This is a genomic window from Mesorhizobium sp. WSM4813 (assembly GCF_055811555.1).
The window spans coordinates 56,460-108,471 of sequence record NZ_JBVVQU010000001.1; the positions used below are offsets into that span (position 1 = coordinate 56,460).

Consider the following 52,012-nt stretch of genomic DNA (forward strand, 5'->3'; position numbering starts at 1 on the left):
CAATCGATCGAGGGGTCACTAGCCCGATGGAACCGCAAAGAGGCCGAGGCTATCCACGGGATGCCGTTCAATGACCTGCTCTTCCTGGCTCAGACAATCCACCGCCAGAACTTCGATCGCAACCGGGTGCAGCTGTCGCGGCTGCTCAGCATCAAGACCGGCGGATGCCCGGAGGATTGCGGCTATTGCAGCCAGTCTACGCATTACGAAACCGGCCTGAGGGCGTCCAAGCTGATGGAGGTGGAGCGTGTCATTGCCGAAGCGATCAAGGCGCGGGACGCCGGCGCCACCCGCTATTGCATGGGCGCCGCATGGCGCAGTCCGAAGGAACGCGACATGGGCTCCGTGGTCGCCATGATCGAGGGCGTGAAGGCGCTCGGCATGGAGACGTGCATGACGCTCGGAATGCTGGACCTCAGTCAGGCGCAGCGCCTGAAGGCGGCCGGTCTCGACTACTACAACCACAACATCGACACGTCCGAGCGCTATTACGGCGAGGTTGTTTCAACCAGGACCTTTGCCGACCGGCTGGAAACACTTGGGCACGTGCGCGAGGTTGGCATGAAGGTCTGCTGCGGCGGCATTGTCGGGATGGGAGAGGAAAAGGCCGATCGCATCGACATGCTGGTCACACTGGCGAACCTGCCCGAGCCGCCGGAAAGCGTGCCGATCAACATGCTCATCCCCATCGAAGGCACGCCGCTTGCCGAGGCCGAGCCCATCGATCCGATCGATTTCGTCCGCACCATTGCGCTCGCCCGCATCATGATGCCGAAGTCCTATGTAAGGCTCTCCGCCGGCAGGACGGCGATGAGCGACGAAACGCAGGCGCTGTGCTTGTTTGCCGGCGCCAATTCGATCTTTGTCGGCGACATGCTGCTGACGGCGGACAATCCCGGCGAGGACAAGGATAATCGTCTATTCAGGCGTCTCGGCATTGAGCCGATGCCACGCGAGGCAAGATGAACGAGCCGCCGCTTGCCCGCTATGAAGCAACCTTGCAGGGTCTGGCACGCAAGGGCCGGCTGCGGACACTGGCGCCGCGCGCCGGGCTCGACTTCTCGTCCAACGATTATCTCGGGCTTGCTGCCTCGAAGAGACTTGGCGATGCAGTCGCGGCGGCAATCGAGGGGGGCACCCCGGTCGGCGCTACCGGATCGCGGCTCCTGCGCGGCAACGCGCCGGAGCATGAGGCATTGGAGGCAGATGCGGCGGCGTTCTTCGGGGCCGAGCGGGCGCTGTTCTTCGGCAGCGGCTACATCGCCAACTTCGCCCTGCTGAGCGCCCTGCCGCGAAAGGGTGACCTGCTGATCCTCGACGAACTCGCGCATGCCAGCATGCATGAAGGGGCGCGGGCTGGACGCGCCGAGTTCAGGCCGGCCACGCACAACGACATAGATGCTTTTGAGGACGCGATCAGGCGCTGGCGCGCCGAAGGTGGCATGGGGCATATCTGGATCGCAGTCGAAGGCCTGTACAGCATGGATGGCGACTGCGCTCCGATGGAGAGCCTGGTCGCGCTTGCCGATCGGTACGAGGCATTCATAGTGGTCGACGAGGCGCATGCCACCGGCGTCTGGGGACCGGACGGCCGGGGGCTGGCCGCCGCTTTCGAGGGCCGCGACAACATTGTCGCGCTCCACACATGCGGCAAGGCGCTCGGCGCATCCGGCGCACTCGTCACTGGGCCGGGAGTGCTGTGCGACTATATTGTCAACCGCTGCCGGCCCTTTATCTACGCCACCGCGCCATCGCCGCTAATGGCGGTGGCGGCGCGCGAAGCGCTCGCAATCCTGGTCGACGAGCCGATGCGCCGCGTTCAGCTGCACGAGTACGTTGCCTTCGCGGGCCGCCAACTGGCCGAGCGCTGTGGCGTGGCGCGCAGCGGCTCGCAGATCCAGCCACTTGTCATTGGCGACGTCAGCCGCACCATGTTGATGGCGGCGGCATTGCAGGCCCGCGGCTTCGACATACGCGGCATTCGCCCGCCGACCGTGCCGGAGGGCACGTCTCGGCTGCGCATTTCGCTGACGCTGAATGTCGGCAAGCCTGACATTTCGGCCATGGTCGAGACGCTCGTCGAGGTGTTGGCCACGGCATGACCACGCGTATCGTCGTCACCGGAACAGACACCGGAATAGGCAAGACCGTGTTCTCGGCTGGGCTGGCCGGGCTGCTCGACGGCTTTTACTGGAAGCCGGTGCAATCTGGTCTCGATGAGGAGACCGACAGTGAGGCGGTTGAACGGCTCGCCGGCCTGCCGTCAGGGCGCGTGCTGCCGGAAGCTCACCGCTTGAAGCGCCCGCTGTCGCCGCATCGTTCAGCCGAAATCGACGGCGTCTCGATTGAGGCTGCCGATCTTGCATTTCCGGTCCTGCCGACACCGCTCGTCATCGAAGGCGCTGGCGGACTGATGGTGCCGATCAACCGACAGACAAGATTTATTGACATCTTCGCTGAATGGCGGCTGCCGGTCATTCTGTGCGCCCGCACCGAGCTCGGCACGATCAACCACACTCTGCTGTCGATCGAAGCCCTGCGGGCTCGCTCCATCCCGCTGATCGGCATCGCCTTCATCGGCGAAGAGGTAGCCGATACGCAAAGGACAATCACCGAATTCGGCGCGGTGCGTCAGCTCGGCAGGCTGCCACACCTCGTTCCGTTGACGCGCGAAACTCTGCGGAAGGCGATGTTTGCCGGCTTCGACCTCGCCAAGATTGCCGGAGGCGAATGATGTCGCGGTCGCCGGTCTGGCATCCATTCACCCAGCACGCGATCGAGCCGGCCATGCCGTCCGTTGTCCGCACGGAAGGGGTTTGGCTAGAGACGAATGACGGAAGGCATATCCTCGATGCAATCTCCTCCTGGTGGGTGGTCACCCACGGGCACCGCCATCCACGGATCATGGAAGCAATCCGGAATGCGACTGAGATGCTCGACCAGGTGATCTTCGCCGGTCTCACCCATCAGCCGGCAGAGCAATTAGCCTCGGCGCTGATCGAAATAGTGCCGGCAGGCCTCGACTGGGTCTTCTATTCCGACAGTGGATCCACGTCCGTCGAAGTCGCGCTGAAGATGGCGCTCGGCTATTACCGCAATATCGGCGCGCCGCGTTCGCGCATCGTCGTCATGGAACACAGCTATCATGGCGACACGATCGGCACGATGAGCGTCGGAGCCCGCGGCGTGTTCAACGCCGCCTACGAACCCCTGCTGTTCGAGGTCGACACCATTCCGTTTCCGGCCGCAGGGCGCGAGCAGGAAACGCTGGATAGATACGAGGCTTTCTCTCGCGACCGCCGCGCCGCCGCGCTGATCCTCGAGCCGCTGGTGCTCGGCGCCGGCGGCATGCTGATGTATCCGGCCTGGGTTCTGGCCGAATTGAAAAAGATCACTGAGGCCTCCGGCACGCTGCTGATCGCCGACGAGGTGATGACCGGCTGGGGGCGCACCGGAACCATGTTCGCCTGCGACCAGGCATCGATTTCTCCTGATATCCTGTGCACCTCGAAGGGCTTGACTGGCGGCGCAATCCCGCTGGCGGCCACGCTTGCCACCGACACCATCTTCCGGGCCCACTATTGCGAGGACCGGAAGAAGACCTTTTTCCACTCGAGTTCCTATACCGCCAATCCGATCGCTTGCGCGGCAGCATTTGCCAATATCGAGATCTGGCGGGACGAGCCGGTGGCCGAGCGGATTGCGGCCTTGAGTGCCGGGCTGGCCGTCGGGCTTCGACGCTTTCGCAACAATACCAAGTTCACAGATTGCCGGGCGACCGGCACGATCGCAGCTCTCGATCTGCGCGCCGGCTCAGCCGGCTATCTGGCCGAGATCGGGCCAAAACTGCGCGCCTTTTTTCTCGAACGCGGCCTGTTGGTGCGCCCGCTCGGCAATGTCCTTTATCTTCTGCCGCCCTACTGCATCACCGGCAACGAGCTGGACAGGCTCTATGATGCCATCGAGGAGGCCGGCGAACGCTTCGGTTCCCGGCCATGAAGAGATCGTCGACCATTCTCGGCTTGGGTCATGATGCGCCGTCGCGCAAGGTCGAGAATCCGGAAATCGAAATCCGTCTCGGGCTTGAGCCCGGCTGGATCGAGCAGCGGACCGGGATACGCTCGCGCTTCTGGGCAACGGACCAAGACACGCTGTCGGGTCTTGCCGCGCACGCCGGCGACATGGCGCTGGCGAATGCCGGCATCGACCGTGGCGACATCGGTCTTTTGCTGCTTGCCACCTCGACACCCGATCACCTTTTGCCGCCCAGCGCGCCGCTGGTCGCGCATCGGCTGGGGCTCAGCTGCGCCGGCGCGGTCGATCTGACCGGCGCCTGCGCCGGCTTCATCTATGCGCTGATGTTCGCCGACAGCTTCACCCGTCTGCACGGGAAGGCGAGCCTTGTCATCGCCGCCAACATCCTCAGCCGCCGCATCAATCCGGCGGAGCGCGCCAGTGCCGTGCTGTTTGCCGACGCCGCCGGCGCCATGGTGATTGCCCCGTGCGATGACCCGGATCGGGGCATTCTCGGCGCCGCGTTGGCTTCGGACGGCTCGCGCTACGGGCTGATCCAGATTCCCGCCGGAGGAAGCAACACACCGTTCCACGGCGGCATGGACCTCGGGCAGACCCGCATGACGATCGCCAACGGCCGTGAAGTGTTCAGCAAGGCCGTGGACATGATGACGGCCTGCTCGCAGGACGCGCTCACTTCTGCCCGAATGCTGCCGCAAGACATTGATCGTTTCGTGCCGCATCAGGCCAATGCTCGGATTTTCGATGTGGTCGGGAGGAACCTCGGAATAGCGGATCAGGCAATCGTCAAGACGATCGCCGAGTACGGCAACTCTTCCGCCGCGACCATCCCGCTCTCGCTGTCGCTCGCCCATCGGACGCAGCCGTTTCGGGCGGGCGAAAAGATTCTCCTTGCCGCGGCGGGTGCCGGCCTCACCGGAGGCGCCCTCATCCTCGGAATTTAGCGGTACGACGGCCATGCACAGGATTTGTCACGAATGACACTAGCAAAACGGGCCCAATGCGAAAAAATAGTCGCCGGCAAGCTGCATGGGCACTGGTTTGATGACGCGAGATCGAAAACCCTGCAGACGATTTCTCGAGCAGGACGATCGGCAACGCTACTTTGCTGGGCGAGGAGTGGTTGGCGCCAGTCCAGGAGAGCGGAGGTATCCAACTCCTCATTGCGATGAAGTCATCCTCGATATGTCGGCCCTTATTGGTCAACATCGTAACAGCAGTAGTGGCAGCCGTGAATTGAATAACCGGCCCCCCGAAGGCATCAACCGTCATGCAGTCCGAAAAAAATGCTCATCTGCCTGTCTCAACAACGCTGGCTCCATTTCGGAACCCGGTGTTTCGCTCGATCTGGACGGCCACACAAATATCCAGCCTCGGGTGGCTCGTGCAAACGGTCGCCATCAGTTGGCTGATGGCCACGATTTCCGCTTCGGATCTGATGGTTGCACTCGTGCAGGCCGCATCCACGTTGCCGGTATTCTTCCTCTCAATCCTGGCCGGAGCCATTGCCGACAACTTCAGCCGCCGATGGGTAATGTTTGCGGGGCACTGCCTGATAGCATTGGCATCAACGACGCTGATGATTTCTGTGGGTCTGGGATTTGCCGGTCCCTGGCTAATTCTCGGATTAGGTTTCCTGGCCGGCTGCGGCTTTGCCTTGAATGATCCGGCCTGGCACGCTTCTGTCGGCGATATTCTTCATAAGCGCGACATCCCGGCTGCGGTGACGCTTATGTCCGTCGGATACAACATTGTGCGCAGCGTTGGTCCGGCTTTGGGGGGCGTGGTCTTGGCATTTCTTGGACCGCTGGCCGCTTTCGCGTTGGCAGCGCTGAGTGATCTGGCGCCGCTGACCGCAATATGGCGCACTAGATGGAATGTTCGCACGTCACCTCTCCCTCGTGAGCGCATGACGATGGCAATTCATGACGGAGTGCGCTTCACCGTAATGTCCCTGGAGATCAGGGCAGCGATTGCCCGTGCAACCTTTTTCGGGTTGGCAAGCATCTCCATCCTTGCGCTGCTCCCTTTAGTCGTCCGGGATCAGCTGAAAAGCGGCCCAATCGTCTACGGCATCCTGCTGGCGGGCTTCGGCATGGGTGCTTTCGTCGCGGGCATGAGCAATAGCTTTCTAAGGCGGATCACGTCTCAAAACAGGCTGGTATCGTTCGCCTCCGTTGCTTGTGCAGCATGTTGCCTTTCCCTTGCACTCACATCATCGGTCGCTGTAGCGGCCATTTCGCTGGCACTTGCTGGCGCGGGTTGGCTTATCACCTGGACGGGCATCGACGTGTCGGTGCAGCTGGCAAGCCCAAGGTGGGTCGTCGGCCGCACACTATCGATCTACTACGCCTTTAGCGCAGGCGGGATGGCGGCAGGCAGCTGGATATGGGGTACTGTCGCACAGAACTACTCCTTAGCCTGGGCTTTGCAGGGCGCCGCAGGCGCTCTGTTGCTGGTTGCAGCTGCGGGAGTACTGTTACCAGTCCGTCCATGGGAAGAAACGGATCAGGAAAGTTCGGATTTTCACGCGCCGGAGCTGGCACTCGAGTTGAAGCCCAGGAGTGGCCCCATAGTCGTCAAGGTCGAGTATCTTATATCCGAGGAGAATATCGAGACCTTTCTGGGCTACATGCGCGCAAGGCGCCATGTTCAGAGCCGTGCCGGTGCGCGAAACTGGACACTGCAGCGAAATCTTCAAAAGCCTTGGATTTGGACAGAGACATTCCGCACGCCAACCTGGATGGATTTTCTGCGGCTGAATCATCGGCTCACGGCAGCGGATAAGGAAATCGGCCAGCGTCTCCTGGCACTGCATGATGGAGAGCGTCCTCCGCACACAGTGCTGTCGATCGAACGAACGACTGAGGCAGCTCGTACCCGTGCCTCAACAATCTTTTCTCGTCCTCCCAGGTGACGTGATCACGAAAGCGATCGCATTCTGCCGCGCCAGTCGATTTCAAGCAGCGCGCAGGCCGCATCGCCAGTACGCGGAGCCTATGCGTCCGGCGCTCTCTCGCGAATACCCATGCCGCCGCGGGGCTCGAGGCCGGGGGCAGGAACAGTCCGTTCTGGGCCATCTTCGATGCGGCGCGCGACGGCAAGAAGGAGGGTATGGGTTTCGAGCGCTGGTAGTCGCCCTGCGCACAAGCCGATCAGCATCACGTTCGACGTGCGCTTCAGCAGCGCTGTGCGGCTCAGAGACTGGCAGAAGAGTATCTGACTCGTTAGCGGCTGGCGCTGGGCCAGCCGGAACCAGGCCTGTTCGAAGACGGCGCTGGCGCTCGACCTTTCGGCGCCGGACATGGAGTGAGGGTAGGCGAAACGGAGAACCAGTCGCCTTGACGCCCTTGCAGGACGCCATCTTAACCGCAAACGGCAAGCTTTCAGGGATCATTTCTGCGCCGTTGGGCGGCTTGCCGTTCCCGATGTTCGAACGCGTCGGTGAAGCTATCGAGTTCTTGGGGGGTCATCCCAAGCGCCCGCCCCTCCTCCCGCCATGACGCGACCGCCTTTTCGACTTCTGCGAGTATCGTCTTCGCTCGATCACTCCTGATCCGGAAATAAGCGATTACCGACATCAGTGCGTCGACAGTCGGTTCGGGCCCAGTTTCCTCGGATATCCAGGTTTTCAGCTCTCGCACGCGCTCAGGGAACGGGTTGATGTCGAATGCAGGCGCCAGGCGCCATTGCCCGTGATGCACATGGAGAAAGCCGTGATTGTGGAGGTGGTCCTCGACATTGGTGATAAGGATCGAGAACGCGATGCGCCGCCAAAGCTCTTCGATGTTGGCCGCTGGCTGGCTGCCGTGCTGACGAAGCACATCCACAAGTTCAGTATAGCTATGCTCGCCAACGTCCCCTGACTCTGCGCCGATCATCGTGGCGGCCGAGATATACATGAGTCGATTGCCGTTCGGAGTCCTATCGAAACGCCGTATGAGCGCGACAGGGGCGCCGTCGCTGTCGAGCAGACGTGTCTCAGCAGCATCCACGCCGGCTTTTCTGGCCAAATTCATAGCGAGCACTTCGCCTTTTGTGACAGATCGATCATCGGCAACGCTCGGAAACTTACCGATAGCGAGGCGTCCGTCATCGTCGACGACAGAGCATTTCGGACGAAGGCCCCCAAGGGACGTGCCACGTCCACGCAAATAGGCGAGATCCGTTGCCGTCTCGGTGTTCGTCTCGACGGCGTGCGTGGCTGCGAGAAGTTGACCGATTTCAATGAGCGGCGGCGTGGTGCGTCGACCCTCCTCGGTCGTTCTTTGGTAACGCCCTTCTTCGTCCTTCAACCGGAGCGCACCAATGCGGCTCATGTCGTCCACTGCCAAGAGGTAATCCTTCGCGTTCAGAGGCCGCGTTTCGGCGACATTTCCCGCCCGGCGCGCCTCTTGGCGACGCTTGGCCTGGTCGCGCTGGATTACACGCCGGCCCCATCCGTCCGGCTCCGTGTCCGCGATCGCGTTGTGGAACACGGATCCATCGCCGGTCTTTCGATGGAATTGAGGGCCAGTAACGAGTGGCAGACTGGGTTCGATCGAGAAGCCTTCCGCTGCTCTCAGCCAACCTGCATCATATTCAAAGGCAGCGCTCTCGCGCGCACCCTGCTGATCATAGCGCAACGTACCCAGTAGCATCGCTTCTTCGCCAATGTGAACAGCAATAGAACGTCTCATATTGCACCCGGTGGCTTCCGCACCCTTACCCTCTTGGGCAAACGTTCAGCGTCGAGGAGCAGGCCTTGCTCATCGCGATGCGCGTCGATGATCTGCGCCAAAGCCTCATCAAAGCCCAAAACGAAAAAGGTCATGGCGTAGGCCCCCATAGCGACGGTCGGGTCTCCTTTTTCGATCTTCAGATAGGTGCTCTTTGCGACACCCAGTCGTTCCGCCATCATCATCACGGTCAGGCTGCGCTTCTTACGGGCGACCGCAATGTCGGCGCCGAGCTTGCCAAGCGCCCTCTTGACGCTGGGAGGCAATGTATCTGTCACTGTTGAGCGCATCTTTGTCTCATAGAAACGACCTTAACTCTCTCTAGGGCGCTTATATAAGACCTAAGCCGTGATCTGTCGAGAGTTGGCCTGTTTGACCGAACAAGGCGGTGGCCCTGCAACCAACCACACTACTCTCGTGAGCATGCATCCATCCGATCCGCAATGGGCGCTAGGTGAGTCGCACGGGGGTGTGAACGATTGCGCCGCTGCAAAACGAAACGGGCCATCCTTGGCACGATCCAGTTGTGCGCTGCAGCGAGGCTCCCGCCTGACGTGTACCGAGCGGCGCCGCCGCATGCTGTCTCGACCCGAGCTTCACAGCAAACAGGTGCTGTCGGTATCGAACGAAAGTGTCATATATCGAACATACGAACCGTGTCCCAAAACGTCTGCTCGGTGCTCAGCTGACCCCCAAAAAGCAAAAAGAAAAGAGCGCGACGAAGTTGCGCCGGCCAATTTAAGTGTCAGCGCGGAGCTACCTCTTCAGGATGGCACGTCGCTTGCTGCTCCGCATCGAACGCCGACGGCCAACTCACAAATAACGGAGATGAATATTGGTTCAGAAATGCTGAATCCCCGATGTACTGAAAGAATGAGGAACGCTTGTGGGAAGCGCGGCAGGGCAACAGGCGATTTTGCCTTTTCTTGGATCCGGACGGAAGTCGAATCTCACCTCCTTCGGGCAGTTGATAGCCAACCACAGTTGTTTCTTCTATAAGTCGAACTGCTATAAAGAAATGTACAAGTATAACTTGACTTACTCACACCGGGACTACACAAGTCAACTTAGTATCGGGCATTCCTCAGGTACGAAAGAGGAGCGAGATGCACATGTTTTTGGTCCTGGGACAGGCCGCCGGTTCGCCCTTTGACGCGTCCGCCTTTTATTCTTTGAACTGGAGATCCAGAATGAACGTAAGCAGGCTTCTTCTCGGCTCAGTTGCGGCCCTGATCTCCGTTTCCGTCGCTCGCGCGACGGACGAAGTCTCCGCGCCGGGTCCGACCGAATATGTCAATATCTGCGACGTCTACGGTTCGGGCTACTTCCATATCCCCGACACCGAGACCTGCGTGCGCATCGGCGGCTACATCCGTTACGACGTCGGCCTCAGCGATGTCCGATCGTATGACGGGATAAGAACCTCCGATGTGAGAACTGGCGAGGCTCAGGGCACCTGGCGAAACAACACGCGTTTCACGTTCAAAACTTGGACGCGCCAGGAGACCGAACTAGGCGCACTGAAGACCTATACTGAGACTCGCGTGAACTTCGGCAACCACAACGCTTATCCGGGTCCGGAAAGCCCTCACAACTATAGCTTCAACAGCGGCGTCAAGTTGTCTTCCGCCTGGATCCAGCTTGGTGGCCTCCGAGTTGGCAAGGACGAGTCGGCCTTCGACACGTTTACAGGCTACGCCGGAAACGTACTCAATAACGTACTCGTTCCGTACGGCGACTTCGATACCAACGTGGCTCAGTATTACTTCGATGCCGATAATGGCTTTTCGGCTCTGGTTTCACTTGAACAAGGGTCGGGTGTAGTCGGTACTATCGACAGCTATGTTCCGCACGTCGTCTTCGGCGTGAAACAGACGCAGGGCTGGGGCGCGATCACCGGCGTAATGGCTCCTGACAGCGACTACGAAGCTTTGGCCGGCAAGCTCCGACTCGATGTCAATGTCACAGATGACCTGTCGCTATTCGGAATGTTCGGCTATGGCTCCATTGGCAATCTCAACGATGACCCAACCAACGCGCTCGCCGCTCACGGTCGCGGCTTCTACCAAATTTGGAGCGGCAACTGGGCTTTCTGGACGGGCGCCACTTACACGTTAAACGAGAAAACTTCGTTCAACCTTCAGGTCTCGGGTGATCAGCTCAGGAACTCCGGACTGGCTGCAAACGTCGCCTATATGGTCATTCCAGGTTTCACAGTCACAGCCGAAGTCGATTATGCCCATTACGCCAAGTTCGCTGCCGTCGACCGTTCCGGAACGAACCCGGCTCACGTCGGCAAAAGGAACAGCCTCGGCGGCGTGCTGCGATTCCAAAGCTCGTTCTAACGAAGCGAATCTGAATGTCGGAGGCCCGACTGGAGGCCTCGGTGTCTGGCTTTACGATGTTCAAGATGTGGTCCCGGACGATCATGCCCGGACATTGGTTGCCGGACTTCATAGCCTGATCAGCGAGGCTTCCATAGAGCGCTTAGCAATGCCACTGAATAACTCGTCCAAGACATGTCTCTCGGCCCCATCTGCATCCCTGTTGTGCTACCCTCATTGCGATGAGCGCTCGAGATCGAGAGCTTCGGAGGCACGGCAAGAACGGCTGAGAAATGCCTGGACGCTTCGTCCAAGCACTCGTCAAGTTTCCTCAGTGGTTCAGAATCATCTTCGGCGACCGTCATTGCAAAATTAGTTCGGTTCAGTAAGATTCTTGTTCTGTTTTGGGTCATCTTGAAGAACTACTCCGTGTCTGAGTCGCAGCGGACCGCCCAGAGGCGCGCAAGCCTTTGGTCCTGATCGAACGCGTGACAGCATAAGCTCGATCTTTAGTCCACGGTGGTGCAACCTTGCCTAGTTCTCCGGCGCGTGATTTGTCGCCGAGATATGGCGGATCGAGCCGGCGTCCTCAGCAGCACCGCAAATTGCGCGTGATTGCATCCATGTCGTGGATGTTCTTTATCGAAGCAATCGATTTCTCTGGCTGTCCGATGATGAATATGAAGCGTCACTTGGCGTGGTGGGCGCCATCGGAGTAGTTGCATGGAAGTTTGTCCAGTGTGGCCCGGGTGCCGAGGCGTTCGGTGAGGTCGACCATGTGATCAGCAATCGAACGGCAATCGGCGGTCGTGGAGACAATGAGCACGGATTCGGCCAATAGCTGGGACTATCTACCTGATAATAGCTGCTACAAACCGCATGTGGTCGGCGAGCACGGCCGCGCGCGGGAATGTCCTATGTCGGTCGACCTGAAGCCGCGATGGTGGCGTACCGAACTGTTCGGCCGCAAATTGCGACGATGTCGCCCACATCACAGCTGCGACTGCAGTTTCTCATGCCAGCGCTAAATTGAAGTGTTCAGTAGGAGCCAAAGCAATATGCACCGTCGTAATCTGATCAAAGGATTTGTTGCACTCGGCGCGTGTCCTATTTGCGCTGAAGCCGCGCGGGCGGCCAGCACCGAATGGGGATATGCCGGCCTGGTCGGACCCGAACAATGGGGGCATTTGGACAAGACAAATTTGGTCTGCTCGGCGGGCATGCAGCAATCGCCGGTCGATATCCGGGGCGCGGTCAAAGCGGATATTCCGCATATCGCCATAGGCTGGCACAAGGGCGGCGGCAGGATGGTGAACAACGGCCACACCATTCAGATCAACCTGCCGCAAGGCAGCACGCTCACTCTGGGGGATCGTGTCTATGAGCTGCTACAGTTCCATTTCCATGCGCCAAGCGAGCACCACGTTGCAGGCAAGAGTTTCCCGATTGAAGCGCATTTTGTCCATAAGGACCGCAACAGCGATACTCTGGGTGTGCTGGGCGTGTTTCTGACGCCAGGCGCGACAAATGCCAGTTTTGCCAGGCTTGCTGCAGCATTTCCGGCAACGTCAGGCGAAGAGGCAGCGGTCGACGACGTCGACCCGAACGGGCTTCTGCCGGCTTCGCTTGGCTACTGGACATATGAAGGATCTTTGACGACACCACCATGCACCGAAAACGTCGACTGGATGGTGGCGACGGAACCGGTTGAGGTCGACCCAGCAGACATCGAGCGATTTACCTCGCTATATCCCCGGAACGCGCGCCCTATCCGTTCACCCAATCGGCGCTTCATCCTGGGCTTCAGCTGAGGGTCCCTGAAGCCGCGAGGGGTCGAAGCATCGCGTGCGCGTTGTATTCATCTGCTTCCAAGATCGCAACGATGTGCTCCGCATCGCGGGGTCCTTTGGGCGCTCATTCTCGTTCTGGAAGCGGGCCAAAACCAAGTTTGGCAACGGTGTTGAACCGTCCTCATAAGGGGAGAGGTAGGCGTGGCTTTCCTATTCCAGCAGCATCCGGCCCCATACCGAACCCGTGGCGAGCTGGACTTCAGGTTGGATCTTCGCAAGGCGTGCACCGCGGATCAAACGCCGTTTCCTTGGGAAACACGGCTCAGTTCCGACAAAGCAATTGTAATCGCCCTAGCCGCCTCGATTGCGCTCTTGGTCGGGACGCAGGGGCAGCCCCCGCAGATCAACGACGCGATCCTAAGCCAACTGCGAACGATTCAGATCAACGATGCATTGCTCCGGCGCGACGTCGCCCGCGCCCGGACGGATATGGTATTGGACTCCCGATCGGTTGCTTCTACCGGACAGGCATTGCAAAGGAATCGTGAAAACTTGCAACGCCCTCCCGAGACTTCGCCCGATGAGAGCTCCGGGCAATCCAGATTGCGCGCGCAGCTCATAAACTCGATCGAAAACAAAGAGGCTGCCGTCTCAGCCTTGGTCAAGCAAGATCAGCTTGTGCAAAACTGTCTCGCAGATCTTGCTCGCTCGCTTGGTCGCCTTGGGGGGGCATCGTCGCGCAGAGTTGCACTGTCTAAGCTGATCGCGTTTTCGGCCGAACCGGGGCTCACCCTTGCATCACAGATGGATCAGCCTCCCGACCGATTTGCTCCGAGCCAGGCCCGGGCTGCCGCGGATGCTTTGGGCATTTTCCGCAGTCTCCTGTCTTGTTTATGGAGGTTGGACCAAGCTGCCAATCAGATCGCATCCCTCGACACGTCCTCCAGGGCCGCCGAACTGGAGCGAGAGCATCTGAAAGGCTACAGCTTGGCCAGCGCGCAAGCGCAGCGTACGCGATTTTTCTTTGGCTTGCTGTCCATATGCCTCTGCTTGTTTGCGATCATTCGGTCCTCCAGGCAGCATCTGCGGATGAACCGGCTGAAAAGGCGGTTGCAGCTTGAAGAGGCAATGCGTGAGATCGAATCTCTCTTCAACGATAGCAAAGCAAAGAACGCCTCGGCGTGCTTTTCCACCGAAGCAGCGCTTAGAGTCGTGCAACGCGTTTTCGATGCGCATCAATGCGCGCTTGCTCTGGTGGATCCGAGTCTCAGCAGGCAGACTGAGTGCTTTGTGGCGAACACGTGCATACCCGTCTGGAACGTCGCGCTTATTGATGAAGTCGTTTCACTTGTCCGTGCCGGCCGACCAGTGTTTCGCGTCGTTCCGGCGGCGGAAATGGTTCGGACCGCCCTAGGCACTTCCGGTGTTTGTCAAATTGTTGCTTGCAGGGCCTCCGATCAGCAGGCTGTGGTTTGCATCCTTGTTTTTGAACGAGATCGCTCACTCCCCTCAGCAGACGACCTGCGGGTTCTTGCCAGTGCCATTGTGCGTTTGAGCAACCATCTTGAAATGCAACGAGTAAATGCCGAACGCGACCTTCTGGTGAGTCGATGGGAGCATGTGGAAAGGCTGAGGACCGTCGGCACGATCGCAAGCGGCGCCACACATGAATTCAACAATATTTTAGGCGCAATAATCGGATATTCAGAGATTGCCCAAGGGCTGGTGCGTCGACCCTCTAGGATTCGGAACCACATCGACCAAATCATCTTAGCTGGACACCGAGCCAAGCTGATCGTTGACCAGATCTTGTCACTCAGCCGAAACCGGAAGCGCGTGGCAGTGCCTATCAGCGTCTCCGAGATTGTTATGGATCTTGCGCCATTGCTGAGGGTTACAGTTCGTGCGGGTGTTCAGTTGAATTTCAAGATCAATGAGTGGCAAACGGTGGTCGAGGGCAGCCCAACCGAGATACAGCAAATCCTTATGAATTTGTGCAAGAACGCGTCGGAGGCTGTCTTGAACCAGGGCCGTGTCGAGATTAGCGTTTCCCGCGCCCAAGTGTGCCAAACAAAGCCACTGGCTCGGGGCACCTTGAGACCTGGACACTACGTTCTCCTCTCCATCAGCGACGATGGCCCGGGAATTGCAAGTTCGATACTTCCGCATGTCTTTGAGCCCTTTTTTACCACCCGCTCTCGCCTCGGCGGGACCGGGCTGGGTCTTTCTGCGGTTGACAGGCACGTGAGCGCGCTCGCAGGATGCCTTGACGTCACCTCGGCTGTTGGCCGAGGTACCCGCTTTGATATCTACTTACCGGCCTCCGAGGAGGAGCCAGTCAGCGCTGACATCGCTGTCGGCCCATACGACGGATCACTTGGCAACGGAGAAATCATTGCAGTCGTGGAGCCCGACCCAGCAGAGTTGGAGATCTACAAGAAGAATATCGCCGCGCTGGGTTATAAGCCGGTCGGCTTCGCGACCTTCGAAAGCCTTTGCGGCTGGATCGAGAGCGGGAAAGCAGCCGACCTGCTGATCTTGGGTAAAATGCCTTTCCTCGAGCGAGAACAGGCAGAATCCGCATGCCCCACCCTCATGACGGTGCCTGTCATAGTCGTCGGTGAAATCGACCTCATGCCGGTCACATCTGCTAATCAGGCCTTCGTCCTTTGGCTAGCGAAGCCGGTCTCGTCCAGGACAATGGAGCATGCAATTCGTACAATGATGATGGCATGATGCCGCTGACTCGCTCAGGCTACCCAAGCAATCTGAGAAAGCCCGTCAAAGAGGCATCGAAGCAGAACAAAATGACGCGTCACATCACAATCGACCTATCGAGCCCGAGACGTTGTTCTAGCCTTAGTGCTTGTTAAGAAGGTCGGCTACTGTCTCTCCCCGTCGCCGGGCATCGGCGGCGAGCCATACCTCTCCCACCTCATATACTTCGCCTTGGGTACGGAACGGTACAATGACGTCAATGGCAGCCGACAGCATGTCAAGAAGCGTGCGGTCTTCCACAGCGGCTCCTTGCGGGCTGCTCTTGACGAGTGAAAAGAGCTTTTTAAAGCCTTGGACCGGATCTGCCCCGTGAATCGTTGATATTGATCCCGCATGGCCGGAGACGACTTCGCTGAGGTAGGCCCATGCAGCATCGTCGCGCATCTCACCCAGCAATATTCGATCAGGGCGCATGCGCAAGCTGGCTTGCAACAGTTGCTCTGCCGTCACCGCACCTATGCCTGCCTGGTCTTTTGGATAGAGTAACCGGACATGGTTCTCATGCGGGATTGCAAGTTCGAGCGTGTCCTCGATACTTATCAGTCTCTCTTGCGGGGGTATAGCGTTGATCAAAGTCTTGCTCATTGTCGTTTTGCCGCTTCCAGTAGGTCCGCAAAGCAGCATCGTGAGCCGCCCGCAAACGCACGCTCGCAAAAATTGCTCCAAGTCACCATGGTCGTAGTGCTGAAGAATCGTTTCGTCCTGCCGCTCTTGGCGCTCCTTTCGTGACCGCCATTGATTCCAACGCGAGTATTCGTAGCGAGAAGAAACTTCCTTAAGCTCGGTCACACGACTTGAGGGACGCCGTATGGTCAGGCTTATTGTTCCTGAGGGAACAGCGGGCGGCAAACAGATCTGCAGCCGCTCTCCGTTCGGCAGCTCAGTCGCACAGAGGGGGCTTTGCGGTCCGACATCTTGCTTGCGCAGCGCTCCAGCGAGGATCGCGATGTCCTCCAGATCGTCATAAGATAGCGGTAGCGGATGTTTCGTGAAAACGCCGGCCTGTCGGACAAAGGCTTCCCCAGGCCGGTTGATAGCGACCTCTTCGGTCCTTGGCTCCTCAAGCCATTTCAGAACGGGGTCGAGAAGCAAACGCAATTGAGGATCAGCCTCCGATCGCATTTTTGTCTCTCCGGCGTTCGCGATGTTGGGGGGCTGGCGCCACGGCGGTCGCTCTAAGTTCGTATACATCTGAGAAATCGAGGTCCCGAGCCACAAAGATGGATACAGCATCTCCCTGGTTTTTCTTCAGAGTTGGCGGAAGATTGATCGTCGCTCTCAGTGTCGTCTCGACGGCTTGTCCACCATTGCTCTGGAAGCTGTTGATGCCGCTTCCTTCGCCAGAGCTAGCCGCATATTGACCGGCCGCCTGAAACGCGCCTTGAAGGACGCTCATGAGCATTGCTCCGCCAAAGCGCTGCCAGACGTGATTATCCACCGTGCCAGGCATACCGGAGCGGCCGAGTTCGTCAGCGCCCGGCGATGCTATCGACACGAGGGCATGGTCAGGCGTTTCGATGCGCGTCCACAGCACGAAGACACGCGCATCCCCCTGTTGGAGACCGCGCTGGATCTCGCCAATCACGGTCGTCCCGCGATCCAGGAGCACGACATTGTTGGTAGCGCCGCGGACGTCTTTAGGTAACACGCACTTCACATAACCCGGTAAATTTGTGTCGACTGCCGTTTGCAAAATGCAGGGAATGATCGTTCCTTGAGTAATCACTAGATCAGGGTGCGGCAAAAGTGTAGCCCGGCTTGGCTCCTGTATATCTGGCTTCAATCGCCCTGACAGATCGCCACCGATTGAAATCTCATCCTCGGTCGCGGGAGCATCCTTATGGTGGTCTTCGCTCCGCTGACCGTCGTCGGGCATTTGACTGCTGCTACTGTAGGCGAAAATTGGTGTTTCCTCCGGCGGCGGATCAGCTGGCGCCGGTGGCGGCGTGGATGGCGCAGAATCTGCCGCCTGCGCCGCCTGTACGGGTGCTGGAGGTTCGGGAGCAATCTCGATTGGCACAGGGCGGTATGGCTCAGCGTTGGGGAAAATTGGCGGTTTTGGCTGAGGTGGTTCATCTTGTGTGCTGGGACGACCTCCGAGCCAGATGAGCGATAGAGATGAGATGAGAACAAGACCGGCGACGGCCAACTTCTGCGATCCCGATAGATGCCGGCGGGGCGGCTCCGAGACGATCGATCTGGATGCATCGACATCGTGTACCGACTGTGGGCCGGTTTCATTCATCGGCCCGAGCCTTTCAAAACGCGCCACACATCGGGTCTCACTGTACCGGTCTTTGGCGCTCGTCCCACAGGATCATAAGCCCTGTTAAAAATGGACAAGACCGTATTGCCATCTCTCAGACGCCATTCCCGCGCGACTGCGGATACTTCAACATAGTCCCCTTTGACTGTGTAGTTGGCAGCGGCTTCCTTGCCGTCGGGATTGATAACGTAGAGGGAGGGTATGCGGGAATTGCTTGCGAATCCAAATACGGTCGTAAAGCCATTATCGAAGACTTCCAGCGGCGCCAGCGATCGGTCGCCCTTTGCGACGTAGTGGAAATTGCTTTCGTCCGGACTGGCAGTTGCGGCGGGCCGATTCAACAAATCCTGAACTCTGTCTTCTTGCAGCACTTTCGCCCGGGCCTGACCAAGAATCGAGCGCCTTTCTGCTTCCTTTCTCTGAGCAGCAGCCTCATCAGCAGGGTAGGTGAACTGCACACTGTAGTATAGGTCAGGTTGCTGCTCATCGAGTTTTGGCATCGCTCTCGTTGAAATACTGAATACGTATCTCCGTGTACCGGACTCACTCTCGGCCAGCACGATGACCGGCTGCGGCGGGAGCATCCGGCTAGCCTTAAAAAAGAGATAGTTGGCGCGCGGGAGCGCAGCCAGGTCTTTGCTATTGGAAACGGCCACGGCTGCGACGGTCTCGTTGGTCGCGAATGTGACAACCAGCGTTGCCCCCACTGCGGTCGATAGGCGCACCACTTCGTCGGGACGGTAAGCCAGGTAGCGCATCCGCGCATCATGCTTGCCGGCAAGTGGTGTGTCTTCCGCGGACGCCTCGATCGTTAAGAAAAGTGAACAGGCCAGCGCGAGAAACGCTCGTTTTGTCATGGCTGTACGGGCCCCGGGATTGATACACTATCTTCCGAGGCTTGATAGGAGGTAACGAGTAGTCCTCCCGGATTGGTCAGCCTCGATTGCCCAGGCAGACCCGTCAAGCGCTCGTAGCGGATGGTTGCTGTCCAAGTGGTCACCATCGGCATCTGCCCATCAACGATAAGAGTGCGTTTGTAGCGGATCTGTTGAACGTCCGGACTGATGTCATTTGAGGAAATGTGCTCAACCTCGAGCTTGCCGCGCTTGCCGACCGTGACTTGCGGCGAGGTGGGATTCGGATAGTTGAAGTAATCTTGATATTCCTGTCGCACAGCCGGTGCGCTGAAACTGGATACGAGATCATAGCCGTATTGGGCTGTATCTGCTGTGTAGCCCTCGCGCAGGCGTACATATTCCCACAGCGAAGCATTTACGACGGCCCGGTCTTGGGTTGCCGGCAGTTGAGAGACTGACACTTCGCTGTCAACTGTCCCATCCGGCCGTACCCAAAGGAACACAGGCACGAGCTTGGTGAACGGGACCATGGCAGCGATGGTAAATGCCTGCGCAACGTTTCCTAGGACCGCCGCCGCCGCAAAGGCTATAAGGGTCTTTGACAGGCGCCGCGCAGACTTCGCTCGTGACGTTTGAAACGCTTCCACCTCCTTGTAGTGGGCGGCTAGCGTTTCTCTCTCCACCAGAAGGGCATGTTCAGGAAACTTCACTTGGGCTCTTCCGCGCAATCGACCTGAAGATCCTCAGGGGTGATTTCCCATTGTCCCACGTTCAGTTGGAATGGCGTACCCGCACAGGTCGCAAGCCCATCGGTTGTCTTGCAGGCGGCCAAAGCTAGGATTGATAAAATTAGGCAATATTTCATTTTGGCACCGCGCTAGTGATTGATTAACGACCCGCCGTTTTGGCAGGGGGGCGAGTGAGGCTGACAGGCAGTTGGTTCGTACCTGCCCAAGAGCCGCCGGCGATGCTGCTGGCGATCGCCGGAAGCGCGACGATCAGAGCGTCGCCAGCTAGGAAAAGCATGTCGAGTTCGTAAAGCCCGATGATCTTGGCTGCTGTCGTACCGGAGTTTTTGATCACCGCAAGCATGACTACCAGCGAGGCTGCTTCGGCAGCGATAACTATCGTTGCAACGATGTTGAGGAGGAGAAGCAGCAGCCCATACGAGAGCAGTTGGCCGATCCATTTGGTAGCTATGTCTCGAGTGTGATCAAAAAGGTAGCCTACAAGAACCAGGGGGCCGATCGCCAAAAGCACCTTCGTCAGAATTCCGACGGCATCATAGATCTCGAAAGCTGTCCACAGCGCGCCATAGAAAATCCATTCCGCTCCCTGGAAAGCAAGTATGTCCTGGCCATTCATAGGCCCAATTTCGGAAGCAATCACCTGAAGGCTATACTGAGTTAAAGCAAACATCATGTCGAGCTTCTGGGGGATACCGATGAAGGGCAAGTCGCTGCCACTGATCTGGTGAGCAAGCCTTGGAATCGTCTTGTCGAAGACCGCTTCAATGTACTGCTGGTAGTTGGCCTGGCTTAAGATAAGGGCAACGACAATCGATACCATGATTACGCGCGAGATACCCCCGCGCGCATCGACTTGACCACGCATGACCAGACAGCCTTGGATTATTATCCAAAGCGTGACACACGCAACCAGAGGCGCGCTGACCGCCTCTTGGATTTTTTCAAGCACGTTGTGCAGCCCTAACGTAAAGGCCTGATGAAAGATCGTGTGTATAGCCGTGAATGGCGCGTGAATTTTGAAAGGCATGGCGTGAGCCTGATTTGTCCCTGATCAGCGCAGCTGAGCCGGATGAACTCAGCGTCGTTTACTGGCGGATGCCAAAAAAGATGCTAGCGGTCTTCTGGCGTTCTCGACGCTGCGTGGCGGCCTCCTCCCCGGCGTGAAGGCTCGCTTGTGCAGTTGCCATCGTCAGCAGACTTGTGGCCTGGACATTTTGGATAATCGCATCATGGATCTGCTTGAGGACCAGACCGTTGGTGACGGTGGCCTGCACAATATTTCCCGAGCGGGAAAGCTGACCAAGCGTGTCGGCGTTATTGTTAAGGCGCTTGTCCATTACGCCCAGAGTGTCGGCTGCAAGAGCTGCGACATTGGCGGCACCAGCGATTTGCCCCTGTAACAGTTTCCCTTCTGCATCGGTGCCGGTGACTATCCGAGTTGGGTCCTGCGCAATGTTACGCGCGATAATCGAAGCTGGCCCCCGAGCATCAAACATCTGCCCCTCCAGCTTATTGCTCGATGGGTAGTGATTTCCTTGGTTCAGTGCGCCCAACAGTCCCATGACACCGAATGACGACGTTAGCATATCCACCATTTCGACCGTGGCAGCGAGCGTCTCGGCTGACTTTATAAGGATCGCCGCAGTGGAAATCGCGGTCGCGGTCGCTTGTGCTTCTGTTAGAGGGTCGCTGACGACAAATTGCGACCTGGCCTGTCCGTGAAGCAGAAGGGAAGCAGCAAGCGTCGTTGCTGCAAGCTTAGCAAATCTCATGAATATTCCTCCGTCAGTCTTGAACTTCGTGGTAACGAGCCATGAACTTATCGAGCCACCCACTTGGGGCATCTCCGTACTGGTCACGAAGCTGGTCGGCAAAGCGCACGGTGTTGGCCCGCCCCGAGAGCACGGCTACGTACTCGCGCATCTGGCCAAGGTCGAATTCGCAAACAACACTCCCGCTGTCGCGCTTGAGCAAAAACTTGCGGCTGCCAATTGCCATTCCCTGGCGGATTGCCTCGAACTCCTGAGTAGTGCACTTCAAGCCATCGACATACGCGGCACGGTCGGCCGTCGGTGATGGGTAGAAAATCTTCGTCATGCATTGTGCAACGAGACTAGCTCCGAGGGGCGATTCCAGCACGTGTTCAGGCTGCTGCGTTGCGAGTATCAACATCCCGTTGTTCTTGCGAACGGTGAGCAAGAACTTGTCGATAACAGCCGAGAACTGTGGGTTGAGCAGATAGAAGCGAAATTCGTCGCAGCTCATGACGAACCGACGGCCATCGACAACAGCGCCCACGCGGTGCAGAAGATATGCGGCGGCCGGCGCACAGACCTCCTCAAATTCCAGGAGCTGCGTCATGTCGAAGCCGGTAATGGAGGCATCAAGCCTTACTTCGTCGACATCGCCGTCAAAGGCCCATCCAAGCGCATTCCCTCTACACCACCGCTGCAGCCGCGCTCCTGCGCCCTCGGAGGGGCCGTGCAGCAGGAATTCGCGCAGGCCCGCAATTGAGCGCATGACGGGCTCGAACGAAAGTTGACGAACAATGCCACGTTCCAGTCGACGGCTTTCCTCCGGCGAGATCGGACCACGGCCGTCACTCTCGATTAGGGCCATCAACCATTCGCGCAGAAAGTCCAGCGAGGCGGAGGTGTTGTCCAGTCCACGCAGAGGAGCCAAGCCGCTCGGAGCGCCTCTGCGCAACGCTAGATATGTCCCTCCCGTGGCTCGCACCAGCAGTTCACCACCCCGGTCCTTATCGAAAAAGACGATGGCACCATCGCGATCGACCACGCTTTGTTCAAGCATCGCGAGGATAAAGGTCATCAGCGTCGTCTTGCCTTTGCCGACGGGCCCGAATATCGCCGTCATGCCGACGTCATTCTCATGGGGGATGTAGTCGAAAGAAGTTCCACCGTTTGTGCGAAAGCGCGCAACAGCTTTGCCCCAATGGCCGGAACTGCAACCGCTTGGGAAGTTCTCAAAAGAGACAAGCCCGGCAAAATTGTACGAGGTGATCGCCCCGGGGCGCGTGCGCCACCTGTTGTTCCCCGGAAGTTGGGACCAGTACGCGGCCTCCATGCCGATACCCTCTTGGACGATTACGGCGCCCGCGTCGGCCAGCCTTGCGCGCGCATTTGCTGCGCGATCTGCAAGGCTATTGAGGCTGTCGGCATAGACGCACAGGCTCAGATGATGCGAACCCATGACGAACTCGTTGCTTGCCAGTGCGTCCTCTGCTTCGGCAAGTTCATTGATCTGGGTGAGAGCCTTGTCGCCGGCACTCGTCATCTGGCTGGACTTAAGGCTAAGCTTCGCATGAGCTTGTGGCCGAGTGAGGAAGGAAAAGCTCTGGCTGAGGACAAGCGGGAAGTTGGCGGACAGCAGGGGATTTAGCATGCCTGGCCGCGTCGTCGCCGGATATTCACGGAACGAAAACAATGATCCCACGGAGCTATCCCCGGGGCTTCGAATCTCAAGCGCCCGTTTCCCGCAGATGACCTGGTCAGTGTAGATCGAGGCGCCAAGTGAGCCGGTAACCATCGGAACCGGAAGAAACCGGCAAGTCATTATCAGCCGAAGCGCCTCCCCAATTTCCGTGAAGAGCACGTTGCCTTTCTCACGAATACCCAACCGGCGCAGACCGTAACCGCCGAGTGAGCCAGCAATGATCTGCCAGAGGTCTTCCAGGCTTCGCATTTGTGTGGCCAGATCGTTGTCATTCCATCTGGGGGATTTGGCAATGCGCCAGCCGATCTTGCCGATTGCGGTGCGGGGGAACACGATGACAGTCAGGAAGTGGTCGTTGCGAAAGAGCTTTCCCGACAGCACACGGCTCTCATAGGCCTCGCTCAGACTGCCAGCGAATGCACTTTGAAACTGGCGCGATGCCGGCTCCGGCACATCGTTGTTCCGCACAAGATGCGCGTATAGCGTGACATTGTCATCGGCGATGTTGCGCAAGAGAGTGTTGAACGCGCGGCAGCGCGAGTTGCGCATCTCAGCGTCTTCCAAATCAAACGGCAGCCCGTTCACATGTGCCATGGCCATGATCGATCCGTCCTCCATAAGGACAACCTGATCGCTTAGATGACCGACATACGGAAGGTAGATCTCGCCAGATCTCTCGGTCCTGCCACTGGCGCCAAACATTACACCATTCCTCTTCCGCGTTTCGGCACTCTGATCGGATTGGCGCTGACGCTCGCGCCGCCCCAGACCGGCCCGTCCACGCTTCTGCCGGCAGTCTGCAAATAGAGAAGCGCGACGCTTGCGGCGTTATAGTCACGCTCAACAACCAGCCGTGCTCCGAACCAGAGTGGCACGAGCACGATTTCGTAGAGTGGATTCTGAAGGATAATGATGACGAGCCCAGCCAACATCATGAGCAATCCGGCCAGCGTCAGCGGCACCCCCAGGAATAGTGCGGGGCGTGTCGCCGCCACATAGAGGGTGCTCACTTCCAACCGGTCGCTCATCAGCCACCGCCTATGAGCGCCTTGCCCAGGAAGCTGGCGCCGAACATGATGACGATCCCTCCAACGACACCCGCAACCAGGCCAAGTGAAGCACGACCGAACATCCAAGAGATACCGATGGCCACGAGTCCGAGCACGGCCAGTGATTGTCCGAAGGGGCCAAGTATGAAGGTGCAGATATTCTGGACCATCTTGGCGGGATCCGTCCCTCCGGTCACCTGAGCCGCGGCTGGCCCGATGGAGAAGACCGTCCACGCCGCGCCTACAGCAGCGGCCGGTACATATTCAGCCGCCATGCGCAGCATGGAAAAAGGCGAAGGAACACGCGTCTTAAACGTACGAAGTATTTTGAGTGGCTTCATCATTGCATCTCCATGATTCAATCGAATACGAGTTTGTTCGGGTTCGAAGGTTCCCGCTCTTCCGCAGCCTGGCTGCCTGTCGGACCGGAGGGATCGGCCCCGGAGCGGTTTCGCTGATAGGAGCCCCAAACGTCCCACGAATCTTGTGCGGGTTGCTTTTCATTGGTCTGTTGGCTCTGTTCGAGCAGAGGGGGCACGGTTTTCGGACCGGCTGCCTCAAGGTCTGGCACATCTTGAGCGGTCGGCTCCAGCGTTCGCTCAAGGAGACTTGAGATGTCCTTTGCGGCCGACTCGACCTTGCGTACATAACCGTTGGTGAAGCCACGCGTGACGTCGCCCGTGTTATAGGCCGAGATGGCACGGCGAAGCGCAAGTTGCTGCGCCGGAGCAGTCGTGCCGCCGGCATACCGGCTTTCAAGCAAGTGGGCGGCAGCCGAAAGCGAGGCGCAGGGCTCGAAAGCCTTTTCCGGCGTGAGATTGAGCATGGGAAAGTTGTTGCTGTTTATCTGCATCAATCCAACGTCGACAGAATGTTGTGCTTCGAGGCGGTGCTTGATGCCTCGCGTGGCTTCCAGGTGATCTATCCAGCGAAGCTGCTCACCTGTGGTGTTGTCATGAGCCACCAGCGGTTCAAAGCCACTTTCAATCTTGGCAATCGCGGCGAGGGTGGACGGCGCAACCCATGGAGCGCATTTGCGCGACAGGCTGTGGAACTCACGGGGAGAAAGTGGCGCGGGCTCGGCTGGGAGTGACATGGATGTCAACAGGACGATGGCCAGGGGCCAAGCTGCAATAAACATTCCCTATCACCTACCTTTCCAAGCCGCCGGGCGAGTTCTGCCCCTGTCCGGCACGCGCTTATCGGGGAGGTCTGTTACTCTGTGATGTTCAATTTCAGCTTTTCGGTTTCAACTGAAACAAAGACCGTGTTCGTGTTAGCGTAGGTGAGCAGCTTGCGCATGCGTGGGCTGGCGCGGGCCCGATCAGCCAGCGACATCCGGAGCATCTTGGTACGATGACTCCTGTGCGGGATTGCTCGTCCCGGCCGTCCGTTGCTCCTGGACCGTGGCCCGCGACTTCGGCGTCATGGATGGTGATGGGATCTTCTGTCATCGCTAAGCCAAGGACAAAATGGGAAGCTTGGCGGGTTTCTTCAGGCTAGGGATCACCGTGGGGAATCGACGAAGGCGCTAAAGCAGCCCAACTTTGCCGATATGCTGCCGTGCTTTAAGAGACAGCCATGCGCGGCCCTGCACACTCAGATCATTGTTTGAGACCGCGAGCTCGTCCGCGAAGCTGGCTCGAAGGCGCAAATCCGCGGGGGCGAGGGTCAACTGGGAAGACGTGGCGGCGCAGCCCATCCTGGTGCGAGCCTGGTTCAGCTGTTCGGCCGCGCCGCTACCGGGTGGATCATGCACTGTCCCATCGGCAGAAAACCGCATGTCATTGACGGAGTCCGACGGCGCAATGGACAAGCATAGTGACACGCTCAAGATGGAGGAGTTGCAGTAACCGAGAAATGTTAGCCCGGACGTTCGGCGACCTGCCGGTCGCCCGAACAGCATTTTGAGGCCGCCGGCCACCTTGGACGAAGCCGGCTTGGCAGGAGACCTACTATTTGGCACAAGGCCGCTGCAGCGAATCACGGTCTTCTTCCGCCGACCGCCTCTCCGATCAATTAAACGCCGCGCTGCTCAACCATGTCCGAGCTGGATCCACGAGCCGGAGGATGTCGAGATGATCCAGCCGCACGCAACGGCGAGTGGTATTAAGGGGCAGCTGTTCTGCGTCGGTGCCCCAGGGTTGCTCGGCAACAGGTTTAGACAAGGGGATACAAGATTGAAGGTGTGCCGTTGAAACATGTTCTTGTCATTGACGATGATGCCGCAATGCGGCGCCTCATCGCCGAGTATCTCACGATGCATGCCCTGAAGGTAACCGCAGTCCACGATAGCAAGCAGTTTGACCATGTTCTTTCACATGAGCCAGTCGATCTCGTGGTTGTTGACCTTAACCTAGGCCGGGAGGATGGACTTGCGATTGTCCGCAATCTGGCGACAAAATCGGATGTTCCTATTATAGTGATCAGCGGCGACCGGCTTGATGAGGCGGAAAAAGTGGTTGCACTGGAGCTCGGCGCAACCGATTTCATTCCCAAGCCTTTCGGGATGCGCGAATTCTTGGCCCGCATTCGAGTAGCGCTACGCGAGCGCATGTCTAGTCCGCGAACCAGAGATCAGCGCTCATTTCGCTTTGGGGCCTGGAAGCTCAGCGTGAAGCAGCGGCGACTGATCTGTGCGGAGCGTGGCGAGGTCAAGCTTACCGCATGTGAGTTCAATCTCTTGATCGCATTTCTGGAGAACCCCCGCAACGTACTATCCAGAGAACGGCTTTTGCTCGCGAGCCGTGTGCGTGGAGAAGAGGTGTACGATCGAAGTATCGATGTCCTAATCATGCGCTTGCGCCGAAAGCTGGAGGTTGATGCGGCCAATCCTCGCCTAGTCAAGACATGCCGTGGTGCAGGGTACTTCTTCAACGCTGACGTAGACGTTAGCTACGGAGGTACCTTGGCCGCGTGACAGGAGCATATTCAGGAGAATCAAGCGTAAGACCGTATGTCCGCCTCTGCCGATGAGGTGGCTCGCCCTACACTGCGCGTCCGAGGGTTGCTCGGCGGGCCGAGCCGATCCTCACCACAGGAGGACGAGCCGTGGCGGATTATAGAGAAGCATTTGTCGGAATCGATGTTGCGAAGCTGAAGAACGCTATTGCGATTGCGGAGGCAGGCCGGGAAGGAGAGGTTCGGTTCTTCGGTGAGGTCGACGCGTCGGCGACTAGCATGCGGCGGGTCATAGGCCGGATCGCCAGCCGCTTTGATTACGTGCATTTCTGCTATGAGGCTGGGCCGACCGGGTACGGCCTTTATCGCCTGATCCGGTCGCTCGGGCACGAGTGCACCGTGGTTGCACCATCATTGATACCGAGGAAGCCCGGCGATCGGGTGAAGACGAACCGTCGAGACGCCATTTCCCTTGCCCGGCTATTGCGCGCCGGCGAGCTGACCGCGGTGTGGGTTCCCGATGAAGGGCACGAGTCCATACGGGATCTTGTTCGCGCGCGGGCGGCCGCGGTCGAGACGCTGCGGGTCCATCGCCAGCAGGTGAGCGCATTCATGCTCAAGCACGGCCGTAGCTATCCGCGAAAGAAGAGCTGGACGATGCGCTATCTACGCTGGCTTCAGGAACAAAGGTTCGATCATCCCGCGCATCAGATCGCACTCCAGGAGATGGTCGAGGCGGTGCGCGTCTCGAAAGAGCGGGTCGAGCGGCTGGAGCGTGTGATCGAAGAGTTCGTCCCGGCCTGGTCGCTGGCACCGATCGTGTGGGCGCTTCAGACATTGCGTGGGGTAGACCTAATTGTCGCCGTGACGTTCGTCACCGAAGTCGGGGACGCCAGCCGGTTCGAAAGCCCACGCCAGCTCGGATATCTCGGTCTGGTCCCCGGCGAGCGCTCAACCGGGGAGACAGTCCGGCGCGGCGGCATCACAAATGCAGGCAACGGTCGGGTTCGCCACATGTTGGTCGAGAGCGCCTGGACCTATCGACATCCGCCCAAGGTCGGGAGGAATGCCGCCAATTCCCCGCCATGTATGGTGTGTGCGGTAGCTGCGGGAATGGCGCCTTCGGCACGCAGCACTGCAAGCAAATGCGTGATGGCCGCCCTGAGTTCGTGCGGCAAGCGACGGGCCGGATAAGGGCAGTCACAGACGGGAAGATGCTCGCTGATAAACCGAACTCGCGCGGCTTCGCCTGTGGACTCTAACGCGAGCCGTTCGGTCGAGATCCAGTGGGCGAAATGGGCAATGCAGCACAGATAAACACGTGCGGTGCTGGGCGCATAGCGGGCACGGCCCAGGTGCTCAAGATAGCGCTCCGAGAATGGCCCAACGGGCTGTTCTCAAGCCACTGACGGGGCGCCGGCTGCAGTTTGATTTGGTTCATGACGATCTCCTCTACGGTTGGCGCGCAGAGGAGATCAGGATTATGTAAACCTACGGTCGCCCGGCCTGCTGGGGGATGCCCGGCATCCGCTCGCATCCCGAACGTCGCGCACACAAACTGCGCATAATCCGGGCCTGAGCATAATTGCGGTTGAGCGCGATCGGACGGATTGAGCGCTCGACGGTGTTGCTGTCGATCTCGATGCGGCCAAGGAAGCGCGAGAGGCCTTCCCAGCGTGAGAGCGTAGCGGATTGCCTCGGCGAGCTTGATCTTCTGACTGATCAGCCCGAGCTTTTCGCGCAGTCAAGGTTCAAGATCGGCGACAATAGCGCGGCTATTTTCCTGACGCATCGCACGGCGTTCATTGGCCGATCGGCCGCGGATATCGTCCTCGATCTTGAGGTCGGCGATTGTCTCAGCGCCTGGCCGGCGATCGGCGAGTTCCAGGCCTACAATCGCCTGCCAACAGTGCCAGCCTGATCAATTACGGCGAGAGCTACCGGTCCGGAGATCGCATCAGCCTCTCCGTCGCCAAAGAGCTGTTCTGCTTCATCCCGGCCATCGAGCTCAACGCCCCGCGTCGGAGCGCTCTCTGCTTCTGGAGGAAGCCATGAGGTCCGCTCGGGCTTGATCGGAGGCTTGCCTGATGGGCGTCGTGGTTGCTTCGCTCGCCTGCCGCCCCGTGGCGAGGGCTTGCGGATTATCGGTCCTCTGCCTCTTCGCCGGTATCAACAGCGCTGTGTAATGTTCATTGTTTATGATGACGCCTCCGCTGTTCACGACAAGTGTACTCGTCAGTTCGTCCTGGGCCTCGCGCTTCTTGCCCAAGTGCCGTTCAAACGGCGCTGGCGCGACTTGTCGGGCTTGCTGCTCTTGCAAGACGGCGTGTTGCACCTGCGACCCGGCTGCTGCAAAAGCGTCGGCGGGGATTGCGGCAAGCTCGTGCGGCAAGCGCTCCTCCCTCAGTCGGTTTTGCAGCGCCTGCCGATCGGCAACGAGGTAGTTGAGGTCCAGCGGCAGCTGCGGGACTGGCCGCTCATCGTTCGCCAATCGAAGAACCAGCTCGCGCGTGCCGTCCACCACAAAGACGCCGCAATCAACATCGTTGTTCTGCTGCGCCATGGCGGGTGTCACCATGGTGGTCGCGTCCAGTCTTGTTGCGAGCTCTAGTGCAGGCGCGTTGTTGTATCCCTGTCGATTTTGCTGGATGGAGTCGTAGTGATAGGCGACCGCTCTTTCCGGGTCACGGCGATCAACGAGCAGCAGCGACCAATGGGTGCCGCTCTCACCAAGAGTGCCATCATTCACTGGCAGGAACAGGAAGTCGGGTGGGCCGGCGTTTCGATTATAAATCGACTGCAACGTGCCTCGCGCGTCTTGCTGCTCCATGTGGCGCAGCAGATGGGAGACCGTCGGATCCACCAGCCGCATCTGGGCGGCGAGCGCTGGATCGGCCTGCTGCAGGTCCTGCTCCAGCAACCGGTAATCCCTGTGGATATGGGCGTCGCTCAGCAGGTCGGCGCCGAGCACCGCCCCCTCGGGGAGGTTGGACGAGCCTGACGGAAAAGCTTCGATCCGAGCATCGGAGGAGGTGGTCAGATGGACCAACGGAACACCGCGATAGGTGTCTGACAGCCTGGCGGTCGCTGGCGAGGCGGATCCTGGAGCCCTTGCCGGTACTGCTGCCGCTGCAGCTTCACTCATCGGACCGCGATGGACGAGCCAAAAGTCGTTGCGCCCTTCTGGCCTCTCGGCGGCGTAGCCGTGACCTTCAATCTCGTAGTTCCATCCCGGCTTTTCCGCATCCGGCAAGAGGCCATAATGGTCCAAGGAAGAGAGCATCGCGTCGCGTTGAATCCCATGGGAGAAGCCTTTGGGGACGGCGAATGAGACGTTTATAGAGTTCTCGATCGCAGCGGGGGGTGCCTCAGACCTTGCGGAGGGCGCGGCCTCCGCATGCAGCCTCCCGATGTGTTCGGACCATGTCCCTTGAACGGTTACCCCTTCCAATGGCAATTCACCCAACTGCTGCATGGGGGGCTGCATCGGCACGCGGCCGCCTGAATTGCCGATTTCGCTCAGCGGCTGCTGAATGGCGGCGGCCTGCGGCGTATTCAGGGCCCTCTGCCTCTCCGCTGGCCTCAATAGCACTGTGGAATGTTCGTTGTTGATGATGACCCACCCGGGCACCTGGTTGCCCTGGTCAAGCGCATCCGGCGAGGGCCGGATCTGCTGTTGGCTGGCTGCTAACGCTGGCGGGGCGGCGGCCTCAACTCCGGCGTGCCCAGAGCCGGCCGCTGCGAAAGCGTCCGCCACGATGCTGTTGAGGTCACCCGGTCGAGCGGGCATCCCTGGGTCGCTGAAAAAAGACGAGGCGGCTTGATCATCCTGCCGTCGCTGAAGCACTTCGCTCAACCCCTGTTCCAGTCGCAGAAGCTCCTCTCGACTGGTTGGCGACTCATCAGCTTGATCGAACAGCCTCCGGGCCGTCTCGAGACCCCCGGCTGACGCGGACTCCGCATCGCGAACCCGTTGCAACGCGAAGATGAGATTGCGTTTGTCTGGAAGTAACGTCTCGGCGAATTTGATCCGCGAATCGTGATCCAGCCCAGAGATCGTCAGGCCCCGACTCTCAAGCGCCTCAGAAAATCTGCGAAGACTACGACCATAGACAACACGGCTGCTTAAGGCCAAGCTGCTGTCACTGGTCACTTGTTCTAAGACACGCGCGTCTGCCTTTGACGGCACTGCCGGCCGGGCAGTCGCTGAATAGTCCGGATCATGATACGCACGGAGGAAGTTCAACGCCGTCTTTAGATCACCGTTTTTCGGAAAGAAAGCATCGACGTGATCGACCAGGGATTGGTGATTTTTTAGATCAGTCGCTTGACCACGAGCGCCGAGATCATTCGCCAATCGGCGAAGCGCATTCGCGTATATTCGAAGCGTCGCCGCGCTATGGTGTTGCTGAGCCGCAGCGTGGGCGATCGCCGTATCAATAACGTCCCGGTGTTCGCCGGACATATGGGGATAGCGGGCATCACGGGCGCCACTCGCGACAGGAGCCGGATCGGCTCGGCGCGGCTGGGCCACGTGCTGCTCAAAACTCACTTGCCGGGCCTGGCCCGCATTCGGCAAGGGGTCGTGGCGGTCCGCGAAAGGGAGCATCGCGTCTGGGACGCGATGAGTCCAATGGGAGAAGCCTTTGGGGACCGCAAATGAGACGTTTATGGAGTTCTCGATCGCAGCGAGGTGCTTCTCAGACCATGCGGACGGCGCGGCCTCCTCATGCAGCCTTCCGATGTGTTCGGACCCTGTCCCTTGAACGGGTACCCCTTCCAATGGCAATTCACCCAACTGCTGCATGGGGGGCTGCATCGGCACGCGCCCGACTGAATTGCCGATTTCGCTCAGCGGCTGCTGAATGGCGGCGGCTTGCGGATTATCAGTCCTCTGCCTCTTCGCCGGTCTCAACAGCGCTGTGGAATGTTCGGTGTTGATGATGACGCCCCCGGTGTTGCTCCTGTCAGGTGTACGCGTCAGCTCGTCCTGGGCCTCGCGCGTCTTGCCCAAGTGCCGTTCAAACGGCGCTGGCGCGACTTGTCGGGCTTGCTGCTCTTGCAAGACGGCGTGTTGCACCTGCGACCCGGCTGCTGCAAACGCGTCCGCGGGGATTGCGGCAAGCTCGTGCGGCAAGCGGCCCTGCCTCAGTCGGGTTTGCAGCGCCTGCCGATCGGCGACGAGGTCTTCGAGGTGCAGCGGCCGCTGCCGTTCCGGCCACTCTTGGTTCGCCAATCTCTGAACCAGCGCGCGCGTGCCGTCCACGACAAAGACTCCGCAATCGACACCGTTGTTCTGCCGGGCCATGGCGGGTGTCACCAGGGTGGTCGCGTCCAGTCTTGCTGCGAGCTCTCGTGCAGGCGCGTCATTGTATCCTCGTCCATCGCGCTGATGGATAGAGTCGTAGTGATAGGCGACCGCTCTTTCCGGGTCACGGCGATCAACGAGCAGCAGCGACCAATGCTCGTTGCGTCCATCAGTCGCCACCGTAGCCAAAGGATTGCCACTGTTCACCGGCAGGAACACGAAGTCGGCTGCGACGTCGTTTTGATGATAGATGGACAGCAATGTAAGTTGCGGGTCCCGGTCGTGACGGCGCAGTTGCTGGGAGACCAAGGGATCCACCAGCCGCGTTCGGGCGGCGAGCGCTGGGTGGGCCTGCAGGCTCTGCTCCAGCAACTGGTAATCCCTGCTGATATGGGCGTCATCCAGCAGGTCGGGGCCGAGCACCGCCCCCCGGGGGAGATTGGACGAACCTGACGGAAGCGCTGCGATCTGTGCATCGGAGGAGGTGGTCAGATCGATTAACGGAACACCGCGATAGCTGTCTGACAGCATGGCGGTCGCAGGCAAGGCGTGTCCTGGAGCCCTTGCCGGTAATGCTGCCGCTGCAGCTGCACTCATCGGGCCGCGATCGACGAGCCAAAGGTCGTTGCGCCCTTCTGGCCTCTCGGCGGTGTAGCCCTGACCTTTAATCTCGTAGTTCCATTCCGGCTTTTCCGCATCCGGCAAGAGGCCATAATGGTACAAGGAAGAGAGCATTGCGTCTGGAGCGGGTTGAGTCCTATAGCCTTCAGGGAGGGTGAATGAGACGTTTGTGGAGTTCTCGATCGCAGCGGGGGCTGCCTCAGACCTTGCAAAGGACCCGGCCTCCGCATGCAGCCTTCCGATGTGTTCGGACCATGTCCCTTGAAACGGCAGCCCTTGCAAAGGCAATTCACCAAACTGCTGCATGGGGGGCTGCATCGGCACGCGGCCGCCTTCGCTCAGCGGCTGCTGAATGGCGATGCTTTGCGGATTATCAGTCCACTGCCTCTCCGCTGGCCGCAACGGCGCCGTCGAATGTTCATTGTTGATGAACCGCTCGGGTGGCAGGAGGTTGCCCTGGTCAAGCGCATCCGGCCAGGGCCGGTGTTGGCTGGCAGCTAACGCTGGCGAGGCGGCGGCCTCAACTCCGGCGTGTCCAGAGCCGGCCGCTGCGAAAGCGCCCGCCACGATCCTGTCTGACGCGGGCTCCGCATCGCCGACCCGTTGCAGCGCGGAGCGGAGATTGCGATTGCGTGGAAACAACCTCTCGGCGAATTCGATCCGCGAATCATGATCCAGCCCAGAGATCGTCTGGCCCTCATTCTCAAGCGCCTCAGAAAATCTGCGAAGACTGCGACCATAGCCAACACGGGTGGTTGAGGCCAACCTGCTGTCACTGGCCACTTGTTCCAAGACATCCGCGTCTGCCTTTGACGGCACTGGCACTCGCCACCCGCGAGTAGCTGAATAGCCCGGCTCATGATACGCACGCAGGACGTTCAACGCCGCCTTTATATCCTCGTTATGCGGAAAGAAAGTATCGACGTGATCGACCAGGGATTGGTGATTTTCTAGATCAGCCGCTTGGCCACGAGCGCCGAGATCATTCGCCAATCGGCGAAGTGTACGCCTGTAATTTTGGAGCGTTCTCACGCTCAATTTTTGCTGAGCCTCAGCATGGGCGATCGCCTTATCAATCACGTCCCGGTGTTCGCCGGAGAGATGGGGATAGCGGGTAGCACGGGCGCCACTCGCGACAGGTTCGGCGCGGCGCGGCTCGGCCACGTGCTGCTCGAAGCCCGCTTGCCGCGCCCGGCCCGCATCCGGCAAGGAGCCATGGCGGTCCAAGGAAGAGAGCATCGCGTCTGGGACGCGTTGAGTCCCATGGGAGAAGCCTTTGGGGACGGCGAATGAGTCGTTTATGGAGTTCTCGATGGCAGCGAGGGGCTCAGACCTTGCGGAGGGCGCGGCCTCCGCATGCAGCCCTCCGATGTGTTCGGACCCTGTCCCTTGAACGGTTACCCCTTCCAATGGCAATTCACCCAACTGCTGCATGGGGGGCTGCATCGGCACGCGGCCGCCTGAATTGCCGATTTCGCTCAGCGGCTGCTGAATGGCGGCGGCCTGCGGCGTATTCAGGGCCCTCTGCCTCTCCGCTGGCCTCAATAGCACTGTGGAATGTTCGTTGTTGATGATGACCCACCCGGGCACCTGGTTGCCCTGGTCAAGCGCATCCGGCGAGGGCCGGATCTGCTGTTGGCTGGCTGCTAACGCTGGCGGGGCGGCGGCCTCAACTCCGGCGTGCCCAGAGCCGGCCGCTGCGAAAGCGTCCGCCACGATGCTGTTGTGGTCACCCGGTCCAGCGGGCATCCCTGGGCCGCTGAAAAGAGACGAGGCCGCTTGATCATGCTGCCCTCGCTCAAGCCCTTCGCTCAATTGTTCAAGTCGCAGAACCTCTTCTGGATTGGTTGGCGACTCGTCCGCTTGATCGAACAGCCTCCGGGCCTCGGCAAGGTGCTGCTCAACGCCCACTTGCCGGGCCTGGCCCGCTTGCCCTTCTTGCAAGCCGGCGTCCTGCATCTGCGACAAAGCTGTTACACGGGATGGATTACTATTTCGCGGGTCCACACTAGCCTCACATCAAACTGTATCGTCAAAGTCCTGCGCCAATCCACGCAGCGGCTCATCGGGTTGAGATTCTGCCGAGAGCCCCTCGTCTGCTATCGTCAAGGGTGCCGGCTCCGGGAGGGCGCCTGTCTGGCTTTCAAAGATGCGTTTCAGGATGCGATCCGAAAAATATCTGACCTTCCTCAATTGCAATGGTGGCAGACCTTTGATGAGGAACGATCTCGTACTCGTCATTGAGCAGCCGCACCTGTTCGGGACGCAACAGCGGTGCATCTTGATTGAATTCTGGATGTTCCAATCGAACGTTCGCGCCTGGCTGTAGGAAATCGATTGGGCTTGAAATGTGTATTCACCGATAGCTTTGGAAAAGTAGTTCGGAGTCTCGTCATCGGCAGTGGCCATGAACACTTGCAGTCCGGTATTGCTGAGAAAATTCTGCTTGCCAGCCTCGCCATAAGCCCCCGTCAGAGCCGAAAGGCTTTGGATGATGAGCATGAAGCGACCCTTGTAGCCCGCGATGGTCGTAATTGCGGTCTCGATCGCCTCCAGCTTACCCAAGTGCTTGAATTCATCGTGCAGAAAGAAGTGCAACGTCCTGAACTGCACGTCGCGCTTGCCTCTCGGCGGATTTGAAGCTCCCAAGATCGCGTGCTGTATCGCGCGGGCTAGCGGTTATTACCCGCTCTGCAACATTGGTCAGTGGCCCGTCCGGAAGGTCAAGGCGGTTACGCCGTTCCTCGGCCCTCCTTCCGTCGCGGGATGAACTTCCAGCTGCACGTGTCCGCTTGCTATCGCGATCCATTGCTCGGCTTCCAGAGTCGTATCTCTACCCCATGAGGTTACCACCGAAGCTTGATCCGCTAAACCAATATGGTGTTACACTTGTAGTCTCGCAGAGGCTTCTCCCAGCTCTCTGGGTCACGCCGAGAGCCGTCGATGAACAGGTGAGCACAAGGTTCGCGCCCCTCTGGGGAACAAATCTGTAGACCGACGTTCCTCACTGCAATCTTATGCGACTTTTGGGCGAACAAACACCAAACAACACTACAAAGGCTCCGCTCAAATTCTACGGAATCCAAGAGACAAGATACAGACCGCTGATGGGTCCGACGCGGTACTCTAACTTGGGACGCGATGTCGGATGAGCGTGAGCCCTGTCGGCCGAAGGGCATTTACCGTGAGTCCTTCGGCGAGGACAAACCCATCGTCGTTCTTGCCGGCAAGCTCAATGCCAATCGCTGCCATGGCGCAGGTCACTGGTCTCCTCTCGCTGCGGCGCCAGATCATCGCTATCGACGTTGAAGGCCACGGCCAGGTCTGCGAGACACGCCCATGAACCGCGAAAGGAACGGCGATGACGTTGCCGCAGTCCGGCGCCACCTGGGGATAGTCCAAGCCGACGTAGCAGTTTGGCCGACCATCTGCACAACGGTAACATTTCCGTCGTTTCCGACGATTATAGGTTGCGCATCACTTCTGATTCGGCGGACCAGATGGCGGATTAGCGCAAGAAGCAAATCTTTCGTACGAGCAGCAAATGGCGGTGGAACGACCCGACGCCGGCCCCGTGCCTAAGAGCGCTACGGACTGGGGCATCCAGGGTCTGGCCATCCTGCCCGGTGATGTCCAGAAGACCCGACGCATTCGAAGCCCTAAATTTGAAGGTCTGCCGGCCGACGCCAGCACCATGTTCGAACTGCTGTCCGTCACCTGGAACAGGTTGTCGGCTCCAACGATCTGCGCCCGGCCTGGTGGCTGGAGGAAGGCGCAGCTCGCTCGCGCGCCGTTTGCAAGATCGACGCTTCTGGCGTCGATCTACAAAGGGCGCTCCGGCACTTGGAGCGGGTCCGGTTTTCTGGTCGCGCCGGGTATACTGTGCACCAACCATCACGTCCTCAACAGCAAGGAGGTCACCGCGCGCTGTTCGATTTCGCCGCCCTTCCCGACGGGACTGTGCGACAGGTCTCAACTTTTCACCTGCGTCCCGACCACCTTTTCTGGACCAGCCCGGTCGTCGCAACCGGCTGCAAGGGCAGTCTCGATGTCACATTTGTTGCCGTCGAAGGCCAGCCCGGCTCGACCTTCGGCAGCATTCCGCTTCTGCGGCAAGCCTTTGTTGTAGCTGACGAAGACAAGTCTGAATGTCATCCAGCACCTAAATGGACGCCTCAAGGAAGTCGCGATCCGCAACAACACGGTGGTGTTCCAAAACACCCAGGTCGTCCAATATCGGTCGGACACCGAGGCGGGCAGTTCGGGCGCGCCGGTAATGAATGACGGTTGGTAGCTCGTAGCGCTTCACCATGCGGCGAAAGAAGACAAGTCGAACGAAGGCATCAAGTTCTCGGCGATCGCCGCTGCTCTGGAACTGGAGGCGCAAACCGGCAACGCGAGATGCACCCGAACCGACAATGGCACTTGGCCTCGATCCTGTCGGCCCTCTACGAGCGCCTTGACGATGTGTGATCCCGATCGGCGGATGCACGCGGTCGGGCGACCTCAAGTGCCTCGCCGTCAGGCCCGCAAACAAGGCCGTTTCGGGCGGCAAACGTCTCGCACCACTCCTTCATCGCGTTCAGGACCGGCGCGAGCGTCTTCCCGAACTCTGTGAGGGAGTACTCCACGCGGGGCGGCACTTCGGCAAAGACCTGGCGTTCGACCACGCCGTCGGTCTCGAACTGTCGGAGTTGCATCGCGATGGAGCGCTGGCTCGGCTCGCCCACCATGCGCCGGAGTTCACCACGTCGTGGGCCGTTGAGGAGTTCGTAGATGATCAGCGGTTTCCACTTTCCGCCGGCCACGTCGACCGTCACCTCCACCGCACAGTTGTAGGCGAAGCTTCAATGATGTACTTTATACACCTATAGGCAAAAATATTGCCTACTTGCAAGAACACTTGTGGCATCGACATCCCTTTGGTCATTGGCAAATGTCAGGAGACCGAGAATGAGAGCTGCTTTCTACGACCGGCAGGGCGCCGCGAAGGACGTCCTCCAGATAGGTTCTCTTCCTGATCCCGAGCCCCAGTTCGGCGATGTCCGGGTCAAGGTGGCCGTCTCCGGCCTGAACCCCTCGGATATCAAGACGAGAACGGGGTTCGGCGGCAGGCCGATGCCCTTTCCCCGTGTCGTTCCCCATCAGGATGCGGCCGGGATCATCGACAAGGTTGGGCCGGGCGTGTCCGAGGAGCGGATCGGTGAACGGGTCTGGGTTTTCAAGGCTCAGACAGGCCAGGCGTTCGGATCCGCGGCCGAGTTCGTGGTGGTTCCGTCCTCCCACGCGGCCCCTCTTGCCGAGAATGCGTCGTTTGATGTCGGGGCTTCACTGGGCATCGCGGCCATCACCGCCCATCGCTGCCTCTTCGCCGATGGTGATCTGCGCGGAAAGCGCGTTCTCGTCCAGGGCGGCGCGGGAGCCGTCGGCACGGCGGCCATCCTCCTCGCCAAATGGGCGGGCGCCTGGGTCGCGGCGACCGTGAGCCGCGAGGAGCAAGCCACGGTGGCAGCGGCGGCGGGCGCCGATCTCGTGATCAACCGTCATCAGGAAGACATCGCTGAACGGATCAGGGCCGCGACCGGCGGCCGTGGCGTCGAGCGTATCGTCGACGTCGATTTGGCAGCCAACGTCGAGGCCGATATCGCCTGCCTCGCTCCGAGCGGCGTCGCGACGGCCTACGCGACGGAGGATCCGACGGTCAAGTTGTCGATGCCGTTCCTATCGACGATGTTCGGGGGCTATGCCTTCCGCTTCGTGTTCTTCTACACGATCCCTGAGGATGCGTTCCGCCAGGCAGTCGAAGAGGTCTCCGCCTGCGTGGCGGCTGGGGCCTACTGGCCGCAGATCGCGATGAAGCTGCCGCTCGACCGCATTGCCGAAGCGCATGAGGCACAGGAGAGGGGCAAGGCAGTCGGCAAGATCCTGATCGAAATCTGATCTGATCTTGCATTTTGGCGACGGAGCGTGCCACCCATCCCTCACTCGGGGTCGGGGCACATGTGCTGATTTCCTGCACGGCCTAAAAGCGGTCGTTCAGGAGATCGTCAACGGGCGGCTTCGAAAGCGCCGCCGGTAGTCGTTGGGCGTCAAGCCGACGATCCGGATAAGCACTTTCCGGAGGGCGCCGGGATCGGATGACCACCGGGGTTCAGCCGCAGGCCAACACCATGTCGGGATACGAGACCCAGTAGGTGCTGGGAGGATGACCTCGTCGCTTTCGCCGACGGTGCCACCAAGGCGTTGTAGATGACCTGCTTCGGTCCCAACCGTCACCTGATCGAGGTCGCAACGGAGCTTTGCGATGATGGCCTGGCGCAGCGCCGGCGCATCGTTACGGGCGTGTACCGCGTCTTGCCTGCTGCGAGCGCGGCCACGACCGCATCCTTGGGCCTCCTGTTGGCGCACGAGCGCGAGCAGTTCCGGAGCGACCGCGCGATCGAAGGCCGCGACGCCATCCTCGTCGCCGAGAACGACATCCCCGGCATGACCACCATGCCGTTGGCAGCAACGGGAAGGTTGATCTCGCCGCGCAGCGAGCAAAGCGTTCTTCCTCAAGGCACTCGAACCGCTCGGTGTAGCTGTTGCCTCGGAGGAGACGCCGACGTACGGTGTCGAGCTTGGCCCGAAGGGTAAGGCTTCATTGTGCATGTACCAAACCCAGGAGAAGCCGGCGCATCTTCACGGCCGAGAATCGCCAGCAAGTCGAACTTTCTATCGCGCGGCTCTGGAGGCAGGTTGCAAAGACAATGGTGCGCCTGGTCTGCGCCCGCACTACCACGCGACCTACTATGCAGCTTTCGTCATTGGTCCGGACGGGCACAACATCGAAGTGGTTTGCCACGAACCCGATGCCTAACCCTTCCATCCAGGGGACGTCCACAAGCGGGGCTTCGCTGAGTTGCGGCCGCCCCGCATAGCAAACGTCGAATATGTGCTTCCAGCCCAGATGCATTTGACTATCGCCAAAGTGCGTCTAGCTGGACGCGTCACAACATCCGCCCTTGGAGACCAGACGAGGCCGCCTGATTACTGACATACGGCGCGAAGCGGCCATTCACCTGCAGGAGACAAAGGTCGCCTTCGGTGAGGGGCGTGAATTTAACGACGTCACTGGCTCGGATCGGCGGAGACACTGCGCTCCAACCCATCGCACAGTGCCGAGGGTCATATAGACCAACGCGCCACGGCTCACCCCGGTTGTTCGCAAGCAGTCCTCGAGTTGGCCCGCGTGGATTCGCATGTCCTCCTCCGATGGCGCGATGTCGCTTTCCAATCAAGAACGACCGAGACGCGGCCATCGTCCATAGCGACGGCATCGATCCGGCCGGCAAGCGCTGGTGTGGTCGCTCTCGATTTCCATCTCAGGTCTTGCAGGATCGAAAGTGTCCGACGTGCAATCGGATGCGTGTGTCACTTGGCAGTTAATGAGGGTCTTCCTCAATTTGTGTGGTTCATCCGCTGTTAGCGACGCTATCGCTATGGGCGGGCATGCGAACGAAATCGAAATGGTCGCCCGGCCCAGGGGTCAGAATTCTGGGTGTCGCGCTCACTGATGATCACAGTTGGGTTGTTTCCGCTGCCGGACCAGCGATCGGCATTTGCCCGATTGCGGCCGGCGAAGCCGAAGTCGGCATGGCTGGTCCAACCGCAGCCTTCAGGATCTGCCGGTCCAGGGCAAGCCCGTGACGGTGAAGCTCCTGCTGAGCCGCTGGCGATGTGCACATCAGAAATGTGAGCGACAAACGTTCACTGATCGACTCCCGACGGTTGCTTCCCCTTATGCGCGCAGGACAACGAGGGTCGTGGAGATTGTCGGCTTGCTCGGCCATAGCACGGGTGGACGTCCTGGCGAACGCCGCATGCAACGGCTCGGCATGCCGGTCAGTGACGGTCGGAAACACTGGACCCCTGGATCGACGATGCAATCGACTCCGACATCATTCCGATCATGCGATACGCCCGTGTTTTGCGCAGAGACATCGATGCCGTCAACAACGCCATCGAGCTGCCCTGGAGCAACGGACAGGCCGAAGGTCAGATCAACCGCCTCAAGACCATCAAGCGCGCAATGTACGGCAGGGCAGGCCCCGAACTGCTGAGAGCACGAATGCTGCCACCGCGCCACACAAATTGAGGAAGAACCCAGTTAACTGCCAAGCGACAGCAGAAAATCCTCCAGCGAAAGTACGTCCTCGACCATCCCGATCCGCCCCTTGCGGCCTTGATAGTTACATTTTCGATAGTTACAAACGCAACAACTTGGATCGTCAAGCCTGTCTGCGGGCGGCGATCTGTCGAAACCTGAACGGGAGGTTCACATGCTGGTCAATGACGTCTCCCTGCGCGGGCTGATCCCGGTGGAGCTTGCAAAGGGATTCGGTTTCTTTCAGTCAAAGCCGTCTTCCGCCTTCTCACCGGTGGCGGTCACCCCCGGGGAGCTGGGCGATGCCTGGGACGGAGGCAAGCTGCACCTGCCGCTGGCCGTGGACTTGAACGCAAGCCCTTCGGCCGCGCCAACGCCGCCATCGACATGACCTTCGATTTCCTACGCTAATGGCCCACGCGCCGAAAACACGGCCGCTCGCCGCCGGCACAATCATCGGCTCGGGCACGGTATCGAACAAGCTCGGCGATGGGCCGGGCAAACCTGTCTCTGAAGGCGGCGTCGGCTATTCCTGCATCGCCGAGATCAAAATGATCGAGACTATCGAGCAGGGTGCGGCAAAGACACCTTTCATGCGTTTCGGCGACACGGTCCACATCGAGATGAGAGACAAGGCCGGCCACTCGGATCTTCGGCGCGATTGAGCAGACGGTGCCGCAACACAAGAAGGAAGCCTGAGACCATGGCCAAGCAATTCGCATCTGTCGGCGATATGGCAGAGAAAAAGATCTCCTTCACCGAGATCGGCCGCGACTTGTGGGCCTTCACCGCCGAGGGCGACCCGAACACTGGTGTCATCATCGGCGACGAATCGGTGATGGTGATCGACGCTCAGGCCACGCCCCGACTGGCCGGCAAGGTGATCGAGAAGGTCAGGACCGTCACCGACAAGCCGATCAACTATGTCGTGCTGACGCACTATCACGCTGTGCGGGTTCTCGGCGCTTCGGTCTATGGCGCGCAGCAGACGATCATGTCGGAGAAGGCGCGCGCCATGGTCGCCGAGCGCGGGCAGGAGGACTGGGACTCCGAGTTCGGCCGGTTTCCGCGCCTCTTCCAGGGCCACGAGTCGATCCCCGGCCTGACCTGGCCGACGCTGACCTTCAACGACCGGTTGACGCTCTATCTCGGGAAGCGGCGGGTGGACCTTGAATTCCTTGGCCGCGCGCATACGGCAGGCGACATCGTCGCCTTCGTGCCCGACGCCAACGTCATGTTCACCGGCGACATCGTCGAGTACCATTCGGCCTGCTATTGCGGCGACGGCCATTTTGCCGACTGGCCGCGCACGCTGGAGGCGATCCGGTCGTTTGACCTCGACGCGATCGCGCCGGGACGCGGCGACGCGCTGGTTGGCGCGGAGAAGGTCAATGCCGCGCTCGACAACACTGCCGATTTCGTCAGTTCCACCTACCGGCCGGTGGCGCGGGTGGCGCAGGGCGGTGGCTCGCTGAAGGAGGCGTGGGACGCGGCGCGCGCGGCGTGCGATCCGAAATTCGCATCCTACGCTATCTACGAGCACTGCCTGCCCTTCAACGTCGCCCGCGCCTACGACGAGGCGCTCGGCATCGACATGCCGCGCATCTGGACCGCAGAGCGCGACCGACAGATGTGGGCGGAACTTCAGGGCTAGCAGTCCGGATGCGACCCGGCGGGAGGACACATGGCAAAGATCTTCGAGACGCCGCTTTATCCCTACAGGCGCTCCCCTGATCAGGACGCAATCGCGCCAGTGCGCCGTCCGGTTGTTGTGGTAGGCGCCGGGCCGGTCGGTCTAGTCTGCGCCATCGATCTCGCCCGCCAGGACATTCCCGTGGTGGTGCTGGATGAGAACGACAAGGTCAGCTTCGGCTCGCGCGCGATCTGCTTCGCCAAGCGGCCGCTGGAGATCCTGGACCGGCTGGGCTGCGGTGAGCCGATGGTGGAGAAGGGCATCGTCTGGAACGTCGGCAAGGTGTTCTTCGGGAACCGCCGGGTCTACGAGTTCAACCTGCTGCCGGAGGCCGGCCACAGGCGGCCGGCCTTCATCAACCTGCAGCAGTACCATTTCGAAAAATTCCTCGTCGACCGCGTGTGCGAACTGGAGGCGGAAGGCAGGTCGATCGAAATCCGCGGCAACAACAAGGTCACGGCGGTCGAACAGGATCGCGACGGGGTGATGCTCTCCATCGACACGCCGGAAGGCCCTTACCGCCTGCGTGCCGACTGGCTGGTCGCCTGCGACGGCGCCAACTCGCCGATCCGCGCGATGATGGGGCTCGACTTCATCGGCCGCGTGTTCGAGGACAATTTCCTCATTGCCGACGTAGTCATGGACGCCGAGTTTCCGACCGAGCGCTGGTTCTGGTTCGACCCGCCCTTCAACCGCAGCCAATCGGCGTTATTGCATAAGCAGCCCGACGGCGTCTGGCGCATCGACCTCCAGCTCGGTTGGAACATCGACAAGGAGCGGGAAAAGCAGCCGGAGAACGTCATCCCGCGGCTCAAGGCAATGCTGGGCGAGGACGCCAAATTCACACTCGAATGGGTGTCGATCTACACCTTCCAGTGCCGGCGCATGGAGAGTTTCCGCCACGGCCGGGTGCTGTTCGCGGGCGACTCGGCGCATCAGGTCTCGCCTTTCGGCGCGCGCGGCGCCAATTCCGGCCTGCAGGATGCCGACAACCTGGTGTGGAAGCTGAAGCTTGTGATGGACGGCAGGGCGCCCGAAAGCCTGCTCGACAGCTACGATACCGAGCGTATCCATGGCGCTGACGAGAACATCCTCAACTCCAGCCGGTCGACTGACTTCATCACGCCGAAGTCGGAAATGAGCCGGATTTTTCGCGATGCCGTGCTAGATCTGTCCGAGCACTTCGCCTTCGCGCGGCCGCTGGTCAATTCCGGGCGCCTGTCGGTGCCGTGCACCTATGGCGGCTCGCCGCTCAACGGCCCTGACGCGCAGGGGCTGCCGCCGCGCACCCAGCCCGGCTCGCCGGCCGTCGATGCGCCGATAAAGGGCGGCTGGCTGCTCGACCGGCTGGGCGACCGCTTCCAGCTTCTTACCATTGAAGCCGAGGCGCCCGACCTGATCGAAAGCGGCCGCATTGCGGCCGAGCGGCTGGCCCTGTCGGCTGCGGACGATCCGACCAACGCGCTGCGAGAGCGCTATCTCGGCGATGCGGGTTCGGCGGTCTATCTGTTGCGCCCCGACCAACACGTCGCCGCGCGCTGGACCGCGTTCGACTGCGCGGAGGTCGAAGCCGCGCTTGCGAAGGCCACGGGACGCTGACGGGAGAAACCGGCGATGACGACACTCAATACGGCTCCGAACATTCCGCAGCCGGACGATTTCTACGCCGAGCTGCTGGCTCTGCACGACGGGCGAAGCAAGGCCGAAAGTGACGCCATCAATGCGCGGCTGGTTCTGCTTCTGGCCAATCATATCGGCGACGGCCGGGTGTTGAGTGATGCGCTTAGGGCGGCGGCGGACCCACCGCAATAGGAATGATGACAAGGGAGGACGCAGCTCCGGGTGGAAGTGTCCGGAGCAGGGCCAAGGCAGAGAAGCCATTCCAATGAACATCGAGAGAATTCACCACGTCGCCTATCGCTGTAAGGACGCGAAAGAGGCCGTCAACTGGTATGTCAACAACCTCAACATGGACTTTACTCGCCATCGCCGAAGACCAGGTGCCGTCGACCCACGAGCACGACCCTACATGCACGTCTTCCTCAACGCGGGCGACGGGTAACGTGCTCGCCTCTTCGAGTTGCCGACCAAGCCGGAGATGGGCCGCGACCCGAACACGCCGAAATGGGTCCAGCACATCGCCTTCAAGGTCAAGGATCGCGACACGCTCTTGGCCTTCAAGGACAAGCTGAAGAGGGGCGCCACATCGCGGGATCGGACCCCGCGATGAGCAAGCCTGTCCTCTACGACTACTGGCGCTCGTCGGCGAGCTATCGGGTGCGCATCGTGATGAACCTGCTCGGCATCTCCTGCGAGACGGTATCCGTGCACCTTCTGAAGAAGGAGCACAAGACGCCGCAGCATCTCGCTCACCCGCAGGGACTAGTGCCGGTGCTGGAGATCGACGGGCTGAGGCTGACCCAGTCGCTCGCTTCATTGAATATCTGGAGAGACACGCCCTGGCTCCGGCCTGTTGCCGCCGGACCCAGCCGGGCGCGCCCGTGTACGGGCGCTGCTGCCGACATCCATCCGGTCTGCAACCTTGGCCCTGTCAGCCATGTGATGGCCCTGACAAAGGGGGGCGAAGAGGTACGCGTCGCGTGGATGCGGAAGTTCATCGGCGAGGGGCTGGCCGCGTTTGAAACGCTCCTCGAGAGTCCCACGACAGGCCTCTTCTGCCACGGCGAGCTGCGGCACCAGGCACAGATCGCCCATGTGTAACGCCCATCGCTGGAATGCGGACATAGGCGCATTGCAGCGCGTCAACGCGATCGCACAGCGTTGTGCGAAACTTCCGGCGTTCGAGGCCGCCGCTCCCCGAAACTGACCCAACCAAAGCGCACTCTGGCAGACCGTCGGCAGCGGGTCGAACCGGATTCGTTCCGCTGTGGCGACGCCCTGTCAGGCGGCGCTTTGTTCCAAACGCTGCTCGCGCATGCCCATGTACCAGTCTGCGAATTTCGAGATGCGCTTTTCCTGGGTGGAGTATCGGCCAGGCCTGTAAGCGGAGGAATTGACGCCCTTCGGCTCCGTCAATGCACGACGAACAGGAACCTCGAACCCCTGAATGTGCTGCTCTCCGGCGGCCATCACACGAGTGCTCCGCCGCCGAAGGAGAAGAAGGAGAGGAAGAAACTCGATGCCGGGAAGGCGATCGACAGGCCGAAGACGATCTGGATCAGCCGGGCGGAACCCACCTGCCATGTCGCCAAAGGCAAGGGTCAAGCCCGTGGTAATGATGATGATAACCGCGACGATCTTGGCGACGAGTCCCTGCACCGACTCCAGGACCTGCTGCAGCAGCTGTTCCCAAGGCAAGCCGGAGCCCGCCGCGCAAGCTGGGACCGTGAGAACAAACGCGAGCCCGGCGGACCAAAGAAACCGAAGCTTCTTGCACATGAATTCCGTTTCAAAACAGCTGAAGTTGCGGGAGCGTCAGTTGGGTGACGGCGTAATCGCCGCTGGCCTCTGACCGCTGGACCATGGTTCGTCCGGTTTGACGACCGACTTTTCAGCGCCGTCGGCTGAAGCGTCGCCCGCCGCCACCGAGACCGGCAACTGCTACGCAGAAGGACGAAGCCGATGCCACACATCCATTTCGTAAATCTTTCTATCTGCCAATTCGATTTCCCCGATTATCTGATGAGGAATATGAGGGCGCCAGGTGGCGTGGTGGGTTGCATCATAAGGAGTATCTGCGATGGCAAACATCATCGAGGGTAAGTCCTCGCGTCCCGAATGGCTCATCGGCACCGATCTCGAGGATTGGATGGCGGGTGACGAGGGCAATGACCGGTTTGAGGATCGTCGCGGCAATGACAAGATCGAAGGTGGCGATGGCGATGATCACGGCATCGGCGGCGAGGGAAATGACCGAATCTGCGGCGGAACGGGCGACGACTATCTTCGCGGCGACAACGGCCGCTTCCAACCGCGCCTCGTCGGCGAGAATCATGACAAGCTCTCCGGCGGTCCCGGAGACGATGTCCTCTACGTGGGTGATGGCAAAGACGATTTGACGGGGGGCCGGCAATGACACGCTTCTGTTCCAGTTCCACAATCCGATCCACGGAGTAGTCGAGGGGACGGCGGACATTACCACTATCAGCGATTTCAACGCGAAGGAGGACACTTTCGCCTTCGATGAGGTGAGCCGCGGCGGCGACGGTTTTGGCGCGAACTTCGTCAACAACGCCGCCGCAAAATCTGGCAGCCTGGTGAGCAGCTTCTACGGCGGTCCGTCTGCGGTTGCGAAGGGCGAGCATGTGGTGGTGATCACTGACGACTCTTTTGAGACTGCCTCCGACGCAGCGCGTAAGATTTCCGGCGAGGCCGTCGGCGACATCATCGTCTACTACTGACACGACGATTTTAGCAAAATGGCAAAGCTGGCGTATGTCACCGCCCGCTGAACAGCAACGCCGCTGATTTGCGCATCGACCGAGGATTTCCCAACAGTGTTCGTATCCTTCTTCCCGCAGCCGAAGTTGTTTTTCACTTCGGCCGTCGCCTGGAGCCTTCTGCTCGTCCTCCTGTGGTTTTTCGGCGGCGAGCACCTTGGCACGATGCTCGGCATGCCGCCGGTCGACCCGCAGGCAGCACCAGTCATCAGCCCGATAAGATTCCTGACGCCGGCATTCCTCTGGTTTTACGGATATTTCTTCGCCGGCATGGGCGTATTCTACCTTTTCTGGGCGCTGTATTCCCCGCATCGCTGGCAGAACTGGTCGATCCTTGGCTCTGGTTTGATTATTTTCGTCACCAATTTCATCGTGCAGATCAGCGTGGCGCTCAATGACTGGCGCGGCATGTTTTACGATATGGTGCAGAAGGCGCTGACCACGCCGGGCTCCGTTTCCCCTGCCGAGCTTTACTACGGAGTATGGCAGTTTCTGTCCTTGGCCCTGGTCTATATGAGCATCGCCGTTCTGAACGTCTTTTTCGTCAGGCATTATGTGTTTCGCTGGCGCACCGCGATGAACGATTATTTTACCGCTTACTGGCCGAGGCTGCGCCATATCGAAGGGGCGTCGCAGCGCGTTCAGGACGACACGATGCGCTTCTCCGGCACAATGCAGGGGCTCGGCGTGAACTTCATCGACTCCATCATGACCCTGATTGCATTCCTGCCCTTGCTGGCCTCCCTTTCTCTCCATGTCTCAACGCTCCCAATCGTCGGCGCAATCCCTTATCCGCTGGTCATTGCGGCGATCGCCTGGTCGCTGTTTGGCACCGGCTTGTTGGCAGTCGTCGGCGTCAGGCTGCCCGGGTTGGAATTTCGCAATCAGCGGGTTGAAGCCGCGCTGCGCAAGGAACTTGTCCTCGGCGAGGACGATACGGCACGAGCGCAGCCACCAACTCTGGCCGAGCTTTTCAGAAATGTTCGCAAGAACTATTTCACTCTCTATGCACACTATGTCTATTTCGACATGGTCCGCTATCTATACCTTCAAGTCGACAACGTATTCGCTACGCTTATTCTTGTTCCGACCTTGGCAATCGGCAAGATAACATTTGGCGTTTTCCAGCAGATTGTTACCGCCTTTTCACAAGTCGCCACTTCGTTCCAGTATCTCGTGAATTCCTGGCCGACCATCGTCGAGCTGATATCCATCTACAAACGCCTGCGCGCCTTCGAGGCGACACTTGAAGGGGCGCCGCTGCCGGAAATCGACCAGGCCTATCTGGAGCGAGAGCGAGCCGGCTTGCGGCCTGAGGATCAGCCGGTAAGTTGAGAGTGACGGGGCGGCGAGCGCTTTCGGTTCAGCCGCCCACCGACGCCCACTTTTGCCGGCGTTGGCGCGAAACATAGTCGCGATAGCTGATGCACTCGACATTGGGCCTGGTGCAGACCTCGCCGGCAAAGCGCTCCAGCGCCTTCCAGTAGGCGCCGTCATTCATCAGTGTGAAATGGAAACCGAGTTCCAGCGGAATGCGTTTGCCCTGATATTGCGCGTCGAAGGCGGCGCGAAAGGCGTCTGTCCGGTCGGCGAATTCGTCCGCCTTGCTCGGCCGCTCGAAGCCGCCGGAATGCCTAAAAGAAGATTGTAATCCATCGCGATCACCCGCCTTCCGGCAGACCGGCAAGTCCAAGAGCTGCATATGGCGTTGGCAGAGCGCTTCGCCGCCGAAGGCTTCAAGGGCTATTGCGCGACGCGGCCCTCGCGTATTGCGGCTCTCGGGCCCGAAGCCCGCCGAGAGGTAACGTCGTGAGAGGAACCCGGCGACGGGCCAGAAGTGTGAAATATCGCGGCATTATGTAATTTTAGAGATCCCAGTAACAAATAAAATTAACATTCTTTTCACTTGTATTTTGGGTCTTCTTATTCAACAATTAGGCGGCCGACCCGCGGCAAGGTCAAGCGGGTTAGTCGAAATCCAATTTTGCTGGTGCTTGTTGAGGGATGAGACGCTACGCATTTTGCGCGAAGCTGCAAATGATTTCGTAACTATTACATAATGGTTCTTTGAGGAGTTGTTCGCATGCGCGTAAAAAACGATCATTGCGATGTGATCGGTGTGTCGGTCGCTCCCACGCAGCTTGATAATCTGTCTTCTGCGATTCTGCAGCAGGGGATGGCGCGAGTGTCGCTGCCAGGCGATGTGGTGACCTGGGCGGCAGGCCGTCACCAGACGCTCAGGCGGATGCTTTCCGACCAGCGTTTCGAGATAAGGAATTACGTTCCGTTTTTCACGTCGATGGGAAAAATCGGGATGTTAGCTGCATGGAAACGAAGTTGACGGTTTAGGAGCGGGATGCGGCCCCAAACGCACGCCGGAATCAGCCGAGGCGCGCTCGTGGTTGGGCTTAGCCGAGAAGGGAATCCGCGAAGCACAGCTCCAATTAACCAAGAGGTGAAAGCCGCGCCAGGGTATCTCTCCGCCTGTCGCTACGAAGCTGCTGTAGGCAACGCTGTTTCAAACGCAAGAACTCGCCGGACGCGATGATGTCAGTGGTCCTCGGCTTCTCGAAAGGCCACATTGATTTCTTCGTGGATGCGACCTGGCTGTGCACTGCATGACGATGATTCGATCCGAAAGCAGGAAGGCTTCGTCGATGTCGTGACGAAGACGACCGTCGTTTTGAACTGCTCCCAAACCTCGAGCAGCAGTTCCTGCATCCTGAGCCGTGTAGCCGAACGGAGACAGTCGAGAATGCTGCCAACGGAATTGTGCGCGGGATCAAGGAGCCTGCGAGGGCTGGAGCGCGATCGGTGAGTGGAGGGGTATTCCTCTGAGCGTCTTCCTCCAGCATGTTGGCGCGGACATGACAGCCAAATATGTCGGCTTCAAATGCGGACCGCTATTATTCCAGTATCGATATGCCGACAGCACTGCACCCGCAAACCATCCTGTCGCTCGATTTCGGGAAGGATTCTTGCCGCTCAAATATCGTTCACCGATGAAGCTTAGGGTGTCGACTAAGCTCGGCTTCAAGAACCCCAAAGCATATCCTAGAGGTGTTCGTCGCCAATGTATCCGGGCTACTGGGAAGACAAGGGCTCCAACTGGGTTCAGTGGGCTGTGAACAGCTCCGCCGCCAGCCTTGGGTGCCGTAAACTTCCACGATCGATTGATAGGCTATTGACCCGCGGCGGGTGTACCCTCAGCGATCATGCGAAGATCGTGTGACTGTCCAAGTTTCCCAAAACGCAGGCATCCCACAGATGGGGCACTCGGCTGCTGCGGGTCACCGTCGACGACAGTCCCACTTACTGATCTCGATAGTGATTGTTGAACCTCGGTCTTAAGAGCAGCAGTGCTGACCTCAAGCTCCTGAACCGATGTCGAAATGAGTTCGGCCGCATGGCACGCGCAAGCGGAGCACCCTGGCCAGCCATTGTGCTCCAATCCGTGCCCATTCCTTGCTTTTGCGGCAGCATGCAGCGCCTTTCCAGCATCGTAGGCGATCTCTGGGCAAACGGACTCTACGAGCTGCCATCAAGATCCGCCGACGATTGCGTCTGACTGACCCCTTGTTTTTGCTCCACCTTTCCTAAGCCCGCTGCAGTTGTCGCACCGGCTCTGGTCTTGCCGGCTGAGGCCGTGAATGCGCCTCAGACGCCACCGTCATGAAAGCCTGAAGTGCCGCGGAGAGATACTCGTCGCTCCGCGTCACAAAAACAGTCGGCGCCGACCGCAGATTGTCAGATAGCTGGTGTATGATGACCTGTCCGTCGGCTGCCGCATCCTGAACGACCCCCCGAGGTAGCATGGCCATCCCTACCCCGGCGGCGACGCAGCCGATGATCCCGTCCATTGTTCCGAGTTCCATCCAGCGGACATGCGTTACCCCACACGCCGCCAGGAACGTGTCCATGCGCCGGCGATAGGAACAGCCTGATCTGGCGAGGCGGCGGCCTCAACTCCGGCGTGCCCAGTGCCGGCCGCTGCGAAAGCGTCGGCCACGATGCTGTTGAGGTCACCCGGTCGAGCGGGCATCCCTGGGTCGCTGAAAAAAGACGAGGAGGCTTGATCATCCTGCCGTCGCTGAAGCACTTCGCTCAACCCCTGTTCCAGTCGCAGAACCTCCTCTGGATTGGTTGGCGACTCGTCAGCTTGATCGAACAGCCTCCGGGCCGTCTCGAGACCCCCGGCTGACGCGGACTCCGCATCGCGAACCCGTTGCAACGCGAAGATGAGATTGCGTTTGTCTGGAAGTAACGTCTCGGCGAATTTGATCCGGGAATCGTGATCCAGCCCAGAGATCGTCAGGCCCCGACTCTCAAGCGCCTTAGAAAATCTGCGAAGAGTACGACCATAGTCAGCACGGCTGCTTGGGGCCAACCTGCTGTCACTGGTCACTTGTTCAAAGACATGCGCGTCTGCTTTTGAGGGCACCGGCGCTGGCCGCCCGACAGTCGCTGAATAGCCCGGCTCATGATACGCACGCAGGACGTTCAACGCCGTCTTTATGCCGTCGTTTTTCGGATAGAAAGCATCGACGTGATCGACCAGGGACTGGTGATTTTTTAGATCAGTCGCTTGGCCACGAGCGCCGAGATCATTCGCCAATCGGCGAAGTGAATACGTGTATTTTCGGACCGTGCTCTCGCTATATTTTTGCTGAACCGCAGCGTGGGCGATCGCCTTATCAATAACGTCCCGGTGTTCGTCGGACAGATGGGGATAGCGGGTAGCACGGGCGCCAGGTGACGCGGGCTCCGCATCGCGAACCCGTTGCAACGCGAAGATGAGATTGCGTTTGTCTGGAAACAACGTCTCGGCGAATTCGATCCGCGAATCATGATCCAGCCCAGAGATCGTCAGGCCCCGACTCTCAAGCGCCTTAGAAAATCTGCGAAGAGTACGACCATAGTCAGC

At 59.7% G+C, this 52,012-nt stretch carries 39 protein-coding genes and 11 pseudogenes (1 of these 50 running past the window's edge); 28 read left to right on the forward strand and 22 right to left on the reverse strand.

The annotated features are described in order from the left end of the window. The 6 genes from bioB to AC0L25_RS00315 form a co-directional block, all read left to right on the forward strand. Positions 1-966 carry the 3' portion of a biotin synthase BioB gene (gene bioB, locus AC0L25_RS00290; protein WP_473593717.1) on the forward strand. It extends 45 nt beyond the left edge of the window, so 966 of the gene's 1,011 nt are visible here — the last part of the coding sequence; the start codon falls outside the window, past its left edge; it ends in the stop codon at positions 964-966. Next, positions 963-2,102 (forward strand): 8-amino-7-oxononanoate synthase, encoded by a 1,140-nt coding sequence (locus AC0L25_RS00295; RefSeq protein ID WP_473491934.1) that lies wholly within the window; start codon positions 963-965, stop codon positions 2,100-2,102. Before bioB ends, AC0L25_RS00295 begins: the two co-directional genes overlap by 4 nt. Continuing rightward, a complete protein-coding gene (gene bioD / locus AC0L25_RS00300) occupies positions 2,099-2,734 on the forward strand; it encodes a dethiobiotin synthase (RefSeq protein ID WP_473593718.1) in 636 nt (211 codons plus the stop codon). Before AC0L25_RS00295 ends, bioD begins: the two co-directional genes overlap by 4 nt. After that, positions 2,734-3,999, forward strand: coding sequence for an adenosylmethionine--8-amino-7-oxononanoate transaminase (locus AC0L25_RS00305; RefSeq protein WP_473491936.1), 1,266 nt, complete (start codon positions 2,734-2,736; stop codon positions 3,997-3,999). Before bioD ends, AC0L25_RS00305 begins: the two co-directional genes overlap by 1 nt. Continuing rightward, positions 3,996-4,979: a beta-ketoacyl-ACP synthase III gene (locus AC0L25_RS00310; protein WP_473593719.1), complete on the forward strand. Its 984-nt coding sequence runs from the start codon at positions 3,996-3,998 to the stop codon at positions 4,977-4,979. The genes AC0L25_RS00305 and AC0L25_RS00310 overlap by 4 nt, the downstream gene beginning before the upstream one ends. A gap of 326 nt (positions 4,980-5,305) precedes the next feature. Beyond that, on the forward strand, positions 5,306-6,952 hold the full coding sequence (locus AC0L25_RS00315; RefSeq protein ID WP_473593720.1) for an MFS transporter: 1,647 nt from the start codon (positions 5,306-5,308) through the stop codon (positions 6,950-6,952). A gap of 469 nt (positions 6,953-7,421) precedes the next feature. Here the strand turns inward: AC0L25_RS00315 and AC0L25_RS00320 are convergent, their stop codons facing one another. Both AC0L25_RS00320 and AC0L25_RS00325 read right to left on the reverse strand, forming a co-directional pair. Continuing rightward, positions 7,422-8,714, reverse strand: a complete 1,293-nt coding sequence (locus AC0L25_RS00320; RefSeq protein WP_473593721.1) for a type II toxin-antitoxin system HipA family toxin — start codon at positions 8,712-8,714, stop codon at positions 7,422-7,424. After that, positions 8,711-9,043 carry a hypothetical protein gene (locus AC0L25_RS00325; RefSeq protein ID WP_473593722.1) on the reverse strand — a complete coding sequence of 111 codons (333 nt, stop codon included), beginning with the start codon at positions 9,041-9,043 and terminating at the stop codon, positions 8,711-8,713. Before AC0L25_RS00325 ends, AC0L25_RS00320 begins: the two co-directional genes overlap by 4 nt. Before the next feature lie 900 nt (positions 9,044-9,943). Here AC0L25_RS00325 and AC0L25_RS00330 point away from each other — a divergent pair. The 3 genes from AC0L25_RS00330 to AC0L25_RS00340 all read left to right on the forward strand — a co-directional run bounded on the left by AC0L25_RS00330 (position 9,944) and on the right by AC0L25_RS00340 (position 15,603). Further along, positions 9,944-11,098, forward strand: coding sequence for a porin (locus AC0L25_RS00330; RefSeq protein WP_473593811.1), 1,155 nt, complete (start codon positions 9,944-9,946; stop codon positions 11,096-11,098). 1,037 nt (positions 11,099-12,135) lie between these two features. Beyond that, positions 12,136-12,888: a carbonic anhydrase gene (locus AC0L25_RS00335; protein WP_473491941.1), complete on the forward strand. Its 753-nt coding sequence runs from the start codon at positions 12,136-12,138 to the stop codon at positions 12,886-12,888. 180 nt (positions 12,889-13,068) lie between these two features. Beyond that, positions 13,069-15,603, forward strand: coding sequence for a two-component system VirA-like sensor kinase (locus AC0L25_RS00340; protein WP_473593723.1), 2,535 nt, complete (start codon positions 13,069-13,071; stop codon positions 15,601-15,603). A 123-nt stretch (positions 15,604-15,726) separates the two neighbouring features. Here AC0L25_RS00340 and virB11 read toward each other — a convergent pair whose 3' ends face one another. From virB11 to AC0L25_RS00395, 11 genes are read right to left on the reverse strand one after another with little or no spacing between them, the layout of a single operon-like run. Beyond that, positions 15,727-16,767, reverse strand: coding sequence for a P-type DNA transfer ATPase VirB11 (gene virB11 / locus AC0L25_RS00345; RefSeq protein WP_473491945.1), 1,041 nt, complete (start codon positions 16,765-16,767; stop codon positions 15,727-15,729). Further along, the gene (gene virB10, locus AC0L25_RS00350; RefSeq protein WP_473593724.1) at positions 16,751-17,890 is read right to left on the reverse strand and encodes a type IV secretion system protein VirB10; all 1,140 of its coding nucleotides are present in this window, start codon (positions 17,888-17,890) and stop codon (positions 16,751-16,753) included. Before virB10 ends, virB11 begins: the two co-directional genes overlap by 17 nt. Next, the gene (locus AC0L25_RS00355; RefSeq protein ID WP_473491948.1) at positions 17,887-18,768 is read right to left on the reverse strand and encodes a P-type conjugative transfer protein VirB9; all 882 of its coding nucleotides are present in this window, start codon (positions 18,766-18,768) and stop codon (positions 17,887-17,889) included. The genes virB10 and AC0L25_RS00355 overlap by 4 nt, the downstream gene beginning before the upstream one ends. Beyond that, positions 18,765-19,478, reverse strand: a complete 714-nt coding sequence (locus tag AC0L25_RS00360; RefSeq protein WP_473491949.1) for a type IV secretion system protein VirB8 — start codon at positions 19,476-19,478, stop codon at positions 18,765-18,767. The genes AC0L25_RS00355 and AC0L25_RS00360 overlap by 4 nt, the downstream gene beginning before the upstream one ends. Beyond that, positions 19,475-19,633 carry a type IV secretion system lipoprotein VirB7 gene (locus AC0L25_RS00365; RefSeq protein WP_473491950.1) on the reverse strand — a complete coding sequence of 53 codons (159 nt, stop codon included), beginning with the start codon at positions 19,631-19,633 and terminating at the stop codon, positions 19,475-19,477. Before AC0L25_RS00365 ends, AC0L25_RS00360 begins: the two co-directional genes overlap by 4 nt. A 23-nt stretch (positions 19,634-19,656) precedes the next feature. Further along, on the reverse strand, positions 19,657-20,544 hold the full coding sequence (locus AC0L25_RS00370) for a type IV secretion system protein (protein WP_473593725.1): 888 nt from the start codon (positions 20,542-20,544) through the stop codon (positions 19,657-19,659). A 58-nt stretch (positions 20,545-20,602) separates the two neighbouring features. After that, positions 20,603-21,289, reverse strand: a complete 687-nt coding sequence (locus AC0L25_RS00375; RefSeq protein ID WP_473593726.1) for a TrbJ/VirB5 family protein — start codon at positions 21,287-21,289, stop codon at positions 20,603-20,605. Positions 21,290-21,302: 13 nt separating this feature from the next. After that, positions 21,303-23,672, reverse strand: a complete 2,370-nt coding sequence (gene virB4 / locus AC0L25_RS00380) for a type IV secretion/conjugal transfer ATPase VirB4 (RefSeq protein ID WP_473593727.1) — start codon at positions 23,670-23,672, stop codon at positions 21,303-21,305. Then, positions 23,672-23,998, reverse strand: coding sequence for a type IV secretion system protein VirB3 (locus tag AC0L25_RS00385; RefSeq protein WP_473491954.1), 327 nt, complete (start codon positions 23,996-23,998; stop codon positions 23,672-23,674). Before AC0L25_RS00385 ends, virB4 begins: the two co-directional genes overlap by 1 nt. Beyond that, on the reverse strand, positions 23,998-24,363 hold the full coding sequence (gene virB2, locus AC0L25_RS00390) for a pilin major subunit VirB2 (RefSeq protein WP_473491956.1): 366 nt from the start codon (positions 24,361-24,363) through the stop codon (positions 23,998-24,000). The genes AC0L25_RS00385 and virB2 overlap by 1 nt, the downstream gene beginning before the upstream one ends. Positions 24,364-24,377: 14 nt before the next feature. Then, complete coding sequence (locus AC0L25_RS00395; protein WP_473491957.1) at positions 24,378-25,160, reverse strand: type IV secretion system lytic transglycosylase VirB1; 783 nt, start codon at positions 25,158-25,160, stop codon at positions 24,378-24,380. A gap of 1,053 nt (positions 25,161-26,213) precedes the next feature. On the opposite strand from AC0L25_RS00395, the gene virG reads away from it, so the two are divergent. Together virG and AC0L25_RS00405 are read left to right on the forward strand one after the other, a co-directional pair. Beyond that, positions 26,214-26,939 (forward strand): two-component system response regulator VirG, encoded by a 726-nt coding sequence (gene virG, locus AC0L25_RS00400; RefSeq protein WP_473491958.1) that lies wholly within the window; start codon positions 26,214-26,216, stop codon positions 26,937-26,939. Between the two features lie 131 nt (positions 26,940-27,070). Next, positions 27,071-27,982, forward strand: a pseudogene (locus tag AC0L25_RS00405) (IS110 family RNA-guided transposase); the annotation flags it as partial. A 516-nt stretch (positions 27,983-28,498) separates the two neighbouring features. Here AC0L25_RS00405 and AC0L25_RS00410 read toward each other — a convergent pair. From AC0L25_RS00410 to AC0L25_RS00420, 3 genes and pseudogenes are all read right to left on the reverse strand, one after another. Further along, positions 28,499-28,801: pseudogene (locus AC0L25_RS00410) on the reverse strand (IS66 family transposase); the annotation flags it as partial. Positions 28,802-28,928: 127 nt separating this feature from the next. Continuing rightward, on the reverse strand, positions 28,929-34,817 hold the full coding sequence (locus AC0L25_RS00415) for a Ulp1 family isopeptidase (RefSeq protein WP_473593728.1): 5,889 nt from the start codon (positions 34,815-34,817) through the stop codon (positions 28,929-28,931). A gap of 51 nt (positions 34,818-34,868) precedes the next feature. Further along, positions 34,869-35,462, reverse strand: a complete 594-nt coding sequence (locus AC0L25_RS00420) for a type IV secretory system conjugative DNA transfer family protein (protein ID WP_473491961.1) — start codon at positions 35,460-35,462, stop codon at positions 34,869-34,871. A gap of 931 nt (positions 35,463-36,393) precedes the next feature. Between AC0L25_RS00420 and AC0L25_RS00425 the strand changes: the two genes are divergently transcribed. Beyond that, positions 36,394-36,978 carry a hypothetical protein gene (locus AC0L25_RS00425; protein WP_473593729.1) on the forward strand — a complete coding sequence of 195 codons (585 nt, stop codon included), beginning with the start codon at positions 36,394-36,396 and terminating at the stop codon, positions 36,976-36,978. 319 nt (positions 36,979-37,297) lie between these two features. Here the strand turns inward: AC0L25_RS00425 and AC0L25_RS00430 are convergent, their stop codons facing one another. Further along, positions 37,298-37,669 (reverse strand): winged helix-turn-helix transcriptional regulator, encoded by a 372-nt coding sequence (locus tag AC0L25_RS00430; RefSeq protein WP_473491965.1) that lies wholly within the window; start codon positions 37,667-37,669, stop codon positions 37,298-37,300. A gap of 133 nt (positions 37,670-37,802) precedes the next feature. On the opposite strand from AC0L25_RS00430, the gene AC0L25_RS00435 reads away from it, so the two are divergent. From AC0L25_RS00435 to AC0L25_RS00485, 11 genes and pseudogenes are all read left to right on the forward strand, one after another. After that, complete coding sequence (locus tag AC0L25_RS00435; RefSeq protein ID WP_473593730.1) at positions 37,803-38,789, forward strand: NADPH:quinone reductase; 987 nt, start codon at positions 37,803-37,805, stop codon at positions 38,787-38,789. A 309-nt stretch (positions 38,790-39,098) separates the two neighbouring features. After that, complete coding sequence (locus AC0L25_RS00440; protein ID WP_473586320.1) at positions 39,099-39,485, forward strand: hypothetical protein; 387 nt, start codon at positions 39,099-39,101, stop codon at positions 39,483-39,485. Then, a pseudogene (locus AC0L25_RS00445) lies at positions 39,382-39,708 on the forward strand (VOC family protein); the annotation flags it as partial. The gene AC0L25_RS00440 and the pseudogene AC0L25_RS00445, both read left to right, overlap by 104 nt. A gap of 632 nt (positions 39,709-40,340) precedes the next feature. Next, positions 40,341-40,741, forward strand: a pseudogene (locus tag AC0L25_RS00450) (transposase family protein); the annotation flags it as partial. Between the two features lie 2 nt (positions 40,742-40,743). Next, positions 40,744-40,986: pseudogene (locus tag AC0L25_RS00455) on the forward strand (transposase); the annotation flags it as partial. Between the two features lie 181 nt (positions 40,987-41,167). Beyond that, a pseudogene (locus AC0L25_RS00460) lies at positions 41,168-41,694 on the forward strand (fumarylacetoacetate hydrolase family protein); the annotation flags it as partial. A gap of 4 nt (positions 41,695-41,698) precedes the next feature. Continuing rightward, the gene (locus AC0L25_RS00465) at positions 41,699-42,649 is read left to right on the forward strand and encodes an MBL fold metallo-hydrolase (RefSeq protein WP_473491969.1); all 951 of its coding nucleotides are present in this window, start codon (positions 41,699-41,701) and stop codon (positions 42,647-42,649) included. 30 nt (positions 42,650-42,679) lie between these two features. Then, on the forward strand, positions 42,680-44,287 hold the full coding sequence (locus AC0L25_RS00470; protein ID WP_473593731.1) for an FAD-dependent oxidoreductase: 1,608 nt from the start codon (positions 42,680-42,682) through the stop codon (positions 44,285-44,287). 15 nt (positions 44,288-44,302) lie between these two features. Continuing rightward, on the forward strand, positions 44,303-44,500 hold the full coding sequence (locus AC0L25_RS00475; protein ID WP_473491973.1) for a DUF2783 domain-containing protein: 198 nt from the start codon (positions 44,303-44,305) through the stop codon (positions 44,498-44,500). 73 nt (positions 44,501-44,573) lie between these two features. Beyond that, on the forward strand, positions 44,574-44,750 hold the full coding sequence (locus AC0L25_RS00480; protein ID WP_473593732.1) for a VOC family protein: 177 nt from the start codon (positions 44,574-44,576) through the stop codon (positions 44,748-44,750). Positions 44,751-44,914: 164 nt separating this feature from the next. Then, a pseudogene (locus tag AC0L25_RS00485) lies at positions 44,915-45,515 on the forward strand (glutathione S-transferase N-terminal domain-containing protein). Positions 45,516-45,589: 74 nt separating this feature from the next. On the opposite strand, the gene AC0L25_RS00490 reads toward AC0L25_RS00485, so the two are convergent. Further along, positions 45,590-45,778: a hypothetical protein gene (locus AC0L25_RS00490; protein WP_473491979.1), complete on the reverse strand. Its 189-nt coding sequence runs from the start codon at positions 45,776-45,778 to the stop codon at positions 45,590-45,592. After that, a pseudogene (locus AC0L25_RS00495) lies at positions 45,778-46,087 on the reverse strand (TrbC/VirB2 family type IV secretion system protein). Before AC0L25_RS00495 ends, AC0L25_RS00490 begins: the two are co-directional and overlap by 1 nt. Before the next feature lie 301 nt (positions 46,088-46,388). Between AC0L25_RS00495 and AC0L25_RS00500 the strand changes: the two are divergent. The 3 genes from AC0L25_RS00500 (at position 46,389) to sbmA (ending at position 48,423) form a co-directional block, all read left to right on the forward strand. Further along, positions 46,389-46,724 carry a hypothetical protein gene (locus AC0L25_RS00500; RefSeq protein ID WP_473491983.1) on the forward strand — a complete coding sequence of 112 codons (336 nt, stop codon included), beginning with the start codon at positions 46,389-46,391 and terminating at the stop codon, positions 46,722-46,724. Between the two features lie 112 nt (positions 46,725-46,836). Beyond that, positions 46,837-47,049, forward strand: coding sequence for a hypothetical protein (locus tag AC0L25_RS00505; protein ID WP_473593733.1), 213 nt, complete (start codon positions 46,837-46,839; stop codon positions 47,047-47,049). Positions 47,050-47,145: 96 nt separating this feature from the next. Continuing rightward, on the forward strand, positions 47,146-48,423 hold the full coding sequence (gene sbmA / locus AC0L25_RS00510) for a peptide antibiotic transporter SbmA (protein WP_023799410.1): 1,278 nt from the start codon (positions 47,146-47,148) through the stop codon (positions 48,421-48,423). A 28-nt stretch (positions 48,424-48,451) separates the two neighbouring features. Here sbmA and AC0L25_RS00515 read toward each other — a convergent pair. Further along, positions 48,452-48,759 (reverse strand): annotated as a pseudogene (locus AC0L25_RS00515) (polysaccharide deacetylase family protein); the annotation flags it as partial. A 412-nt stretch (positions 48,760-49,171) separates the two neighbouring features. Here AC0L25_RS00515 and AC0L25_RS00520 point away from each other — a divergent pair. Beyond that, positions 49,172-49,429, forward strand: a complete 258-nt coding sequence (locus AC0L25_RS00520) for a hypothetical protein (RefSeq protein ID WP_473593734.1) — start codon at positions 49,172-49,174, stop codon at positions 49,427-49,429. Positions 49,430-49,883: 454 nt separating this feature from the next. Next, a pseudogene (locus tag AC0L25_RS00525) lies at positions 49,884-50,200 on the forward strand (molybdopterin-dependent oxidoreductase); the annotation flags it as partial. 484 nt (positions 50,201-50,684) lie between these two features. Here AC0L25_RS00525 and AC0L25_RS00530 read toward each other — a convergent pair. Both AC0L25_RS00530 and AC0L25_RS00535 read right to left on the reverse strand, forming a co-directional pair. Continuing rightward, the gene (locus AC0L25_RS00530) at positions 50,685-51,008 is read right to left on the reverse strand and encodes a LysR substrate-binding domain-containing protein (protein WP_473593735.1); all 324 of its coding nucleotides are present in this window, start codon (positions 51,006-51,008) and stop codon (positions 50,685-50,687) included. Continuing rightward, positions 50,978-52,012: pseudogene (locus tag AC0L25_RS00535) on the reverse strand (Ulp1 family isopeptidase); the annotation flags it as partial. The pseudogene AC0L25_RS00535 and the gene AC0L25_RS00530, both read right to left, overlap by 31 nt.

Excerpts from the sequence above, each read along its gene's own strand:
- AC0L25_RS00295 (WP_473491934.1), top strand. The coding sequence starts at position 963 with ATGAACGAGCCGCCGCTTGCCCGCTATGAAGCAACCTTGCAGGGTCTG.
- AC0L25_RS00500 (WP_473491983.1), top strand. The coding sequence starts at position 46,389 with ATGGCAAACATCATCGAGGGTAAGTCCTCGCGTCCCGAATGGCTCATC.
- AC0L25_RS00470 (WP_473593731.1), top strand. The coding sequence starts at position 42,680 with ATGGCAAAGATCTTCGAGACGCCGCTTTATCCCTACAGGCGCTCCCCT.
- AC0L25_RS00385 (WP_473491954.1), bottom strand. The coding sequence starts at position 23,998 with ATGAGCGACCGGTTGGAAGTGAGCACCCTCTATGTGGCGGCGACACGC.
- AC0L25_RS00425 (WP_473593729.1), top strand. The coding sequence starts at position 36,394 with ATGGCGGTGGAACGACCCGACGCCGGCCCCGTGCCTAAGAGCGCTACG.
- bioD (WP_473593718.1), top strand. The coding sequence starts at position 2,099 with ATGACCACGCGTATCGTCGTCACCGGAACAGACACCGGAATAGGCAAG.
- AC0L25_RS00530 (WP_473593735.1), bottom strand. The coding sequence starts at position 51,008 with ATGGACACGTTCCTGGCGGCGTGTGGGGTAACGCATGTCCGCTGGATG.
- AC0L25_RS00335 (WP_473491941.1), top strand. The coding sequence starts at position 12,136 with ATGCACCGTCGTAATCTGATCAAAGGATTTGTTGCACTCGGCGCGTGT.
- AC0L25_RS00395 (WP_473491957.1), bottom strand. The coding sequence starts at position 25,160 with ATGTTTATTGCAGCTTGGCCCCTGGCCATCGTCCTGTTGACATCCATG.
- AC0L25_RS00435 (WP_473593730.1), top strand. The coding sequence starts at position 37,803 with ATGAGAGCTGCTTTCTACGACCGGCAGGGCGCCGCGAAGGACGTCCTC.
- AC0L25_RS00325 (WP_473593722.1), bottom strand. The coding sequence starts at position 9,043 with ATGCGCTCAACAGTGACAGATACATTGCCTCCCAGCGTCAAGAGGGCG.
- virB4 (WP_473593727.1), bottom strand. The coding sequence starts at position 23,672 with ATGTTTGGCGCCAGTGGCAGGACCGAGAGATCTGGCGAGATCTACCTT.
- AC0L25_RS00440 (WP_473586320.1), top strand. The coding sequence starts at position 39,099 with ATGACCTGCTTCGGTCCCAACCGTCACCTGATCGAGGTCGCAACGGAG.
- AC0L25_RS00365 (WP_473491950.1), bottom strand. The coding sequence starts at position 19,633 with ATGAAATATTGCCTAATTTTATCAATCCTAGCTTTGGCCGCCTGCAAG.
- AC0L25_RS00355 (WP_473491948.1), bottom strand. The coding sequence starts at position 18,768 with ATGACAAAACGAGCGTTTCTCGCGCTGGCCTGTTCACTTTTCTTAACG.
- AC0L25_RS00310 (WP_473593719.1), top strand. The coding sequence starts at position 3,996 with ATGAAGAGATCGTCGACCATTCTCGGCTTGGGTCATGATGCGCCGTCG.
- virB2 (WP_473491956.1), bottom strand. The coding sequence starts at position 24,363 with ATGATGAAGCCACTCAAAATACTTCGTACGTTTAAGACGCGTGTTCCT.
- AC0L25_RS00475 (WP_473491973.1), top strand. The coding sequence starts at position 44,303 with ATGACGACACTCAATACGGCTCCGAACATTCCGCAGCCGGACGATTTC.
- virB11 (WP_473491945.1), bottom strand. The coding sequence starts at position 16,767 with ATGCGATCGGAGGCTGATCCTCAATTGCGTTTGCTTCTCGACCCCGTT.
- AC0L25_RS00465 (WP_473491969.1), top strand. The coding sequence starts at position 41,699 with ATGGCCAAGCAATTCGCATCTGTCGGCGATATGGCAGAGAAAAAGATC.
- AC0L25_RS00370 (WP_473593725.1), bottom strand. The coding sequence starts at position 20,544 with ATGCCTTTCAAAATTCACGCGCCATTCACGGCTATACACACGATCTTT.
- AC0L25_RS00315 (WP_473593720.1), top strand. The coding sequence starts at position 5,306 with ATGCAGTCCGAAAAAAATGCTCATCTGCCTGTCTCAACAACGCTGGCT.
- virB10 (WP_473593724.1), bottom strand. The coding sequence starts at position 17,890 with ATGAATGAAACCGGCCCACAGTCGGTACACGATGTCGATGCATCCAGA.
- AC0L25_RS00305 (WP_473491936.1), top strand. The coding sequence starts at position 2,734 with ATGTCGCGGTCGCCGGTCTGGCATCCATTCACCCAGCACGCGATCGAG.
- AC0L25_RS00520 (WP_473593734.1), top strand. The coding sequence starts at position 49,172 with ATGCGCGTAAAAAACGATCATTGCGATGTGATCGGTGTGTCGGTCGCT.
- AC0L25_RS00375 (WP_473593726.1), bottom strand. The coding sequence starts at position 21,289 with ATGAGATTTGCTAAGCTTGCAGCAACGACGCTTGCTGCTTCCCTTCTG.
- AC0L25_RS00480 (WP_473593732.1), top strand. The coding sequence starts at position 44,574 with ATGAACATCGAGAGAATTCACCACGTCGCCTATCGCTGTAAGGACGCG.
- AC0L25_RS00320 (WP_473593721.1), bottom strand. The coding sequence starts at position 8,714 with ATGAGACGTTCTATTGCTGTTCACATTGGCGAAGAAGCGATGCTACTG.
- AC0L25_RS00330 (WP_473593811.1), top strand. The coding sequence starts at position 9,944 with ATGAACGTAAGCAGGCTTCTTCTCGGCTCAGTTGCGGCCCTGATCTCC.
- AC0L25_RS00490 (WP_473491979.1), bottom strand. The coding sequence starts at position 45,778 with ATGGCCGCCGGAGAGCAGCACATTCAGGGGTTCGAGGTTCCTGTTCGT.